Source organism: Streptomyces sp. NPDC051677 (assembly GCF_044453465.1).
Classification (GTDB): Bacteria; Actinomycetota; Actinomycetes; order Streptomycetales; family Streptomycetaceae; genus Streptomyces.
The window spans coordinates 18,801-69,657 of record NZ_JBITCT010000052.1; the positions used below are offsets into that span (position 1 = coordinate 18,801).

A 50,857-nucleotide genomic window follows, 5' to 3' on the forward strand; every position below is an offset into this window, starting at 1 on the left:
TCGCGGTTGAAGCCGCCACCCCGGTTGTCACGGTCACGGTCGCGGTTGAAGCCGCCCCGGTCGTCACGACGCTCGAACGAACGGCCACCGCGGTCGTCACGACGGTCGCGGCGCTCGTACGACGACGTCGACGCCGGACGCTCCTCACGCACCGGCCGGTCGAAGTCGCGCGCGACCGGCTGCTCCGGCACGGAGGCCTCGACGACGGCCTCGGCCGCCTCGACCGCCTCCGTCACCACCGCCGCCTGCGCCTCGGCCACCGCGGCCTGCGGGTCCTCGCCGCGCTCACGCGCCACGCGGGCCACCAGACGGTCGGCCTCGTCGCGCAGCTCGGTCGCCCGGCGCTGCGCGCGCTCCAGTTCCTTGGTGAGCTCGGAGACCTCACGCTCGGCCTGCTGCGCCGCGTTGCCCGCGGACTCGGCCTGGACCTCCGTCATCGACCGGGCGCCGGTGATCTCGGCGACCTCCGGGTCGAAGGCGGCGCCGCCCTGGATGATGTGACGCCCGGCGTCGACGCCCGCGTCCTCCATCAGACGGAAGATCTGACGGCGCTGGTGCGGCAGCGAGAGCGACACGACCGTGCCGGTGCGGCCGGCGCGCGCCGTACGGCCCGCGCGGTGCAGGTAGTCCTTGTGGTCGCCGGCCGGGTCCACGTTCAGGACCAGGTCGATGCCGTCGACGTGGATGCCGCGGGCGGCGACGTCGGTCGCGACGAGCGCGTTGACGTAACCGTCCTTGAAGTCGGCCAGGGTGCGGGTGCGCGCGCCCTGGGTCATGCCGCCGTGCAGCGCGTCCGCCTTCACACCGGAGTCGCGCAGCTGCTCGGCGATACGGTCGGCGCCGAGCTGGGTGCGGACGAAGATGATGGTGCGGCCCTTGCGGGAGGCGATCGCGGCGGTGACCGGCGCCTTGTCCTTGGGCTTCACGATCAGGATGTGGTGCGACATGGTCGTGACGTTGCCCTGGGCGCTGTCGACCTCGTGCGTGACCGGGTTGCTCAGGTAGCGCTTGACCAGCGTGGAGATCTCGTTCTCCATCGTGGCCGAGAACAGCATGCGCTGGCCGCCGGCCGGGACCTGGTCGAGCAGCTCGGTGACCTCGGGCAGGAAGCCCAGGTCGGACATCTGGTCGGCCTCGTCGAGGACGGCGATCTGCACGTTCTCGAGGGAGCAGGCGCCGCGGTTGATGATGTCGCGCAGCCGGCCCGGGGTGGCGACGAGGATGTCGACGCCTCGCTCCAGGGCGTAGATCTGGTTGCTCATCGACGTACCGCCGCAGACGACCTTCATCTTCAGGCCGAGGACGTCGCCGTAGGGCTGGAGCGCGTCCGCGACCTGCATCGCCAGCTCACGCGTCGGCGTGAGGATGACGGCGCGCGGCTTGCGCTTCTCGGTGTGCCCGCCGGCCAGCGTGGCCAGGGTCGGCAGACCGAAGGAGAGGGTCTTGCCGGAGCCGGTGCGGCCACGGCCGAGGATGTCCTTGCCGGCCAGGGCGTCCGGGATGGTCGCGGCCTGGATCGGGAAGGGGGTGGTCACGCCGTTCTGCGCGAGCTTGCGCACGACGCCCTCGGGGAGCCCGAGGTCGGCGAAGGTCGGCTCGGGGGACTCGGCGGAGACGTCGACGGAAGCCTCTGCGGCTTCGGTCACGACGACCGCGGTCTCGGTGAGCTCGATCGCCTCGTCGTTGCTCTCGGGCACGACGGCGTGATCAGTACTGGAAATGGACATGCGAATGCGAAACCTTCCGGAGTCTCGTCGGCACGCGCCCGTCAACTCCGTGTTCGCATTGCATTACGACCGCCTCTATGCGGTCCGCCACGGCTGGGGAGAGTACGCGCCACACGGCGCGCTCTGCGGTGGCGCCGGGCAAATGGGATCAAACGATCTACTACCATACGCACCCTTGCCTCCGAAGGCAAACTGAGCTCCATCACCGCAGCTCAGCAGCCATCCGGGTCCTGCACCCTGCCGTTCCGAGGCCCTGCCCCGAGTCGGCCTAAGGTCCTGTCCTGGATCGGCCAAGGGTCCTGTCCTAGGCCGGCGAACCCGCCTCGGGAGCCGCTTCCGGCGCCGCCTCCGGCGCGGGCTCCCGCTCCGCCAGCTGCGGCGCCGGCCCCCCGCCCTCCTCGTGCGCCGAGGCCGACGGCTCGGCCACCGTCGGCTCGGGCGACGGCGGCGGAGGCTCCGGCGACGGCACGGGCGGCTCCGGGTCCGGCGAACGCGTGGGCGCCGTCGGCTGCGCCTTGGTCGGCGTCGGCGCCCCCGGCTTCTCACTCGGCCCAGGCCGCACCGCCCCCGCCGAGGCCGGCGCGCTCACACCCGCCGACGGCGCGGCCGAGGCGGACGCCGACGCGCTCGCCCTGCCCTTGTCGCCCTTCCCGTGCCCATGCCTGCCGCCACCGCCCGCAGCACCCAGCCCGGACCCGCCGCCCGCCCCCGCCGAACCCCCGTCCGGCGCCTCACCGCCGTGCTGCCCCGCCGAATGCGAGGGTTTGGCCCGGCCGCCCTCCTCGTCCCCCACGCTCATACAGCCGGCGGCCGCGGCGACGACCAGCGCCGTCACGGCCAGACGAACGGGTACGTACAAGGGGCGCACGGGGCCACCTCCGCGGCAGGCGTAAGAGTCGACGTGCCCAACTCCCGCCGCCCACAAGAAGACACGCGCGGGACCCGCACCCCCTGCCGGACGGCTCAGCCGTAGCCGAGAGCGTGCAGCCGCGCGTCGTCGATGCCGAAGTGGTGGGCGATCTCGTGCACCACCGTGACCTCGGTCTCCGCGACGACCTCCTCCCGCGACGCGCACATCCGCAGGGTCGGCCCCCGGTAGATCGTGATCCGGTCGGGCAGCACCCCGGCGTACCACTCCCCGCGATCCGTCAGCGGAGTCCCCTCGTACAGCCCGAGCAGCTCCGGGTCCTCCGCCGGCGGCTCGTCCTCGACGAACACCGCGACGTTGTCCATCAGCCGCGTCAACTCCGGCGGAATCCGGTCCAGCGCCTCGGCGACCAGTTCCTCGAACTCCTCGCGCGTCATCTCCAGCACAGGCCCCATTGTCCGGTACTACCCCGCCGTACGGAGGGCGCGAACCGTCCGCATACCAGCGCCCGGACCGGGGCATACGGCACCAATGGCCCGCGTCCGCGTCCCCGCCGCAGCCCTGAACCGCCTCAAGCCCGCCCAGCGCAGGAACCGCAAGAACCGCAGGAACCCCACTCTGGAACTCGCCGCCCGCCCCAACCCCTGGTCCCGCGCCCTCGGCCTGACCGGCGTCGTCCTCGTCGGGGCCTGGCTCGGCCTGCTGATCGTCGGCAACGTCCGCGTCCCCGTCGGCCCCATGAACACGACCATGACCCTGCGCCCGTCCGTCTCCGGCGGCACGAAGATCAATGTCTCCCCGCTCGGCGCGCTCTCCCTGGACAGCCACCACGCCCCCCTCCGCCTCGACGTGAACGTCGACCAGCTCGACCCCGTCCGCTCCCAGGCCCTCGTCGACCATCCCGAGCGCCTTTCCGGCCTCCAGGACGAGGTCGCCCACGACGTCGAACACGGCACCCTCGACCTCGCCGTCCGGTCCTGCGTCGCCGTCGTGTCCGGCGCCACCGCGCTCGGCCTCGCCGTCTACCGCCGCCCCCGCCGCGCCCTCGCCGCCGGAGGCCTCGCCTTCACCCTTCTGGCCGCCTCGGGCGCGACCGCGTACGCCACCTGGAACCCCAACTCGGTGCTGGAGCCGCGGTTCTCGGGCCTGCTGTCCTCCGCGCCCTCCCTCGTCGGCAACGCGCGCAGCATCGTCACCGAGTTCGACGTCTACCAGCAGGAACTCGCCCGCCTGGTCACCAACGTGACCAAGCTCTACGACGTCACCTCCACGCTCCCCGCCTACCAGCCGGACCCGACGACCGTCCGCGTCCTGCACGTCTCGGACATCCACCTCAACCCCGCGAGCTGGAAGATCATCGCCTCGCTCGTCGAGCAGTACAAGGTCAACGTGATCGTCGACTCCGGCGACACCATGGACCACGGCACGGCCGCCGAGAACGGCTTCCTGGACCCCATCGCCACCCTGGGCGCGCCGTACGTCTGGGTCAGGGGCAACCACGACTCCCTCCTCACCCAGCGCTACCTGCAGGGCATGAAGAACGTGCACGTCCTCGACGACGGCCGCGCGATCAACGTCGCCGGACTGCGCTTCGCCGGCATCGGCGACCCCCAGTTCACCCCCGACCGCTCCACCGTGCCGGGCGCCGAACAGACGCAGGAGGCGGCCGGCGCGCGGCTCGCCCAGGCCCTGCGCGCCCAGAAGGCCGTCGGCACCCCGGCCGACGTGGCCATCGCCCACGAGCCGTCCGCCGCCCGCGGCACGGACGGCGAGGTGCCCCTCGTCCTGGCCGGCCATCTCCACCACGAGCAGACGGAGGTCATGAAGAAGGGCACCCGGCTGCGCGTCGAAGGCTCGACCGGCGGCAGCGGCCTGCGGGCCGTCGAGGGCAAGTACCCCGACCCCATCGAGGCGTCGATCCTCTACTTCGACCGCGACACCCGCCGCCTCCAGGCGTGGGACGAGATCAAACTCGGCGGCCTGGGTCTGACGACGGCCGAGGTCAGCCGCCACCTCCCGAAGGAGAACCAGCCCGGTGCCGCCCCGTCCCCCAGCCCCTCCCCCACTCCCTCGCCCGCCCCACCCCTCACCCCGTCGGGAACCGCCCCCGAATCCGCCCCCACAACGCCCTCCCGGACCCCCTCCAGGACGGCCCCGTAAACCGTTTTGGCGATACCCGCCGCCATCCCATATGCTCATGACGTCCCCGACGCGCTGAGAAGCGCCCAGGCGGGCCGATAGCCCTCATCGTCTAGCGGCCTAGGACGCCGCCCTTTCAAGGCGGTAGCACGGGTTCGAATCCCGTTGGGGGCACGCAACACCGTGTGCGACACTGTCGTACGCAACAGCTTGGTCCTGTGGAGCAGTTTGGAGTGCTCGCCACCCTGTCAAGGTGGAGGCCGCGGGTTCAAATCCCGTCAGGACCGCTGAGGTTTCACGTGAAACCTCGTGGCTGGGTAGCTCAGTTGGTACGAGCGATCGCCTGAAAAGCGATAGGTCGCCGGTTCGACCCCGGCCCCAGCCACAAGGACGAGAACCCCCTCCGGGCAGCCGGAGGGGGTTTTCGGCGCTCCGCGTCAGGCGAGGCGACCCCAAAAGCGCTCGCCCAGTCTTTCGCCAAGATGAGATCCTGGATCGCGTATGTCTACGCACCCCGCCCCCGGCGCCTCCGCTCCGGGTACTCCCGCCCTCGGTACTCCCGCCCTCGGTACTCTCGCTCCCCGCCTGGCCGAGCTGTCCCTGCGCGACGCGCACCGGCTCGGGCGCAGGCTCGAAGGAGCGCGCCGGATCCGCAAGCCGGAGGCCCGTGCCGCCGTCCTCGCCGAGATCGAGGCGGAGGTCGCGCAGGTCGAGGAGCGGATGGCGCTGCGGCGCGGCCGTGTGCCGGCCGTGTCGTATCCCGAGCAGCTTCCGGTCAGCCAGAAGAAGGACGACATCGCGGCCGCCATCCGTGATCACCAGGTCGTGATCGTCGCCGGTGAGACCGGGTCCGGCAAGACGACCCAGATCCCCAAGATCTGTCTTGAGCTGGGGCGCGGCGTCCGCGGCATGATCGGGCACACCCAGCCCCGTCGTATCGCCGCCCGTACGGTCGCCGAGCGCGTCGCGGAGGAGCTCAGGACGCCGCTGGGTGAGGCCGTCGGCTGGAAGGTGCGGTTCACCGACCAGGTGAACCCGGACGCCACCTTCGTGAAGCTGATGACGGACGGCATCCTCCTCGCGGAGATCCAGACCGACCGTGAGCTGCGCGCCTACGACACGATCATCATCGACGAGGCCCACGAGCGGTCCCTCAACATCGACTTCCTGCTGGGCTACCTCGCCCAGCTGCTGCCCCGCCGTCCGGATCTCAAGGTCGTCATCACGTCCGCGACCATCGACCCGGAGCGTTTCTCCCGGCACTTCGGCGACGCCCCGATCGTCGAGGTCAGCGGGCGCACCTACCCGGTGGAGGTGCGTTACCGGCCGCTCCTCGAAGAGGACTCCGAGGACGCCGACCGCGACCAGATCACCGCCATCTGCGACGCGGTCGAGGAGCTCCAGGCGGAGGGGAAGGGCGACATCCTCGTCTTCCTCTCCGGTGAGCGGGAGATCCGCGACACCGCCGACGCGCTGGAGAAGAAGAAATACCCCCGCGCCGGAGGCGCTAATTGGCAGGGCACCGAAGTCCTGCCGCTCTACGCCCGGCTCTCGCATGCCGAGCAGCATCGGGTATTCCAGCCGCACACGGGTCGCAGGATCGTTCTGGCGACGAACGTGGCCGAGACATCGCTGACCGTCCCGGGCATCAAGTACGTCATCGACCCCGGCTTCGCCCGCATCAGCCGCTACAGCCACCGCACCAAGGTCCAGCGGCTGCCGATCGAGCCGATCTCGCAGGCCAGCGCCAACCAGCGCAAGGGCCGCTGCGGCCGTACCAGCGACGGCGTCTGCATCCGGCTGTACGACGAGGACGACTTCCTGGCCCGTCCGGAGTTCACGGACGCGGAGATCCTCCGTACGAACCTGGCGAGCGTCATCCTGCAGATGACCGCGGCCGGCCTCGGCGAGATCGAGAAGTTCCCGTTCATCGACCCGCCGGACCACCGCAACATCCGTGACGGCGTTCAGCTGCTCCAGGAGCTGGGGGCGCTCGACCCGGCCCAGAAGGACCCGCGCAAGCGACTGACGCAGACCGGGCGCAAGCTGGCCCAGCTGCCCGTCGATCCGCGCCTGGCCCGGATGGTCCTGGAGGCCGACAAGAACGGCTGCGTGCGCGAGGTCATGGTCATAGCCGCCGCGCTGTCCATCCAGGATCCGCGCGAGCGCCCTGCCGACAAGCAGACCCAGGCCGACCAGCAGCACGCCCGCTTCAAGGACGAGACCAGCGACTTCCTCGCCTATCTCAACCTGTGGCGGTACGTCCGCGAGCAGCAGAAGGAGCGCGGCTCCTCCTCCTTCCGGCGGATGTGCAAGCAGGAGTACCTGAACTTCCTGCGCATCCGTGAGTGGCAGGACATCTACACGCAGCTGCGCACGGTCGCCAAGCAGATGGGGATCCATCTGAACGAGGAGGACGCGGCCGAGCAGAACGTGCACGTCTCCCTCCTCGCCGGTCTGCTCTCGCACATCGGCATGAAGGACGTGAAGGACGGCAACAAGAACGAGTACCTGGGCGCGCGGAACGCCAAGTTCGCGATCTTCCCGGGTTCGGCCCTGTTCAAGAAGCAGCCGCGCTTCGTGATGTCCGCCGAGCTGGTGGAGACGAGCCGGCTGTGGGCCCGCGTCAACGCGAAGATCGAGCCGGAGTGGGTCGAGCCGCTCGCCGGGCATCTCCTGAAGCGGACGTACAGCGAGCCGCGCTGGGAGAAGGACCAGGCGGCCGTGATGGCAGACGAGAAGGTCACGCTGTACGGCGTGCCGATCATCGCCCAGCGGAAGGTCAACTACGGTCGGATCGACCCGGAGACCTCCCGCGAGCTGTTCATCCGCAACGCGCTCGTCGAGGGCGACTGGCGCACGCACCACAAGTTCTTCGCCGACAACCGCCGGCTCCTCAGCGAGGTCGAGGAGCTGGAGCACCGGGCCCGGCGCCGGGACATCGTCGTCGACGACGACACGCTGTTCGACTTCTACGAGCAGCGGGTGCCCGAACACGTGGTGTCCGGCGCGCACTTCGACTCGTGGTGGAAGCACAAGCGGCACGAGCAGCCCGATTTCCTGGACTTCGAGCGGGAGATGCTCATCCGGGAGTCGGCGGAGGCGGTCACGAAGGCCGACTATCCGGACTCATGGCGGCAGGGTCCGCTGAAGTTCCGGGTGACGTACCAGTTCGAACCGGGTGCGGACGCCGACGGCGTGACGGTCCACATCCCGCTCCAAGTCCTCAACCAGGTGACGGACGACGGTTTCGACTGGCAGATCCCCGGCCTGCGCGAGGAGGTCGTCACGGAGCTGATCCGTTCCCTCCCGAAGCCGATCCGCCGCAACTACGTGCCGGCGCCGAACTTCGCGCAGCGTTTCCTGGACCAGGCAGTGCCTCTCCAGGAGCCGCTCACCACGGCGATGGCCCGCGACCTGAAGCGCATGGTCGGCGTTCCGTTCGAGGCGGAGGACTTCGACTGGTCGCGACTCCCCGACCATCTGAAGATCACCTTCCGGATCGTCGACGAGCGGCGGCGCAAGCTGGCCGAGGACAAGGACCTGGAGTCTCTGAAGCTCCGGCTGAAGCCGAAGGCGAGGCAGGCGATCTCGCAGGCGGCCGCGGCCACCGCCGAACGGCAGGGCGGCGAGTCCCTGGAGCGTTCGGGTCTGACGGACTGGACGATCGGCGCGCTCACCCGTGTCTTCGAAACCCGCCGCGCCGGTCAGCCGGTGAAGGCGTACCCGGCGCTGGTCGACGACGGCGACACGGTCTCCGTACGCCTCTTCGACACGGAGGCGGAGCAGACGGAGGCGATGTGGAAGGGCACGCGTCGGCTGATCCTGCGCAACATCCCAGTGAATCCAGCAAAGTTCGCATCCGAGAAGTTGACGAACGCCCAGAAGCTCGCGCTGTCCGCGAATCCGCACGGTTCCATCCAGGGGCTGTTCGACGACTGCGCGATGGCGGCCGCGGACCGGCTGATCGCCGACTTCGGCGGGCCCGCGTGGGACGAGGAGTCGTACCGGAAGCTGTACGACAAGGTGCGCGCGGAGATCGTCGACACGACGGTCCGTACGGTCGGACAGGTGCAGCAGGTCCTGGCCGCCTGGCAGGCCTGTGAGCGCCGTCTGAAGGGCGTGCGCAGCCCCGTGCTGCTGGCCAACCTGACGGACGTGCGGAGGCAGCTGGACGCCCTCGTGAAGCCCGGGTTCGTGACGTGGGCGGGCCTGCGCCGGCTCCCCGACCTGATGCGCTACCTGGTGGCCGTGGACCGGCGCCTGCAGCAGATGCCGACCGGCGTGCAGCGGGACACCAGCCGCATGGAGAAGGTCCACGAGATGCAGGACGAGTACGCCTGGCTGCTGGAACAGCTTCCGCAGGGCCGGCCGGTCCCCTCCTCGGTGCTGGACATCCGCTGGATGATCGAGGAGCTCCGGGTCAGCTACTTCGCCCACGCGCTGGGCACGGCGTACCCCGTCTCGGACAAGCGGATCGTGAAGGCGATCGACGCGGCCGCACCGTAACGGCTCCCGTACTCAGGGTGAGTTCGACCAGCGGGCTCACCCTCCTGTACAGTCCTTCTCGCAGCGCAACGCAACATCAAGTGCCGCAAAACCTGGTCCTGTGGAGCAGTTTGGAGTGCTCGCCACCCTGTCAAGGTGGAGGCCGCGGGTTCAAATCCCGTCAGGACCGCAGTGAACAACGAAGGCCCGCATCCCCCACCGGGAAGCGGGCCTTCTTCACGCCCACGACCCCATCAACCCGCCCGCCACCCCGCCAAGGCGGAGGCCGCGCCCGCGGCGCAGCCGCAATCGGGCACAGCAAATCCCGTCAGGACCGCAGTAAGAGAGAGCCCGGATCTTTGGATCCGGGCTCTCTCGCGTTCTCCGCCGCGCCCTTGACGGCGCCACGTGCGGCCGGTACCCAGATCTCAGGGCCCGTTCCCGCGTGGCCCCCATGGAGGTGGGGTATGGCGGCATCGGTCAGGCACGAGACGCGGGCGCTGCTCCGCGCGCATCTGTCGGCCGCGTCGTCCTACGGGCATCTGACCCGCCACTGCCCGATCTGCCACCGCTTACAGCGGCTGGCGATGGACGGCGCCCCACGGGGTGCACAGGCCCCCGAGGGGGCCGTCGAGGGCGACCGCCCCTCCACGGCGTGACCGCCCCTCCACGGCGTGACCGCCGCCCTGTGACCGACCGGCCGCCCCGCCCAACCCCCTTTAGCGCACATGAGTCAGAGGCAACAAGACCCCTGACGTGTGACGGGTGTCACCGCATGAGTTTTGAAAACGTGGGTTCTTACCCGTCTCCTACAACTGGTCAATTTTATATGTGCAATTGCACCACTCGGGAGGATGTCCGGAGGAAGTCCGAAGGATGCCCCCAGGAACCCTCCCAGAGCCTCCCCAGAGTCCGACAAGGTCGCTCACAGAGCCACCTGATTCGACCCGCCGAGCGGGCTTGAGCCGCCTCAAGCGCACAAAAAAGACCGCGCTGGACTCGGCGGAGTCCAGCGCGATCGACGACGTTCCCAGTGGGCGAGGGGCCTGTTGGGGCAGGACCCACGTCGCTTGGAGCTGCGTATCGGGCGTCCGACCAGGTTGGGGGACCTGACGTGTTGCCCGGTTATTCAGTTGTTCAGGCCTCGCTACGCTGCTGCGGGATGCCCGCAAGCAGTGCGCGGACCTCGGCCTCGCGATAACGGCGGTGTCCGCCGAGCGTACGAATCGATGTGAGCTTGCCGGCCTTCGCCCACCGCGTGACCGTCTTCGGGTCCACGCGGAACATGGTGGCGACCTCAGCCGGGGTCAGCAGCGGCTCAGCATCAGGGGTGCGAGCGGTCATGAGCGGCCTCCTCGGGAGAACCGAACCTTCTCGGTTCTTTCCTCTAAATTCTGCACCTTGACCCGCGTTGCCCGAAATGGCGGACGCGAGTCGAGTCGGTTATAGGACGAACGGCTTGTCCTCGGCACTACAACTACACCATCTGTCCAGCCGCGTCGGCCAAACCGATGGAATTGCCCCCCAGGTGTTCATCGGCGACGGAAGCCGATGGACCATGCCATAGCGGACAGTCACGCCACTGTGACGATCAGTCACAGGGGCGATCAGGAGTCACCAGACCCCCCAAAGAGCATGCAATGCTGAGATTTCCCCCCACAGTGGAGCATAAGTAGGCGGAGGAGCCCTCCCCGGACTCCTTGTCCTATTTTGGCACGAGGAGGGGCAAGCGGCGCAAGGGCCGTGTACGTGCGGTCCGTCACCCTTGCGACAAAAGCCCGGATCGGGACCTACGTCCCGTCAGTTCCGTGAAGTGCGGTTGACGGTACGCTGTCCGACCGCTTCACGGCCGTGACGTACGTCACTTATGAAAGCGCTGTCTCGCCTGTCACATCGTCAGTTCACAGCGGCCGCAGGTCAAAGCGGAGGCTCAGCTCGGTTCGCAGGGCTCAGTTCTCGGGGTACGGGACGTGGTGATCGACTCAGTTCGCGGAGCGCCGGTCCCGTACGGACCGCCACCGCTCCACGAGCCGCGCGTACGCCTCGCCGGCCGCCGCGCCGTCCCCGACCCGCAGCGCCTCGATGCCCTCGGCCACGTCCTTCGCCGAGTGGTCGTCCTCCAGCTCGCCGGCCGGCAGCACGTGCACCAGGCCGCCGTAGTCCAGTTCCACCAGCGAACGCGGGTGGAACTCCTCCAGCCAGCGCCCCACGTCCAGCAGGCCGTCGATCAGCGGCCCCTCGTCCATGGCGTCCTTCAGCGTGCGCAGCGACCGGGCCACCCGGCGGCGCGCCTGCACCATCGGCGTGCGGTAGCGCAGCACAGGGGCCACCTCCGCCGTCCCCTTGTCGTACTCCCGCTCCTCGTCGGAGACGAGGACGAACCAGTTGAGCGGCACCTGCCAGGCGGCCGTACGGATCCACGGGCGGGCGTCGGGGTTGCGTTCCAGCCACCGCTCGTGGTCCTTGGCCGCCTGCAGCCGGACGACCTCGGGGAGGGCCGCCTCCAGGACCGGCCTGGGCAGCTCCTCGTCCAGCTCGTCCAGGGCCAGCCAGCCGCGCAGCCGGGTGCGCCAGGGGCAGACGCAGAGCACGCCGTCCACCTCGGTCACGAACGCGTCGCCGCTCTCCTGCACCGGCACCGCGACCGGCGGGGTGGGCAGCAGGTCGGCCAGCGCGCGGCGCAGCTCGTCCTGGTAGGAGGGGAGCTCGGGGCGGCGGGCGTAGTTCGCCCAGTGGGTGCGCTCGGGCTCGGGGAAGGCGGCCAGCGGCTCGTACACGCGCAGATAGACCGCGTACGGAACGATCACCGAGGACACCTTGGGCACGCCTGCTCCCTCCCCCTTCGGCCGACAAGGAAACCCTGCAAATCGTCGCACGGCGGTACTCCGCGAGAAGGTGATCCCCGACACTGCGAGATCGGCAGGCCACCCAGGCTCTACGCTCGGACCACAGGCCCCGCCACCCTTACGGTGCCTTCGCCCCGACCGCCGCTAGTTACCCGGGAGTCACTACAGTGACCGACGTATCCGGCGCACCTGCTGACGTACTGCACACCCTGTTCCACTCGGATCAGGGGGGCCATGAGCAGGTCGTGCTCTGCCAGGACCGCGCCAGTGGCCTCAAGGCCGTCATCGCGCTCCACTCCACCGCTCTGGGCCCTGCCCTCGGCGGTACCCGCTTCTATCCGTACGCGACCGAGGCGGAGGCCGTCGCCGACGCGCTGAACCTCGCGCGCGGGATGTCGTACAAGAACGCCATGGCCGGTCTGGACCACGGCGGCGGCAAGGCCGTGATCATCGGCGATCCCGACACGATCAAGACCGAAGCGCTGCTGCTCGCGTACGGCCGTTTCGTGGCCTCGCTCGGCGGGCGGTACGTGACCGCCTGCGACGTCGGCACCTACGTGGCCGACATGGACGTCGTGGCGCGCGAGTGCCGCTGGACGACCGGCCGCTCGCCGGAGAACGGCGGCGCCGGAGACTCGTCCGTGCTGACGGCCTTCGGCGTCTACCAGGGCATGCGGGCCTCCGCCCAGCACCTGTGGGGCGACCCGTCGCTGCGGGGCCGCAAGGTCGGCATCGCGGGCGTCGGCAAGGTCGGCCACCACCTCGTGGAGCACCTGCGCAGCGAGGGCGCGGAGGTCGTGATCACGGACGTCCGCGAGGACGCCGTGCGCCGGATCCTCGACCGGCACCCGCAGGGGGTGACGGCGGTCGCCGACACCGCGGCGCTGATCCGCGTCGAGGGGCTCGACATCTACGCCCCCTGCGCGCTCGGCGGGGCGCTCGACGACGTCTCGGTGCCCGTGCTGACCGCCCGTATCGTCTGCGGTGCGGCCAACAACCAGCTCGCCCACCCGGGCGTGGAGAAGGACCTCGCCGACCGCGGGATCCTCTACGCGCCGGACTACGTGGTGAACGCCGGCGGGGTCATCCAGGTCGCCGACGAGCTGCACGGGTTCGACTTCGAGCGGTGCAGGGCGAAGGCGGCGAAGATCTTCGACACCACGCTGGGCATCTTCGCACGTGCGAAGGAGGACGGTATTCCGCCGGCCGCGGCGGCCGACCGGATCGCCGAGCAGCGGATGCACGAGGCGGCCCAGGCACGCGGCTGGTGACGTTCCGGTAGGGCTCCATGGGGACCCGTCCGAGGGTTTCGGCGGTACCGGCCGGTGGAAAGTTAGAGAGAACTCTCACTCTTCCCGGCGGGTCGGCCGCCGATAAGTGGTTAAAATCGCCACTGACCAGCGAGGACGGGTCGCCTGAAAGGTGCTGTGCAGACGCGCGTGCTACGGGCGACGTACCGTACGGGCGTGGGCTCAGGTACCGTGGGAGCCCTACGACGGGCTCTCTATGGAGAGACCGTCCTGGATCATGAACGCGTGTCAACCTGGGGCCGTCGAGCCCCGTCGTTGAGGGGGTCGAGCCATGGGGCGCGGCCGGGCCAAGGCCAAGCAAGCGAAGGTCGCCCGCCAGCTGAAGTACAACAGCGGCGGGACGGATCTCTCACGCCTGGCCGAAGAGCTGGGCGCATCGCCATCGAACATTCCGCCGAACGGTCAACCGTTCGAGGACGATGACGATGACGATGAGCAGGACGACGACCCGTACGCACGGTACGCCGAGCTGTACGGGGCGGACGACGACGAGGATGACGGCGAGGACTCCTCGCAACACCGTCGCGGCGCTTGACCTTGTACTGAGCACCCACCCGGTCGGTGACTTCGGTCATCGACCGGGTCTTGTGCTGCCTACTCGGTCCATCCGGCCCGGCCGGTCGGCTCAGCTCGCGTAGTCGCCGACCAGGTCGGCTCCTGTGGCGTGCTCGCCGCGCTCGGTGATCTCGCCGGCGATCCAGGCGTCGACCCCGCGGTCGGCCAGCGTCGCCAGGGCCACGTCCGCCGACTCCTCGTCCACGATCGCCATCATGCCGACGCCCATGTTCAGGGTCTTCTCCAGCTCCAGGCGCTCCACGGAGCCCGTCCTGCCGACGAGGTCGAAGATCGGGTCCGGGGTCCAGGTGGAGCGGTCCACGGTCGCGTGCAGCGCGTCCGGGATCACGCGGGCCAGGTTGGCCGCGAGGCCGCCGCCGGTGATGTGCGAGAAGGCGTGCACGTCCGTCGTGCGGGTGAGGGCCAGGCAGTCCAGGGAGTAGATCTTGGTGGGCTCCAGGAGCTCCTCGCCGAGGGTGCGGCCGAGGTCGTCGATCCGCGCGTCGAGGGAGAGGCCCGCCTGGTTCAGCAGGACGTGCCGGACCAGGGAGTACCCGTTCGAGTGGAGGCCGGAGGACGCCATGGCGATCACCGCGTCACCCGTGCGGATGCGATCCGGGCCGAGCAGCCGGTCGGCCTCCACGACGCCCGTACCGGCGCCGGCGACGTCGAAGTCGTCCTCGCCGAGGAGGCCCGGGTGCTCGGCCGTCTCGCCGCCGACCAGGGCGCAGCCGGCGAGCACACAGCCCTCGGCGATGCCCTTGACGATGGCGGCGACCCGCTCGGGGTGGACCTTGCCGACGCAGATGTAGTCGGTCATGAACAGCGGCTCGGCGCCGCACACCACGATGTCGTCCATGACCATGGCGACCAGGTCGTGGCCGATGGTGTCGTACACGCCCAGCTGCCGGGCGATGTCGACCTTGGTGCCGACGCCGTCGGTGGCGGAGGCGAGCAGCGGGCGCTCGAAACGCTTGAGGGCGGAGGCGTCGAAGAGGCCGGCGAAGCCGCCGAGGCCGCCGAGGACCTCGGGGCGCTGCGTCTTCTTCACCCACTCCTTCATCAGCTCTACGGCGCGGTCGCCCGCTTCGATGTCGACGCCCGCGGCTGCGTAGCTGGCACCAGTTGTCTCAGACATGACGGTGAGAACTTTCGTGTCGTATGCAGTCGTCCTGCAGGTGATACGGGCTGCCTACGGGCGACGGATCGCGTCGGCCGCGGCCGTGGCTGCCGGACCGGCCGCCAGCTCGGTCTCCAGCAGCTGCTTGCCGAGCAGCTCCGGGTCCGGGAGCTCCATCGGGTACTCGCCGTCGAAGCAGGCGCGGCACAGGTTCGGCTTGGCGATGGTGGTCGCCTCGATCATGCCGTCGATGGAGATGTAGGCGAGGGAGTCGGCGCCGAGCGAGGTGCCGATCTCGTCGATCGTCATGCCGTTGGCGATGAGCTCCGCGCGCGTGGCGAAGTCGATGCCGAAGAAGCAGGGCCACTTCACGGGCGGCGAGGAGATCCGGATGTGGACCTCGGCCGCGCCCGCCTCGCGGAGCATGCGCACCAGGGCACGCTGGGTGTTGCCGCGGACGATCGAGTCGTCCACGACCACCAGGCGCTTGCCCTTGATGACTTCCTTCAGCGGGTTCAGCTTGAGGCGGATGCCGAGCTGGCGGATGGTCTGCGAGGGCTGGATGAAGGTCCGGCCGACGTAGGCGTTCTTCACCAGGCCCGCGCCGAAGGGGATGCCGGAGGCCTCCGCGTAGCCGATGGCGGCCGGGGTCCCGGACTCCGGGGTCGCTATGACCAGGTCGGCCTCGACGGGCGCTTCCTTGGCGAGCTTGCGGCCCATCTCCACGCGGGAGAGGTACACGTTGCGGCCGGCGATGTCGGTGTCCGGGCGGGCCAGGTACACGTACTCGAAGACACAGCCCTTGGGCTTCGCGTCCGCGAAGCGGGAGGTGCGCAGGCCGTTCTCGTCGATGGCGATGAACTCGCCGGGCTCGATCTCGCGGACGTAGGCGGCGCCGCAGATGTCCAGGGCCGCGGACTCGGAGGCGACGACCCAGCCGCGCTCCAGGCGGCCGAGGACCAGCGGGCGGATGCCCTGCGGGTCACGGGCGGCGTAGAGGGTGTGCTCGTCCATGAAGACGAGGGAGAAGGCGCCCTTGACCTGCGGGAGGATCTGGTGGGCGGCCTCCTCGATGGTCAGCGGCTTGCCGTCCTCGTCGACCTGGGCCGCGAGGAGGGCGGTCAGCAGGTCGGTGTCGTTGGTCGCCGCGACGCGCGGGGTGCGGCCTTCCTGCTTGGGCAGGTCGGCGACCATCTCGGCGAGCTGGGCGGTGTTGACGAGGTTGCCGTTGTGGCCGAGCGCGATCGAGCCGTGCGCGGTGGCGCGGAACGTCGGCTGGGCGTTCTCCCACACGGAGGCGCCGGTGGTCGAGTAGCGGGCGTGACCGACCGCGATATGACCCTGGAGCGAACCGAGCGAGGTCTCGTCGAAGACCTGGGAAACCAGCCCCATGTCCTTGAAGACGAGGATCTGGGAGCCGTTGCTGACCGCGATACCCGCGGATTCCTGGCCCCGATGCTGGAGGGCGTAGAGCCCGAAGTAAGTGAGCTTGGCGACCTCTTCACCGGGAGCCCAGACTCCGAAGACGCCGCAAGCGTCCTGGGGGCCTTTCTCGCCGGGGAGCAGATCATGACTGAGTCGACCGTCACCACGTGGCACGCCACCGAGTGTAGGCGAGGTCGTCCACTGGTCCGAATTGGGGATACTCGCCGGTAACTGGATCACTCCGGGGTGAACGCGCCCATGATCGACTTGTTCTCGCAGGTCAGACGGCAGATCTGATGATCCACTGGACGGTTGGGCGCCCCGCGCGGGCGATCCGGCGAAGTCCCGTTCCGGGTCCGTGAGTGAGGTGTCGCACATCGATGGGGCCGACGGGCACGAGCCGGTCTCATTTCCTGGTCAGCCGGACCTGGTCGCCGTCGGCCGTGGCGAGCGTCAGCGTGGCGCCCTTGACCTCGGTGGTGAGCGTGCCCTGGGCGAGGGTGCCGGCCAGCGTGCGCTCGAAGGCCATGGGCTGGTCCGTGCAGGCCATCCTGGTCGACCGGGAGTCCGTGAACCGGATGGTGTCGTTTTCGACGACGACCTTGGCGGTGAAGTTGTTGCAGCCGTAGTTGCCCGCCGCCTTGCCGTCCTCGATCTCGACGTGCGCACCGGTGGGGGCACGGTGGGTGGCGCCGTCCACGGTGACGCTGTCCACGTTCCACCGGACCCCGGTGACGGGCTGTTCGGCGCTCACCGACCCGCTGCCGGGCTGCTCGCCGCCCGCTTTCTCGCTTCCGCAGGCCGCGGCGAGCGGGACGAGGACGGCCACGGCCGTCACCATCATGCGCTGCTTGTGCCTATACGTGTACATGCAGATGTGACGGTCACCGGAGACGACCGGTTCCCCTCACGACCCCGGTGACGCCCTTCTACGACCCCAGTGACGCCCCTTCAACGAGCCCAGGGGCGTCCTTCTACGACATCAGCGGCAGCAGCTGATCGAGGTTCGCCCGCTCGCCGCTCGCGGCGACCTTCGCCTCCTCGACGGCGTCCTGCCAGGTCACCCGGCCGGTCGCCAGCCGGATCCAGGTCAGCGGATCGGTCTCGACCACGTTGGGCGGGGTGCCCCGGGTGTGCCGGGGGCCCTCGACGCACTGCACGACGGCGTACGGCGGGATCCGCACCTCCGTCGCGCCGCCGGGGGCCTTGACCGCGAGGGCGTCGGCGAGGAGCCGGGCGGCGGCCGCGAGCGCCTGCCGGTCGTAGGGGATGTCCAGACCGGGGACGGCGGCGTTGAGGTCGTCGGTGTGGACGACGAGTTCGACGGTGCGGGTGACGAGGTAGTCGGCGAGGGCGATGGCGCCGGTGCGGGCGGCGAGAAGGCGGTCGCCGGGGGCGGTGGCGAGGGCCTCGGCGAGCCGTTCCCCGGTGCGGGCATAGAGGGCGTTCAGGTCGGGGTGGGCGGCCGCGAGGTCCAGGGTGTCGTCGGAGATTCCGGCGGCTCGGACAGCGGTGGCGAAGGGCCAGTCCAGCAGGGCGAGCTCGGCCTTCGGGGGTTCGGGCCGGTCGAGATTACGGCTGACGGTCTCCACCGCCATGGTGATGTGCGCGGCCAGGTCCCGGACGCTCCAGCCCGCCAGCCGCGTGGGCAGAGCGAGCTGCTCGGGGGTGAGCGTGCTCACGGCTTCCCGTACGTTCCCGAACTGGGTGCGGACCGCGGCGCGGATCTTGGCGGGGTCGTACGTGCGGGCACGCTTCTTGGCCGGAGGCATGGCGGGGAGCCTAGTGGGCGCAGCCGTCGGCCTGCACCGGACTGTCACGCCCTGCGGGCGTAGTCCCCCAGCCCCCGCTCCACCAGCGCGAAGGCGCGGGCTGTCCGTTCGGGGGCGTCGGCGGCGATCGTCTCCAGGCTCTCGCCGGCGTCGTGGCGGGCGTGATGCTCCTCGATCAGGGCGTTGCGGGCGGCGCTCAGCATGGCCGCGGCGACCGTGGCGAGCATCGGATCACCGGTCTCCTCGGCGAGCAGGGCGGCCAGCGCACGGGTGCCCTTCTGGGCGGCGAGGAAGGCGCGCTCCATCAACACCGGGGTGTCCATGACGAGTTGGCGCACCTGGCGGGCGAAGGGCTCGCTGTGCAGACCGACGGCCGGATCGCGGGCCTCGACCATCTCGAGGAACTGCCGGCGCACGGCTTCCACCGCCGACTCCCCGGGACCCCGCTCGCGCACGGCCCGCTCCGCGTCCCAGAAGTGGTCCTCGACGGGCCGGAAGACCAGGTCGTCCTTGGTCCCGAAGTAGTTGAAGACGGTCATCTTGGAGACCTCGGCCGCGTCGGCGATCTCCTGCACCGAGACGTTGTCGAAGCCCTTCTCGGCGAACAGGGCGACCGCGGTGCGGTAGATCCGTTTCCCCGTCTCGATCTTCTTCCGCTCGCGCAGCCCCATCGTCTCACCAGCCATGGAAGCACTGTACCAAGCCTATATTTTGGCTCGGATGAAACTTGATCCAGGACGAAATATTGACTCGGTACATGAACGCGGGGCATGGTGGTCCCCATGACCGAGACCCAGCGCAAAATCGGCTTCCTCGTCTGCCTCGTCACGATCGTCCTGGCCGTCCTGGACCTGCAGATCGTGTCCGCGGCCACCGTCCCGATCGTCCGGGACCTCGATCCCGCCCACGGCATCGACAAGATCCCCTGGCTGGTCAGCGCCTACGCGCTGGCCTCGGCCGCCCTGCTGCCGCTGTACGGCAAGCTGTGCGACGTCCTCGGCCCGAAGCGTGTCTTCACGGGCGCGATCGCCACCTTCCTGCTCGGCTCCGCGCTGTGCGGCGCCGCCCGGTCGATGGACCAGCTCATCGCGGCCCGCGGACTGCAGGGCCTGGGCGGCGGCGGGCTGATGAGCGTGACGATGGTGGTGATCGCCCACCTCAAGGGCCCGCAGGAGAAGAGCGCCGGAAGGGGCGCCACCGTGGGCGGGCTGGTCGCGGGCGGCGCGATGGCGGTCGGCCCATGGATCGGCGGTCTGCTGGCGGATCACGCGAGCTGGCGCTGGATCTTCTACGTCAACCTGCCCGTCGGCCTCGCGGTCCTCACCGCCTCCGCCTTCGCCCTGAAGCTCCCCGAACACCATGAGCGCCGCCCGCTCGACTACGGCGGCGCCGCGCTCGCCGCCGCGTTCTCCAGCGCGCTGCTCCTGGTCACCGACTGGGGCGGCAAGAAATACGCCTGGTCGTCACCGGCCGTCCTCTGCCTGGTCGCAGCGGCCGTCGCCGCGCTCGCCCTGTTCCTGTGGCGGCAGCTGAGGGCGGCCGACCCCGTCCTCCCCCTCGCCCTGTTCCGCATCCGCGAACTGCGCCTCGGCTTCGCCATCCAGGCGATCACGGGCGCCGCGATGATGGGCGTCATCTTCTACGTGCTCATCTACCTGCAGGTCGTCCGCGGCGTCACCAGCTCCTCCGCGGGCCTCTACCTGCTCCCGATGGCCGTGGGCCTGTCGGCGACCGGACTGCTGTCCGGCCCGCTCACCACGCGCGGCTGGACAGCACGGACCTTCACGATCAGCGGCACGGCCACCACCGCCCTGGCCTTCGTGCTGCTCGCCACGACCATCGGCCCCGACACCTCCCTCTGGCTGATCCGCGCCGAACTCCTGCTGGCCGGCGCCGGGTTCGGGCAGCTGCTCGGCCAGCTGATCCTGCTGGTCCAGGACGCGGCCCCGCCCCGCCGGCTCGGCGTCGCGACCACGTCCATCCGCTACTTCCAGACCCTCGGCAGCGCCCTGGGCACCGCCCTCTTCGGCACGGTCCTGACCCGGATGTACGCCTCCCACGGCCCCGGCGGCGACGTCAGCGCGCTGGCCCGGCTGACAGGGACGGCCCACACGGAGGGCGTGCACGCCTTCATCGACGCGACGAGCATGGTGTTCTGGAGCGGCGCCGGGCTGATGACACTGGCCGCGCTCATGGCGCTGCGGCTGCCCAGGTCGGCGCCCCCGCCGGCCACGTGGGAGCCGACGAAGGAACCGGTCGCCGTATGAGGACGTGCCGAAGGCCCCGCCGGTCGTGAACCGGCGAGGCCTTCGGCGTCGTACGAGTGGTTACCTGAGCAGCGCCGGGATGGTCTCCTCGTGGGCCGTGCGCAGCTCCTCCAGCGACAGCTCGAACTCGCCCTGGAGCTCGACCGTGTCTCCGTCCACGACGCCGATGCGGGTGACGGGCAGGCCGCGCGCCCCGCACATGTCGTTGAAGCGGAGCTCCTCGGAGCGCGGCACGGCGACGACGGCGCGGCCGGCCGACTCGGAGAACAGGAGGGTGAAGGCGTCGAGCCCGTCCGGCACGACCAGACGGGCGCCCTTGCCGCCGAGCAGCGCCGACTCCACGACCGCCTGGATCAGACCGCCGTCGGACAGGTCGTGCGCGGAGTCGATCATGCCGTCGCGGGAGGCCGAGATCAGGATCTCGCCGAGCAGCCGCTCCCGCTCCAGGTCGACCTTGGGCGGCAGACCGCCGAGGTGGTCGTGGACGACCTGCGACCAGGCCGAGCCGCCGAACTCCTCACGGGTGTCGCCGAGGAGGTAGAGCAGCTGGCCCTCCTCCTGGAAGGCGACGGGCGTGCGGCGCGCGACGTCGTCGATGACTCCCAGGACCGCGACGACCGGGGTGGGGTGGATGGCCACCTCGCCCGTCTGGTTGTAGAGGGAGACGTTGCCGCCGGTCACCGGGGTGCCGAGCTGCTGGCAGGCGTCGGCCAGGCCGCGGATGGCCTCCGCGAACTGCCACATCACCGCCGGGTCCTCGGGCGAGCCGAAGTTCAGGCAGTCGGAGACGGCGAGGGGCTTGGCGCCGGTCGTCGCCACGTTCCGGTACGCCTCGGAGAGGGCCAGCTGCGCGCCCGCGTACGGGTCGAGCTTGGCGTACCGGCCGTTGCCGTCGGTCGCGATGGCGACGCCGAGGCCGGTCTCCTCGTCGATCCGGATCATGCCCGAGTCCTCGGGCTGGGCGAGGACGGTGTTGCCCTGCACGAAGTGGTCGTACTGGGACGTGATCCACTTCTTGGACGCCTGGTTGGGCGAGCTCACGAGCTTGAGGACCTGGTCCTTCAGCTCCTGGCCCGTCTGCGGCCGGGGCAGCTTGTTCGCGTCGTCGGCCTGGAGGGCGTCCTGCCAGTCCGGGCGTGCGTACGGACGCTCGTAGACCGGGCCGTCGTGGGCGACGGTGCGCGGGTCGACGTCGACGATCTTGCCGCCGTGCCAGTAGATCTCCAGGCGGTCGCCGTCGGTCACCTCACCGATGACGGTGGCGATGACGTCCCACTTGTCGCAGATCTCGAGGAACCGGTCGACCTTCTCCGGCTCGACGACCGCACACATGCGTTCCTGCGACTCGCTCATGAGGATTTCCTCGGGCGAGAGCGTCGAGTCGCGCAGGGGGACGTCGTCCAGCGTCACGCGCATGCCGCCGGAGCCGTTCGACGCGAGCTCGGACGTGGCGCAGGACAGGCCGGCCGCGCCGAGGTCCTGAATGCCGACGACCAGCTTCTCCTGGAAGGCCTCCAGGGTGCACTCGATGAGGAGCTTCTCCTGGAAGGGGTCGCCGACCTGCACGGCCGGACGCTTCGAGGGCTTGGCGTCGTCGAAGGTCTCACTCGCCAGGATCGACGCGCCGCCGATGCCGTCGCCGCCCGTGCGGGCCCCGTACAGGATGACCTTGTTGCCCGCGCCGGACGCCTTCGCCAGGTGGATGTCCTCGTGCCGCATCACACCGATGGCACCGGCGTTGACCAGCGGGTTGCCCTGGTAGCAGGCGTCGAAGACGACCTCGCCGCCGATGTTCGGCAGCCCCAGGCAGTTGCCGTAGCCGCCGATGCCGGCGACGACGCCCGGCAGGACGCGCTTGGTGTCGGGATGGTCGGCCGCGCCGAACCGCAGCGGGTCGACGACGGCGACCGGCCGCGCGCCCATCGCGATGATGTCGCGGACGATGCCGCCCACACCCGTGGCCGCGCCCTGATAGGGCTCCACGTACGACGGGTGGTTGTGCGACTCGACCTTGAAGGTGACCGCGTAGCCCTGGCCGACGTCGACGACGCCCGCGTTCTCGCCGATGCCCACGAGCAGCGCGTCGGACTGGGGGGCCTTCTCGCCGAACTGGCGGAGGTGGACCTTGGACGACTTGTAGCTGCAGTGCTCGGACCACATGACGGAGTACATGGCGAGCTCGGCGCCGGTGGGCCGGCGGCCGAGGATGTCCACGACCCGCTCGTACTCGTCCTTCTTCAGGCCGAGTTCGGCCCAGGGCAGCTCGACGTCGGGGGTCTCGGCCGCGTGCTCGACCGTGTCCAGAGGCGTCCTGCTCATGCGTTGACCAGCTTCTTGAGGATCGAGGTGAAGAAGGGGAGACCGTCGGTGCGGCCGGACCCGACGAGGGGCTCGACGGCGTGCTCCGGGTGCGGCATGAGGCCTACGACGTTGCCGGCCTCGTTGGTGATGCCGGCGATGTCACGGAGGCTGCCGTTGGGGTTGACGTCCAGGTAGCGGAAGGCGACCCGGCCCTCGGCCTCGAGCTTGTCGAGGGTGTACTCGTCGGCGACGTACCGGCCGTCCATGTTCTTCAGCGGGATGTGGATCTCCTGGCCCGCCTCGTAGTCCACGGTCCAGGCGGTCTCCGCGCTCTCCACCCGCAGCTTCTGGTCGCGGCAGATGAAGTGGAGGTGGTCGTTGCCGAGCATCCCGCCCGGGAGGAGGTGGGCCTCGGTGAGGATCTGGAAGCCGTTGCAGATGCCCAGGACCGGGAGGCCGGCCTTCGCCTGCTCGATGACCGTCTCCATCACCGGCGAGAAGCGGGAGATGGCTCCGGCGCGCAGATAGTCTCCGTAGGAGAAACCGCCGGGCAGCACCACGGCGTCGACCTGGTGGAGGTTCTTGTCCTTGTGCCAGAGCGCGACGGGTTCGGCGCCCGCGAGGCGGATCGCCCGCTGGGTGTCCCGGTCGTCGAGACTTCCCGGGAAAGTGACGACGCCAATACGAGCGGTCACTTCGCGGCTCCCGCGACTGCTTCTTCCGACTCGACCTTGACGGTGAAGTCCTCGATCACGGTGTTCGCGAGGAAGGATTCCGCAAGATCGTGGATGCGGGCGAGGGCGGCCTCGTCGACGGGTCCGTCAACTTCCAGTTCGAATCGCTTTCCCTGACGTACGTCGGAGATGCCTTCGAAACCCAGCCGCGGCAGTGCGCGCTGCACCGCCTGGCCCTGGGGGTCGAGGATCTCCGGCTTGAGCATGACGTCGACTACGACGCGTGCCACTGGCACTCCCGGTGGTGTGGTGCTGAGCAGGTTCCTGCAGGTGTCTCCAACAGGTGTCTTCAGACTACCCGTACAAAATTTCTACGCGAGTAGAGTTGTAGGAAGCTACGTGACGGCCATCACGATCCCGCATCGGAGGGGGACGTTCACGAAAAGTTACTGGAAAGATCCCCGAACAGTCCCGGATACCTATTGCGCTCGGACACGCGGACAGATTTAGTCGGGCTTCACAATGCATTCCGCGCACTGTACAAATGAATTGGAAATAGCCGAGACTCGGCACGTCGCCGCAGCTGAGCTGTATGCGGTGCCGGACGAAGGGACCGATATTCGTGGCGCAGAAGGTCGTGGTCACTCTCTTTGACGACATCGACGGCTCGGAAGCGGCGGAAACGATCGCCTTCGGACTCGACGGCAAGTCGTACGAGATCGACCTGAATGAAGCCAATGCCAAGAAACTGCGTAGAGCGCTCGAGCCCTACGTGGAGGCCGGCCGCAAGCGGTCGAGGTCGGGCCGGGCGTACAAGCAGACGGAGGTCGCCCCCGACCCCGCGGCGGTGCGCGCCTGGGCCCAGGCCAACAAGATGGAGGTGCCGGCCCGCGGCCGTATCCCCAAGAAGGTCTACGAGGCGTTCGCCGACGCGCAGTGACGCCCGGCGAGTCGCACCGCTGAACCGCACCCGCAGAGCCGGGGGCCGACGGCCGGTCATCCGCCCCTCGAACGCACCGACTTGCGCTGCACCCCTCCCGGTCGGCTAGAGTCTGGAGCACGCCGAGGGGCGAGGCCGAGAAAGCCCAGCTCACGGAGTACATGCGGGTGTAGTTCAGTAGCAGAACATCCCCCTTCCAGGGGGAAGGCGCAGTGTGCAATTCCTGTCACCCGCTCTGCATCGCCGTCCGACCACTGTCGTGGATCGGGTAGGCTGGTGCTCGCGCCGATCAGTGAAAGCTGGTCGGATGCAATGCGGACGTAGCTCAGTTGGTAGAGCGCAACCTTGCCAAGGTTGAGGTCGCGAGTTCGAGCCTCGTCGTCCGCTCTGAATCAAGCCCCCCGGCTTCAACCGGGGGGCTTTTTCGTGCATGCGGCGCGAGCGATCGGCGGCGCAAGGGATCGGCGGTGCAAGCGATCGACTGACATTTGTCATACGGAGTGGTGACACCTCTCACTGCTGCCGGCCTCCGACCGCGGAGACGCTGGAGGCATGAACACGAATGAACACGTGATTGAGGTCACCGACCTCCGGCGTGTGTACGGGGGCGGGTTCGAAGCGGTCCGTGGGATCTCCTTCCACGTCGACCGCGGTGAGATCTTCGCGCTGCTGGGCACCAACGGCGCCGGAAAGACATCGACCGTCGAGTTGTTGGAGGGCCTCGCGCGGCCCGACGGCGGGCGGATCGCCGTACTCGGCCACGACCCGTACACCGGGCGGGCCGCCGTACGGCCGCACATCGGCGTGATGCTCCAGGAGGGCGGTTTCCCCTCCGAGCTGACCGTCGCCGAGACCGCGCGGATGTGGGCCGGCTGCGTGAGCGGCACCCGCCCGGCCGCAGAGGCGCTGGCGCTGGTCGGGCTCGCCGGACGGGCCGGCGTCCGGGTCAAGCAGCTGTCCGGGGGCGAGCGCCGACGCCTCGACCTGGCGCTCGCGGTCCTCGGCGACCCCGAGGTGCTGTTCCTGGACGAGCCGACGACCGGCCTGGACGCCGAGGGCCGCCGCGACACCTGGGACCTGGTGCGCGCCCTGCGCGACGCCGGTACGACGGTGCTGCTGACCACCCACTACCTGGAGGAGGCCGAGAACCTCGCCGACCGGCTGGCCATCCTGCACCAGGGCCGCATCGCCGCCGCGGGAACACCCGCCGAGGTGACCGGCGCCCAGCCGTCCCGGATCGCCTTCGAACTGCCCGAGGGGTACTTCGTGGGCGACCTGCCGCCCCTGGGCGAGCTGGGCGTGTGCGGTCACGAGGTCGAGGGCCGTGTCGTACGGCTGCGCACGCGGGAGCTACAGCGGGCGGCGACCGGCCTGCTGGTGTGGGCCGAGCGGGCCGGCGTCGAACTGCGGCGGCTGGACGTGCGGTCGGCCTCGCTGGAGGAGGCGTTCCTGGGGATCGCCCGCGAGGCGTCGCACCACGACGAGGCCGAGGAGGTCGCGGCATGAGCGGGACGACGGTGAAGGACTCCGGGGACACGGGCGCGGCCGCTGCCTGCGCCGGTGCGGTCAGGCGGGCGGTCACGACTCCCGCGAGCCGGATGGCTGCCCTCGCGCGGGCCGAGCTGACGCTGCTCGGACGCAGCAGGAGCACGGTCATCGCGGCCGTGTTCATGCCGCTGGTGCTGCCGGTCGGCCTGGCGTCAGTCGTCGAGGACATGGATGTGGAGGATGTCGGGCTCAGCGTCGGGCTGGTGCTGCTGCCCACCGCGATCGGGTTCTCGCTGCTGTTCGGGGTGTACTCGGCGCTGGCCGCCATCTACACCGCCCGGCGCGAGGAGTTGGTGCTGAAGCGGCTGCGCACCGGCGAACTGCGGGACGCCGAGATCCTCGGCGGGACGGCGCTGCCGGTCCTCGCCACCGGGTTGGTGCAGTTCCTGGTGCTGGTGGCCGGCGCCACGGTCCTGCTCGACGTACCGGCCCCGAAAGCGCCCCATCTCGCCGTCCTGGGGCTGCTGTTGGGCCTGGCGATGTGCGCGGCGCTCGCGGCTGCCACGGCGGCGGTGACCCGGACCGTGGAGAGCGCGCAGGTCACCACGATGCCGATGGTGCTCGTGTCGATGACCGGCTCCGGAGTGACCGTCCCCCTGGAACTGCTGCCCGACCGGCTCGCCTCCGTCTGCGAACTGCTGCCGCTGTCCCCGGTGATCACCCTGATCCGCGGCGGCTGGACCGGAAGCCTGTCGGCATACGAGGCCCTGGGCGCCCTGGCGACCGCGCTGGCCTGGACGGTGCTGGCGGTGTTTGCTGTACAGCGGCGGTTCCGCTGGGAGCCGAGGCGCTAGACCGACAGGCCCGAGGGCAGACAGGCCCGAGGGCAGACAGGCCCGAGGGCAGACAGGCCTGAAGGCAGACAGGGTCTGAGAGACAGACAGGCCCGAAGGCAGACAGGCCCGAAGGCAGACAGGCCCGAAGGCAGACAGGCCCGAAGGCAGACAGGCCCGAAGGCAGACAGGCCTGAAGGCAGACAGGGTCTGAGAGACAGACAGGCCCGAAGGCAGACAGGGTCTGAGAGACAGACAGGGTCTGAGGGGCGACCAAGCCTCAGGGGCAGACAAGGCCTGAGAGGCAGACAAGGCCTGAGGGGGCGGGGGAACGGTGTTCGGCTGGATGCGGGGGTGGCAGCGGCGCCACTGGCGGGAGCGCAGCAAGGCGGAGCGGGTCGAGCTGCAGACCGTGATCACTTGGTATGCCACGACCTGGTTCTTCTCCGCGTCCTGGCTGGCGCTGCCGCTGGTGGGCGGGCTCGACCGCCGGCCCGTGCCGCTGGTCGTCGGCGGGTTGCTGCTGCTCGTGGGCGCCCTGCAGTGCGCGGAGGCGAACCGGCTCACCCGGTCGGTGCTCGACCACTACCTGGGCCGCACCGAACTCCCGGCCCGCGCGCTGCGGCCCGCCGCCGCCCTGCTCGCCCTGGAGCTGGCGCTGATCCTGGCGCTCGCCGGACACGGCGGCGCCGATCCGGTGGCGATCAGACTGTTCATCGGCGCGGCGCTGCTGCCCTTCGGGCTGCTGTACGGGCTCGTCACCCCCGTGCGGGTGTTCCTGCGCGGGTCCGCCGTCCTCGCCGTGGTGCTCATGGCCGCGTTCGCCTGGACCGACCCCGACCCCGCCGGGATCGTGATGGTCGGGGCGCTGACCGGGTTCGGAACGCTCTTCTCCCTGCTCGCCTGCCGCTGCGGCGCCTGGACCCTGTCCGTGCTCTGGGAGGCGGAGCGGGCCCGCGAGACCGAGGCCCGGCTCGCCGTCGCCGAGGAACGGCTGCGGTTCGGGCGGGACCTGCACGACGTGATGGGCCGGAACCTGGCCGTGATCGCCCTGAAGAGCGAGCTGGCCGTGCAGTTGGCCCGGCGCGGACGGCCGGACGCCGTGGAGCAGATGATCGAGGTGCAGCGCATCGCGCAGGAGTCGCAGCGGGAGGTACGCGCCGTCGTACGGGGCTACCGGGAGGCCGACCTCGGGGTCGAACTCGCGGGAGCGCAGGGCGTGTTGAAGGCGGCCGGGATCAGCTGTGAGGTGAGCGGCGAGGCCGACGGGCTGCCCGCGGAGGTGCAGTCCGCGCTCGGCTGGGTGGTGCGGGAGACCACCACCAACGTGCTGCGGCACGGAGACGCCGGGCGCTGCTCGGTGGCGTTGCGCAAGGCGGAGGGACGCGTGCTGCTGACGGTGGAGAACGACGGCGCCGGCTCCACCGACGAAGCCGGCGGCGGGTCGGGGCTCGCCGGACTGCGGGAACGGTTGCGGGGCGTCGACGGGACGCTGGAAGCCGGACTCGCCGAGGCAGGCGTGTTCCGGGTGGTCGCCGAGGTACCGCTGAACGGAAAGGCTGCTGTGAGAGAGGTCACTTCATGACGGTGGTGCGGGTCCTGCTCGCCGACGACGAGCACCTCATCCGGGGCGCCCTGGCCGCGCTGCTCTCCCTGGAGGACGACCTGGTGATCGTCGCCGAGGCGGCCACCGGACCGGAGGCGCTGGCGATGGCGCGGGCGCACCGGCCCGACGTGGCCGTCCTGGATCTTCAGATGCCGGGCGCGGACGGTGTGAAGGTCGCCACATCCCTGCGCACCGAACTGCCCGGCTGCCAGGCACTGATCGTCACCAGCCACGGCCGGCCGGGACACCTCAAGCGGGCGCTTGCGGCGGGTGTGCGCGGGTTCGTCCCGAAGACGGTGAGCGCACAGCGGCTCGCGGAGATCATCCGTACCGTGCACGCCGGGAACCGTTACGTCGACCCGGAGTTGGCGGCCGACGCGATCGCCGCCGGGGACTCTCCGCTGACCTCGCGCGAGGCGGAGGTGCTCGAACTCGCCGCCGACGGGGCGCCCGTCGCGGAGATCGCCGAGCGGGCCGCGCTGTCGCAGGGGACGGTCCGGAACTATCTGTCGTCGGCCGCGTCCAAGCTCGGGGCGGAGAACCGGCACGCCGCCGTGCGGGTCGCACGGGAGCGGGGTTGGGTATAGTTGGCCTCGCGCCACGGAACATGCACCGCGTTCACGGTGGCGCAGTGCGGACGTAGCTCAGTTGGTAGAGCGCAACCTTGCCAAGGTTGAGGTCGCCAGTTCGAACCTGGTCGTCCGCTCCAGCACAAAGGCCCCGGTCATCGACCGGGGCCTTTGTCGTGGGCCTTTCGTGGGGCCTTTGCCGTGAGGTCAGCTCCAGCGGGTGCCCGTCAGGCGCTCGTAGGCCTCGACGTACTTCGCGCGGGTCGCGTCCACGATCTGCTGGGGAAGCGGCGGCGGGGGCTGCTCGCCGGCGCGGTCCCAGCCGGACTCGGCCGAGGTCAGCCAGTCGCGCACGAACTGCTTGTCGTACGAGGGCTGGGCGCGGCCGGGCTGCCACCGGTCGGCGGGCCAGAAGCGGGAGGAGTCCGGGGTGAGGACCTCGTCGGCGATGACCAGGGTCTCGCCCTCGTAGCCGAACTCGAACTTGGTGTCGGCGAGGATGATGCCCCGCTCGCGGGCGATGTCGCGGGCGCGGCCGTAGACGGCGAGGGTCGCCTGGCGGAGCTCGGCGGCGGTGTCGGCGCCGACCTGGCGGGCGACCTCCTCGTAGGACACGTTCTCGTCGTGCTCGCCGACGGCGGCCTTGGTGGCGGGGGTGAAGATCGGCGCGGGCAGTTCGCTGCCGTCGACCAGGCCCTCGGGCAGGGCGAGGCCGCAGACCGTGCGGGACTCCTTGTACTCGACGAGACCCGAGCCGGTGAGGTAGCCGCGAGCCACGCACTCGACGGGCACCATCCGCAGCGACTTGCAGATCAGGGTGCGACCCGCCCAGTCGGCGGGCGCGCCGGCCGGCAGCTCCGCGCTCAGGACGTGGTTCGGGACCAGGTCGGCGAACTGGTCGAACCACCACAGGGAGAGCTGCGTGAGGACGCGGCCTTTGTCGGGGATCTCCGTCGGCAGCACCCAGTCGAAGGCGGACGTGCGGTCGCTGGCCACCATCACGAGGTCGCCCGCCTCGTTCTGGTACAGCTCGCGCACCTTGCCGGTGTGCAGATGCACCAGGCCCGGCACCTGCAGGGGCTCGGGCTTTTCTACGAATCCGGACACGGTTCCTCCCCGTGGTTGAAACAAAGGGGTGCCCGCAGGGCTCGAGCAGGGTGGTGGTGGGAGACGGGCGGGCCTTGTGGGTTGATTGTCCCGTACATCGGGATCGATCAAGGACAGCGGGTGGGGCGAGTGTGCGAACAGGTGTCAGTCGCGTTTGCAGATGCGGTCCAGGAGGTTGGCGGTGGCGCGCTGGACACGAGGGTCCACATGGCCGGGACGGTCCAGGGCCGGGGACCAGGCGAAGGTTCCGGAGGCGAAGACCAGGGCGCCGGAGGGGGCGCGGTAGAGGGAGGTCTCCTGGTGGCGCTGGACGCCGTCGGCGTCGGTGTACGGGGAGTGGGCGAGGAGGATGCGTTCCTCGTGGGGCGGGAGGGGCGTGCGCGGGAAGTAGCGGTCGGCCTCGCCCGCGACCAGGTCCTCGATGCCGTCGCCCTCGCCTGCGCCGGTCGCCTCCCACAGCCAATGGCTGGCGTTGCGCACGATCAGCGGGTGCGGATCGGGCACCCGGCCCGCGTACTGGATGCCGGCCAGCTGCTGCTCGGCGCGGTCGATCTCACGCCAGAGGACGGGCCTGCCGGGCCCCTTGCGTTTGCGGCAGGTGAGCAGACGGCCGGGCACGCCGGACGGCGACGCCCCCAACTCCACCTGCCAGTAAACGGAGTTCGCGGACAGGAACACCAGTGAGGTGCCGCTGTCACGGGCCAGTTCCACCGTGCGACGCATGGGCGTCGACCAGTACTCGTCGTGGCCGGGGAAGACGAGGCCCCGGTAACGGGTGGGGTCGATGTGACCGGCGTGCAGGTCGCGGGCGTCGGCGTAGGCGAGGTCGTAGCCGTAGCGTTCGGCCCAGCGGATGAAGTCGTAGGAGTGGCCGACGTGGAGGGGGAGGCCGGCGCCCGCGTAGGGCCGGTCGAAGGAGACCGTGGTCGCGGCGTCGGCCTCGCCGAGGAGACGGCCCTTCTCGTCCCAGGCGTGGTAGAGGCTTGCGCCGGTGCGACCGTCCTCGGGGTAGAGGTTGTAGGCCTGCCAGGTGACGTCGGGGAGGACCAGGAGCAGGTCGGCGGGGCGGTTGTCACGGACCGTGAAGGGGACGTGGGAACGGTAGCCGTCGACGGTGGTGAGGACGGCGACGTACGCCCCGACGTTCCAGTACGACGGCACCTGCAGGCGCCAGGAGAGCCACCAGTGGTGACAGGAGACCGTGCGGTCGGCGGTCAGGGGCGGGGGCTGGACGATGCCGGAGAGGCGCGGGCTGGTGGTGATCTTGGCTGCGCCGTCGCCGTCGTAGTGGCCTATGCGGTAGATGTCGACGCTGAATTCCTGCGGCGGGTCGACCGTGATGTGGAAGTCGGCGGCGTCGCCGGGGGCGACCGCGCCGGTGGAGATGAAACCCTTGATCTGCCGTCGGACGTCGTCGGCGGATCGGGGGCCGCCGACGGCGTCCGCGCTGCGAGGGGCGGGGATACGGGGCGCCCCCCGGCGGGTGGGGGCGGCGGGGGCGGGGGCCTGGTCCACGTACCAGGGGACGACGTGTCCGGTGTCGTCGAAGTACGTCTCGCTGCCGCGCAGCCACGGGACGGGGCCCTGCCCGAAGGGGTCCGTCACGGCGTGGGCCAGCGCTCCGGACTCCCATCGGCGGATGCGCTCCGGTCCTGGTCCGGGTCCCATGGTGCTCCCCTCCCTTTGTGCCCCCGTGATGGTTCGTGCGTACGTGGCGGCCGTGCGCGTTCGTCGGATGACGCGTGTCCTATGTCGCAAGCCCTTGCCATGGGCGCTATCGGTCCCAGCACATCACATAACGCGCGCAGACAGTCACTATTCGTTGCGAATTGGCCGAAAGTGGAATCCGGTGCTCCGATAGGTATTCGGTGGGGGAGCGCGAGGGGTGGGGGTGGGGGTGGCGGGGGGAGGGAGTTCGGGGCCCGCCCCGCGCCCGCACCGCTGCGCGCCCCGGCCCCGGGTGGGCGCTCAGCCGAGTCGTACCGGCTTCTCCGGTCGTATGCCGAGCTCCACGAGCCAGGTGCGCAGAGGGGCCGCGTCGCCGTCCTCGACGAGGCTGAGGACGCGGGGAGTCAGGTCGGCCACGCGCTCGCCGTCGACCAGGAGGGTCGGGCCGTCGAGCCAGTCGAGGCCCGGGGTCGCGCCGACGGTGTCCATCGCGGCACAGCAGACCATCGCCGTGACGTGGTCGGCGAGCAGCTCGCGGTCGGTGCGCGGGGGCTGGAGCGGGAACAGGGGGAGCGCGTCGCCGTCCCAGAGGGCCATGTCGGGGCCCTGCCCGGGCAGCGGGGGGCCGGCCGGAGCGGCCGCAGCAGCCACCGCCTCCTCCCGCCCGACCTCGACCCCCAGCCGAGCCGCCAGAGCAGCGCTGCGGGGGTTGGGGGGCGGCGGATCCTCACTTTCGGGGGCGAGGGCGGAGGGGGGCTGAGGAGCGGGGGTTGAGATGGGGTGAGAAGCGGGGTCGGAGGTAGCGAGAGGGTTTGGGTCCGGGGTGCGGACGGCCTTTGCGGCCGGGGCCGGTGCGTCGTCTGGGGTGCGGACGGCCTTTGCAGCCGGGGCCGGTGCGAGGTCTGGGCCCGGGTCGGGAGCGGCGGGGGTGGAGGTGGCTGGGCGGGCAGCCGAAGCGGGGGAGACGGATGGTCCGGCGGAGGCAGAGGTGGCGGGAGGCTCGGCGGCGGAGGCGGATCCGGAGGGTGTCGGTCCGGGTTCGGGAGCCGAGGGCCTGCCCGGCACCTCTGGCAGCGGGGCCGAACCCGCTGAACGGGAGCCACCCGCCGAGCCGAAGTGGTCAGCCGACGCGGGGCCACCCGCCGGATGGGCCAGAGCCGCCGGATGAGACGCGTCTGCCGTATTGACCGGGCCCGCCGTATGAGGCGCGTCCGAGGTGGCGGGAGGCTCGGAGGCGGAGGCGGATCTGGAGGATGTCGGTCCGGAATCGGGGGCCGAAGGCCTGCCCGGCACCTCTGGCAGCGGGGCCGAACCCGCTGAACGGGAGCCACCCGCCGAGCCGAAGTGGTCAGCCGACGCGGGGCCACCCGCCACATGGGGGTTGTCCGCCACATGGGGCCCGTCCGGCACATGCGGGCCGTGCGGCATGTGGGGGCCGTCGGACATGTGAGGCCCGGCTGTCGTGGGGGGATCGTTCTCGGGGTGGGGGTCCGCCGGTGTCTGGGCGGGGGTGGTCAGGTGGTCCAGGATGCGGGACAGGGTGGGGCCGTGGGGGTGGGTGGTGGGATCGGGGGTGCGGCGGACGCCGAGGGCGTCCAGGACGCGGTGGAGGCGGGCCGCGTCGGTGCGCCACTTGCGGTCGACGACCTCGTCCGGGTAGTCGTCCCAGGCCACCGGCGACCAGTCCGGGCCCGGGTCCGCGGGCCCGCCGTGGAAGAGACGGGCGGCGAGCAGCGAGGCGGCCTCGTCGATGGAGCCGGGCTCTTCGAGCAGGTCGCAGGCGGGGCGCTCGCCGAGGCGGGAGGCGAAGCCCTCGGCCAGGCGGTCGCGCCGGGACAGCTCGGTGAGGGCGGCGACGACCCCCGCGTCCAGCCGGGAGGGCCAGCGGCCCATCCGCCAGGCGGGCAGCGCCACACGCGTCAGGAGCCGGTCCCAGCCCGCGTACGCCAGACCCACCTGCTCCTGGGCGACGATCCGCAGCCCGTAGTCCACAGCCTGTGCACGCTCGGCCGCCGCGGCGGCCACGCCCCGCTCCATCTCGCCCGCGTGGACCTGGCAGCCGCGCAGCATCAGGCGCGCGACCCAGCCGATGCCCGAGCAGGCCGGCCGCAGGACGGGATACCGGTTGCCGCGGGAGGCGCAGCCGGCCACCGCGGCGTCCAGCCCGCGCACGAAGCGCCGGGCCGCGGCTATGTCGGGGTGCGCGGAAGGTCCCGTACCGGCGACGACGGGGGCGAGGACGGCGCGCAGCTCGCCGACGCGCATCCACCACAGGAACGGCGAGCCGATGACGAGGACGGGCGCCGCCGTCGCACGACGGTGGAGGGGGCTGTGGGGGCCGCCCGCGCCGGCTATCTCGTCGCCGTCGCGAGGCGGGGGCGGGCCGTGGGCCGGGTGGGTGCGGTCCTCCAGCCAGCTGTCGCAGTCCGGCGTGAGCGCTATCGCGGAAGGCGCCGGGACGTCGAGGCGGTCGGCGAGGTCACGCACCAGCCGGTACAGGTCGGGGGCCGACTCCTCGGCGACCGCGACCGTGGGACTGACGGCGGGCCGGGCCCGCGCCACGACCAGGGCGATGACCCCGGCGGCCAGCAGCACGACGACCGCGACGACGGACACGGCCCAGCGTGCGGCGTCCCAGCCCTGGCCCACGAAGTGCCCGGTGGAACCGCCCGCGAGCAGGATCACGGCGGCTGCCGCGGGCAACAGCGCGACGGCGAGTGCCCGACTGCGGATACGCAGCACGGCGAGCGCCCGGGCACGCGCGGCCTGCGCGCCCACCTCCACACCCATACCGGTCACGACCGGACCTCACCCCCTCCCTGCAGTCCTGTATCCCCCGGCTGTCTTCGCAGTGCTCACTCCCCCACTGTGGCACCGCCCACTGACATCGCAATGCCGGTGGGCCAAGTGCCGGAACCTGCGCCGGGACGCTTGCGCCGCACCCTAGTTGGCACTCCGGCCCACGTCAGCCGGATAGCTCAGCGCTCACTCGATGGAATTGCTTTGGGGAAAGGTGAATGACGTTGGGCAATGATCAGGCCCCGGGTTCCAGGGGTCCTCCGTGCGGAGTTCCCTGAGGCCCGGGGCCTGGGACTACCTGCTGAGACGCGTGTCACGCGCCCGCCGGTCCGTGTACTCGGAACGCGTGTTACGCGTCCGCCGCCGCCTTCGCGGCGATGTCCGTACGGTGCTGGGAACCGTCGAGACCGATGCGCGCGACCGCCTTGTACGCGCGCTCGCGGGCCTCGGTGAGATCGGCGCCTGTCGCGGTGACCGACAGCACACGGCCACCGGCGCTGACGACCGCCCCGTCGTCGTCCTTCGTCCCGGCGTGCAGGACGTACGCGTGCGGGGCGTCCTCGGCGGCCACCTCGGCGAGGCCGGTGATCGGGTCGCCGGTGCGCGGGGCGCCAGGGTAGTTGTGCGACGCGATGACGACGGTGACGGCCGCGTCGTCCCTCCAGCGCAGAGGCGGCAGATCGGCGAGGTCGCCGGTGGCGGCGGCCTTCAGGACTCCGGCCAGCGGGGTCTTCAGGCGGGCCAGGACGACCTGCGTCTCGGGGTCGCCGAAGCGGGCGTTGAACTCGATGACCCGCACACCGCGGCCGGTGATCGCGAGGCCGGCGTAGAGCAGGCCGGAGAACGGGGTGCCGCGGCGGCGCATCTCGTCGACGGTCGGCTGGAGAACGGTCTGCAGGACCTCCTCCACCAGCTTCGGGTCGGCCCAGGGCAGCGGCGAGTAGGCGCCCATGCCGCCCGTGTTCGGGCCCTCGTCGCCGTCGAGCGCGCGCTTGAAGTCCTGGGCGGGCTGGAGCGGAACGACGCTCTCGCCGTCGGTGATCGCGAAGAGGGAGACCTCCGGGCCGTCGAGGAACTCCTCGATGACGACGTGTTCGCAGGCGGCGGCGTGCGCCGCCGCGGCCTCCAGGTCGTCGGTGACGACGACGCCCTTGCCGGCGGCCAGACCGTCGTCCTTGACGACGTACGGCGCGCCGAAGGCGTCGAGGGCCTCGGCGACCTCCTCGGGGGTCGTGCAGACGTAGGAGCGGGCGGTCGGCACACCGGCGGCGGCCATCACGTCCTTGGCGAACGCCTTGGAGCCCTCCAGCTGAGCGGCCTCCTTCGAGGGGCCGAACACCGGGATACCCGCCTCGCGCACGGCGTCGGCGACCCCGGCGACCAGGGGCGCCTCCGGGCCTACGACGACCAGCTCGGCGCCGAGCTCGACGGCCAGCGCGGACACGGCCTCGCCGTCCAGGGCGTCGACCTGGTGCAGCTCGGCGACCTCGGCGATGCCGGCGTTGCCGGGGGCGCAGTACAGCGCGGTGACGGCGGGGTCGAGGGACAGTGAGCGGCACAGGGCGTGTTCGCGGGCGCCGCTGCCGATGACGAGGACGTTCACGGGGTCAGCCTAACCGGCCGGGGCCGGGGCGTTTGTGCGGGCTTCCGAAGGCCGGGGCGCGACGGCACTGTGCGTTCCTCCAAACGACGACCCGCCGCGCTCTTCGCGCTCTCCTCGCTCTTCGCGCTCTCCTCGCTCTTCGCGCTCTCCTCGCTCTCGCGCTCTCCTCGCTCTCGCACTCTCCGCGCTCTCGCACTCTCCGCGCGCTATTCGTTGGTGAACTCCTCCACCACGGTCGCTCCCAGCTCCCGGACGATCAGCTCGTAGCCGGAGAGGGCCGACTCGTTGAGGTCCGGGTCGTCGTCCTCAGGGATGTCGTCCTCGGGGGCCACCGGCTCGGGGGCGGGGGCCGTGTGGGCGGGCGCCGACGCGGGTGCGTGCTGGGCGGGGGCGGCGGAAGCGGTCGGGGCCTGTGTCTGCGCCTGTGCCTGAGCCTGAGCCTGAGCCTGAGCCGAGGGTGCTGCCGTGTTCATGGCCGACGGGGCCGAGGAGGCAGACGTCACACCGCCGCTGCCGCCGTAGCCCCCCGGGCCGCTGCCGGGACTGCCGTAGCCGCCGGCGTTGCCGTAGCCGCTCGGAGCGCCGCCGACACCGCCTCCGGCGCCACCGCCGCCGCCGCCGAAACCGCCGGTCGGGGGTGCCGAGCCGCCGGACGGGTCGACGATCGCGTCGATCTTCCACTGGACGCTGAACTGCTCGGTCAGCGCCTGTCGCAGCACGTCCTCACTGCCGCTGCTCGCGAAGTTGTCGCGGGCGCCGGCGCTGGCGAAGCCGAGCTGAAGGGTCGTGCCGTCGAAACCGGCGACGTGGGCGTTCTGGCTGAGCAGGATCCAGGTGAAGCGTCGACGGTTCTTGACCGCCTCCAGGATGTTCGGCCAGAGCATGCGGGGGTCGAGGCCGCCGGACGGAGGCGCGTACGCGGCAGCGGGGGCGGGGGCGGCAGCCGGCGTCGGGGGTACCGCCGGGGCCGAGGCCGGGGGCCCGGCGGGGGCGGGTGCCGGCGGACGTCCGCCACCGCCCGCGGGCGTGGCCGTAGGCCAGCCGCCGGGCCGACGGCCACTGCCCGCCGCGGTGGGAGTGGGCCAGGCGCCGGGGGCGGACCGGGCGGGAGGCCCGTCAACGGGAGGGGCGGCGGGAGCGGGAGCAGGAGCGGGAGCAGGAGCGGGAGCAGGAGCGGGAGCGGGAGCAGGAGCGGGAGGGGGAGTGGGCGTCGGGGGGGCCGCAGGCGGGGCGGCTGGGGGCTGGACCGGCGCGGGTCCGGCGGCAGCAGGCGCAGCCGCCTGCCCCGGAGCCTGCCCCTGTCCTTGCCCTGGCCCTTGTCCTTGCCCGGGGCCCTGCCCGCGTACCGCCGCTCGGGCCGCCGCAGCCCCGCCGCCGGGCGGGATGGGCGCACCCTCGCCCATGGCGGAGCCGCCGTGCGCCTCGGGCCCGGGCACGTACCCCATGGCAGGCATGGCGGGGGACATCGCGGGGGCGCCCTGGACACCGATACCGCCGCCCGGCGAGAAGTTCACGCCGCGCTCGATGCGGTCGAGGCGGGCCATGACGGACCGCTCGTCCCCATAGGCGGCGGGCAGCATCACGCGCGCGCAGATCAGTTCGAGCTGGAGGCGGGGCGACGTGGCGCCGCGCATCTCGGTGAGGCCCTCGTTGACGAGGTCGGCGGCACGGCTGAGCTCGGCGGCGCCGAAGACGCCGGCCTGGGCCTGCATGCGCTCGATGACGTCCGCCGGGGCGTCGATGAGCCCCTTCTCCGCCGCATCCGGAACGGCGGCGAGGATGACAAGATCCCGAAGCCGCTCCAGCAGGTCGGCGACGAAGCGGCGCGGGTCGTTGCCCCCCTCGATGATCCGGTCGACGACCTCGAAGGCGGCGGCGCCGTCACCGGTGGCGAAGGCCTCGACGACGGAGTCGAGCAGCGAGCTCTCCGTGTAGCCGAGCAGGGAGGTGGCCATGGCGTACGTCACACCCGCGTCGCCCGCACCGGCGAGGAGCTGGTCCATGACGGACATGGAGTCACGCACGGACCCCGCGCCGGCCCGCACGACGAGCGGCAGCACGCCGTCCTCGATGGGAATGCCTTCCTTCTGGCACACCTCGCCGAGATAGTCCCGCAGCGTCCCCGGCGGCACCAGGCGGAACGGGTAGTGGTGGGTCCGCGACCGGATGGTGCCGATGACCTTCTCGGGCTCGGTGGTCGCGAAGATGAACTTCAGATGCTCCGGCGGCTCCTCGACGACCTTGAGGAGCGCGTTGAAACCGGCCGACGTGACCATGTGGGCCTCGTCGATGATGTAGATCTTGTAGCGGCTTCCGGCGGGCCCGAAGAAGGCCTTCTCCCGCAGGTCACGGGCGTCGTCCACACCACCGTGGGAGGCGGCGTCGATCTCGATGACGTCGATGGAGCCGGGCCCGTTGCGCGCGAGGTCACGGCAGGACTGGCACTCCCCGCACGGGGTCGGCGTAGGCCCCTGCTCGCAGTTGAGACACCTGGCCAGGATCCGTGCGCTGGTGGTCTTCCCGCACCCACGCGGCCCGCTGAACAGGTACGCGTGATTGACCCGGTTGTTCCGCAGCGCCTGCTGCAGCGGGTCGGTGACATGCTCCTGCCCGATGACCTCGGCGAACGACTCCGGGCGATAGCGGCGGTACAGCGCGAGAGACGACACGCATACGAGGTTATAGGCGACCACTGACATCGGGCCCCACGCACGATCCCGGGCATCGGCCACCGGTGAAACGCAAGCGCCCCCCACGCACCCGCCAGAGCCAACCTACCCTTGCTGCCTTCCGGCCCTGGGGGAGTTCAGTCAGATAGCGCCGCGTGAGGGGCTTCGCACAGGCTACAGGATCTGAGCGGGGGGAACGAGTTCGCGAGCACTCCTCAACGTCTTGTATTGTTTGCGGCGGAGGATTCGCCTAGAGGCCTAGGGCGCACGCTTGGAAAGCGTGTTGGGGGCAACCCCTCACGAGTTCGAATCTCGTATCCTCCGCCAGTGCCTCACCGGGCACGATGTCGAAGGGCCCCACCGTTCGCGGTGGGGCCCTTCGTCGTGCGTGGTCTCAGTTTTGGTCTCAGTTGGCGCGACCGGACGGTCACGATCCTTCACGAGCGAGCCTCTGGTGCGGGTGAGTCCGAGGTTGATCAGCTGACGGCTGCCCCGCTGCGTCACGTGCCTGTTGCCGGAGGCACAAGGGGAGGCTGGACTCCGTTGATCATGGAGGAGAGCTTCGACGAGTCACCATGGAGCCACGAATCCGAGTAGTAGCGAGAAGTCCTCTGGTGGTCGTGCCCACCGATAGCCTTGAGACGAGGGCTCGTGCAGTGAGCCGTGACGAGAGGAACCCATGGCTGCAGCTGCCCCCGACGAGGTCGAGTATGGCGAGGTCTTCACCCGTCGATGGGTCGTCGAGACGATTCTTGATTTGGTCGGCTACACGGCAAACAAGGACCTCACGCAGATGAAGCTCGTTGAGCCGTCGATCGGGTCCGGAGCCTTTTTCGTTCCTGTGCTGGAGCGACTGCTCGAGTCGGCAAAGGTCCACGGCACGGAGCTGTCAGCGCTGGCTGACTGTCTATACGGTCTCGACCTCCAGCACGAGCATGTCGCGACCTGCCGGAAGAAGTCGGCGGACATGCTCCAAGCCGCTGGGGCAAGTCCCGCAGAGGCCCGAACCCTGTCTGCAGGCTGGCTGCGTCATGGCGACTTCCTTCTCGACAAGGTACCGACGGATGTCGATTTCGTGATCGGCAACCCGCCGTACATCCGTACCGAGGATCTCGATGATGAGACCGAGGCTGCCTACCGCAAGACGTGGCGGACGATGCGTGGACGGGCGGACATCTATGTCGGCTTCTACGAGCGTTCACTGTCCATGCTCGCAAGCGGCGGGAGGGTTGGGTTCATCTGCGCGGACCGTTGGATGCGGAACGCGTACGGGAAACACCTGCGGGGCCTCGTGACCTCTCGCTATGCGGTCGAGTCGGTGTGGCAGATGCACGACGTGGATGCCTTTGAAGCAGAGGTCTCGGCCTACCCGGCGATCACGGTACTGGCCAACTCCGAGCAGGGCAGCGCCACGTTCATCGACACCACTGCCGCGTTCGGGGCGGCCTCCGCGAGCGAAGCCCTGGCGTTCGTACGGGGCACAGCAGAGGAGGCTTCGGGCCAGGGATGGCAGGGCGCGCGCCTGCCCAGCTGGTTCGAGACCGACGACTTCTGGCCCGCAGGATCCCCGCACACCATCAAGCTGCTGGAGCTCCTTCAGGAGACGTTCCCGACGCTCGAAGCCGACGGCACAACGAAGATCAGCATCGGGGTCGCGACCGGGGCCGACAAGGCTTACATCATCAGCACAGAAGCCGGCATCGACGTCGAGCAAGATCGGCTGACGCCCATCGTCATGGCCGACGACATCCGCGCAGGTCGCCTCACAACGCCTTCGAAGATGTTGCTCAACCCATGGGACGACGAAGGCACGCTCGTGGATCTCGCGGACTACCCGAAGTTCGAGGCCGCACTCGCCTCGCACCCGAACGTCAAGAAGCGGTTCGTCGCGAGGAAGAGCCCGAGCACGTGGCACCGCACCATCGACAAGGTCTACCCGGGTCTCGCCGAACGACCGAAGTTGCTGCTTCAGGACATGAAAGCCCAGATCACGCCGGTACTGGAGCCTGGCGGCTACTACCCGCACCACAACCTGTACTACATCGTCTCGTCGACGTGGGACATGGAGGTGCTTGGCGGGCTGCTGCTCTCTCGGATCGCAGAGGCATTCGTGAGCGCCTACGGCGTGAAGATGCGTGGCGGCACGCTGCGATTCCAGGCGCAGTACCTGCGGAAGATCACCGTCCCGCGCCCCGAAACGATCCCCGACGACATCGCCTCCAAGCTCCGTGAGGCGTTCCGCGCCGGCGACAGGGCGGCCGCGACGCGTGCGGCCGAAGAAGCGTACGGGCTTCCTGTCGGCAGCATCTGAGCATCCAATTAGAAGAAGAGGGCCATGAGCGACCTGACACCTGTCGAGACCTGGCGCGCCGCTGTTCTCGGCTACTGGACCGGCCTGGACTTGCAAGCCGCGAAGCAGGGGCAGGCGACCGGAGTCAAGGACACCGGCAACCGTGCAGCCGTCACGGGTGGCAAGCAGATGGACGCGATGCAGGAAGCCGTGGCGAAACTATGGCGGGATGATCCGGACATCACCCTTGAGGTACGCACGACCGGTAAGAACAATCTGCCGGCGTACTTCCGCCCGGCGAAGAACTGGGATCTCTTGGTGCTCTACCGCGGCTCCCTGATCGCGGCGATGGAGTTCAAGTCCCAGCGAGGCCCCTCGTTCGGCAACAACTACAACAACCGGACCGAGGAAGCCCTCGGGCTCGCGGCCGACTCCCAGATGGCCGTGGAACGCGGCCTGTTCGGCAAATTGAAGCCCTGGTTCGGTTTCATCATGCTCGTGGAACGCGCGCCGGATTCGTTGCGCGAGGTCAAGGTGCCTAAGAACATGCCGTTCAAGGCTGACCCTATTTTCGAGGGGGCCTCGTACATAGGACGGTACAAGATCTTCTTCGAACGCATGGTCAAGGAAGGCAACTACGACGCTGTTGCTCTGCTCACCGCCGAGGCGGGCAACGAAGACTTCGTCGAGCCGTCGGTGAGCTTGTCGTTGGCCAATCTCGAGGCAGCCATCCGTGCACGCATCGCGTACATCAAGACGCTGCCGGACGATGTGTTCGACCAACTGACGCACTGAGGCGCGGCTACCTCGGCGACAGCAACTCGTGCCAGGAACGTTCGCAGTGCGGGGTAACCATGCCGCAGCTCAGGTAGATGCCGTTGGCCAGGACGGGCCGACTTAACGCGAGGCCGTCGAGCGGCGGCGGAGCCACGCTGGCCAGCCCGCTCGGCGGCTACCCGGGCCTGTTCACCGGGCTCGCGCTCGCCTCCGCCGCGGCAGCCCTCCTTACGCTGGGAGGTGCACCCAGCCGCCCCAGCCAGCGCGCGATCACACCCATACGGCTTCGAAACGGCCGATGGGCTGCACCAGCGCTGGTGCAGCCCATCCCGTCGACATCGACTACCACTCGTCGCTGTCGCCGTACTTGCCCGGATCCCTCGCACGATCCACAGCCTGCGCACACGCCTCGACGAAGGCGGCGGCCACGGCTTCCTTGTCCGTACCGCGGACCTGGGCCTCGACCTCCTGACCAGGACGCCGAGTGGTGTGCCAGCGCAATGACAAGTCCGTGTAGAGGTCAGCCTCGAACTCCCAGGCAGCCACCGACCATTGCTCGGAGCCGCCGACGTTCAATCGCTCTCCGCCAGGGGCGAAGAGGGCATGAGCGTGGAAGACGAGCTTGCGGTCGGGCATCCGGTCACGGATGGCCCGCATGCCGCCCGGCCCCTCGTCCTCCCACTTACCGCGATCCCACTCCTCGACCTCCGCAGGGCGGTCAGGCCGGCCGGAACCCCACTGCTCGACGAGCGCCTCGGCGTGCTCGCGGCGCAGGAACGGAACGCGCCGCTCACCGAGGCGAGTCACGTAGACCACCTGGTCGACCGGAGCGGGAAGACTCTGGTTCAGGCCGGCCGAGGAACCTCCGATGGACGGCTGAGACCGGGCCGGCGTGCCCCAAAGCAGGCCACCGATCTTCGCGGCGGTCTGCTGGAGCACAGGGGCGGTGAGATGCTGATACCTGTGACGCATCCGGGCGGACTTGCCGGGCTCCCAGCCCATGAGGGTGTCGACGACCGTGTCGGTGACCCCGAGGATCAGCAGCACGGTCGCGGCAGTGTGGCGGGCATCGTGGAGGCGGCCGTCGCGGACGTCGGCAGCCTTCAGCAGCGCCTTCCACTTGTGGAAGTCGGTGTTGGGATTGAGCGGCTCGCCGATCGGCGAGGTGAACACGAACCCCTTCTCCACCCACAGGTCGCGGGCGAGCGTGCGTTCGCGGTCCTGCTCCTGCTTGTGCAGCCGCAGCAGCTTCATCAGCTCCTCAGGCACACCGATAGGGCGTTTGCCCGCGCGGGACTTGGTGTCCTTGGTCTCGCGCCGGACGCTGATCTTCTGCGGACAGTAGCCAGGCTTGCGACCGCACTTGTCACCGCAACCGTGCTTGTAGCGGGGCCGCAGCCGTCCACGTCGTACGCGAATCACACCCCCTTCGCCGTTGTCGACAACGACGTCCTCCCACTTGAGGCCAAGGACCTCGCCTTGGCGCAGGCCCAGCGCCAAGGCGATGACCCAGCGTGCGGTGTTGCGGTGCTTCCCCGCTTCGAGGAGAAGTCGCTGCACCTCCTCGACCGAATACGGCTCGACCTCCTCCTCTTCCAACTTGGGAGCCTTGGCTACGGAGGCCGGATTGGTGGTGAGATGGCGACGGCGAACGGCCTCATTCAGGGCCGTACGGATGGTGCGGTGCGCCTGGTGGGCGGTTCCGGCGGCGCTGCCGCCGGCCTGCATCTTCTGGTAGAAGCGCTCCAGATGTTCGGGCTCCAGCTTCTCCAGGCGGTGGGCGCCCAGACCGGGAACGAGGTGGTGGTAGACCGCCACGCGATAGCCATCGATGGTGTTCTCGCCGACGCTCGGCGCGGCGATGTTCTCGACCCAGTGGGTCAGCCACGTCTGGACCGTCCAGATCTGGCCGACCTTGCGGACACCGGTGGAGTCACGCTGCTTCTCCAGCTCGCGCACGACCTTGGTGACGTCGGCGCGGGTCTTGCGGCTGACGTGGCGGCGGTCAGGGGTGCCGTCGTCCTTGACACCGACGGTGACCCGGCCGTGCCAACGGCCGTCCTTGCCGAGGTAGATGGTGGAAGCGCCGTTGGGTTGGCGGAGCTTCTGGGACTTTCGGGGCTGTGCCATGCGCGCCCCGCTCAGGCTGCGGCGCCGAAGTCCGTGGCCCGGTAGCGGCGAGCCAGGAACTCTCCGACCGCCTCGGCAGGTATGCGGCGCAGGCTGCCGATCTTGACGGAGGGGATCTCCCCGGAGGAGACGTACTCGTACATCTTCGTCCGGCCGATGCCGAGGCGGCGGGCGGCCTCCTCGACGGTGAGCCCGACGAGGGTGGGGTCGCCGGGTTCGTCGTCCCGGTCGGCCATCAGGGTGCGTAGGGCTCCCTCGGGAACGCCGAGCAGCAGGGCGAGCTGGGTGATGGGCAGGGGGAACTCGGGCAAGAGGGCTCCTCACCCGGTCACGTACGGAGCGCCAACTCCGGTCGGACCGGTCGTGGTGGTGGTTGGTTGGGCGGTTGCGCAGACGCGCGAAGGCGCCGCAGTGGAGGGCCCTGGGTGTTCGCAGCACCGAGGGCCTCGCGCCGGGGTCGACTACTCGTCGACGTCAGCGTCGGCGGCGGCCGACGGGTTGAAGGCGTCGCCAAGCCAGCGGATCAGCCGGGAGCGGACGCCCTTGTGACGATGGAAGTCGCCGTTGGAGGCCACGTCCAGTTCGTGGGCGAGCATGTTGCGGACCATGGTGTCCTGGTCCGGGTTGGCCTTGGTGTAGTCCCGGAGCTGGTCCTGGATGGCGTCCAGGGACTTGCCCAGGGAACGCCATTCCTTCCATAGCTCGACATACTCGCCGACCAGCCGCCGGATGATCGGGTTGGCTATCTGCCCTGGCGGGCTGGCGAGTTCATCGAGGGTCATGTCGAAGACCTTGCAGAAACCGAGCGCCTCGTCGGTGTTGACCCGGCGGCGCGGCTTGCCGCTCTCGATGCGCCAGATCGCGGACTGACCCACGGGGTGGCCGGCCTCGGCCATCTTCTCGGCCAGGGTCACCACGCTCCAGCCGCGGGCCTCGCGCTCCAGCTTCACTCGCTCGGCGATGTTGTTCTCAACAGGGGGCCGCCCCTGTACCGCGCGCGGGTCGTCGTCGCCCTTGCCGCTGGCCATGTTCACCTCCTCGTCGTGCGGGGCTGGCCGTACGGATGCGGCCTAGGGTGAACTAGCTAACACCATTCCGGAGCCAAATGCAACTAGATGTTTCCCGAATGCCTGGGGTAGGCTTAGGGCGTCCGGCGGTGAACGCGGCCGGACAAGCAGAAACCCCCGGTGCTGGAACACCGGGGGCGAAGCGGAAACCCTCACAACCGCCCAACCATGACGATCTGTGCCGGTGGCCGGAGTTGGCGCTCCGTATGGCCTGCCGGGAGAGGAGTCCTATGGCCCACAGTACGGGCCTGCCACACCATTTTCCATCCCACCAGCCATCGGACGGAGACCCCGAAGCGGGCCTCCGCGGCCCGGGCGAGCCCCTGTATGCCCTGGCTGCCGAGCAGGCCGTGCTCGGCGCGTGCATGCACCTGAGCGAGGCCGTGGATGTGGTCCGGGGCATCCTGGATGCCACCGACTTCTACCGGCCCGCGCACGAGACGGTCTGGCGCATGCTCCTCGCCCTGCGGGGCGACGACCTGCCCACCGACCCCATCGTGCTGAGCGAGCGCCTCGACGCGGCCGGGGATCTGAACCGAGTCGGCGGTGCGGTCTACCTGCACCAACTCGCCAGCGCCTCGCCCTCGGTCGGTGACGCCGAGCACCACGCGCACATCGTGCGCCGCCAGGCCGACCGGCGCCGCCTGCACGCCCTCAGCGTGCGCCTGCGGCAGCAGACCGAGGAGCCGGGTGCCGATCCGGACGTGATCCGCAGCGCCTTCGAGGCGGACCTGCGCGCGGAGCGCGAGCGGGCCCTGGCCTCCGGCAGCGGACGGCTGTCCCGCTACATTTCCGACGGCTGGGACTTCGTCACGAAGACCGGCGCGGACGCCGAGCCCCTGTGGGGTACACGCGACCAGACCGCGTGGGCCTCCGGCGAGTGCCTGATGATTGTCGGCGCACCGGGCGTAGGAAAGACGACCCTGGCCCACCAGGTCGTCTTCGCCCGTCTCGGCCTGCAGGGCAAGGTCCTCGACTTGCCTGTCGCCGAGAGCAAGCGCGTGCTCTACCTGGCGATGGACCGGCCGAAGCAGATCGCCCGCGCCATGGCCCGCCGTGTCGACCCCCACGACGAGCAGCGGCTACGCGAACGGCTCGTCGTCTGGGAGGGCCCGCTGCCCGCCACGGTCGACAAGGAGCCCGACCTGCTGGCCGACCTGGCGGCGGCACACGGCGCCGACACGATCGTGATCGACAGCCTCAAGGATGCCGTCAGCACGATGGTCGACGACGGTCTGGCAGTCGCCTACCACAACGCTCGTATGCGCGCCCTGCGCAATGGCGTCGAGGTCATGGAGCTGCACCACCAGCGCAAGGCCGCAGCCGACGCGCCGCGCGGCCAGCGCCCCGCCCTCGACCGGGTCTACGGCTCCACCTGGCTCACCTCCGGTGCAGGCAGCGTCCTGTTCATCGAGGGGAAGGCAGCGGACCCCGCCGTCACGATCCACCACCTCAAGACCGTGACGGGCGAGATCGGCCCGCTCAACGTCGTCCACGACCACCAGCGCGGAACCACCATGGTCGAACCGACGCTGGATCCCGTGGTCCTCCTCCGCGACGCCCCGAACGGGCTGACGACCCGCGACCTGGCGATGCGTCTGTCCGGCGACACTAACCCCGAGCGCGCCGACGTGGAGAAGGCCCGCCGCCATCTGGAGCGCCTCGTCGGCACCGGCCTTGCCATGAAGGCCGACGGAGCGGCCGGCGGAGCCGGAGGCGGGCAGCAGGCCCGCTACTACGCTTCCGCTCGCCACATCGGCGTCGTCGGCTGAGGCCCCGCCGACAACGCTCGGAAGCGATCACGCGACCGTACACGCGCCCATGGCGCGCACACGCCCCGGAAAACCGCCCACGGCGTCCACGCTCATCGCAAAACCGCAGGTAGAACGATCACGCGAGCGTCCACGTCGTACACGTGCCCGAGCGATCACGCGCGTGGCCCCCTTTAGAAGGGGGCCCGCGTGTACGCCCCCTCCGTGAACGCCCCTCGACCCCTCGCCTTCCTCCCCTTGGAGATCGTCTGCATGACCCTCGGCAACACCGCACACATAAGCGCCGGCACCGGCGCCTTGTCGCCCCTGCCCCACTGGAGCACCGCAACTGCGGCTACCGCAGTCCTGCTGCTCGTCATCGCTCTGCTCGCTGGATGGCGGCGGCGGCGGCGAGTCGGGAAGTCCGGCGTCGGGCAGCGACGTGGCACCGCCGCCGTCCGGGTTGCCGCTGTCGCCGCGATCGGCTGCACCGCGTACAGCGCGGACACCAGCTGGCGGTTCGCCGCCGACTACCTGGACATGGGCAGCACCATCGAGCGTGCCGCGATGTTCGCCGCCGCCGAGCTCGCCCTGTTCGCCACCGCCCTGCTCGCCCGGCAGAACCTCAATGGCCCGAAGCAGGCACCCGGCCTGCCCGGAACCCTGACCTGGGTCATCACGGCCGTCCAGATCCTGCCCGCCTACGCGGAGTCCGGGCTGCTGGGCGGCACGGTGCGGGCCGTCGTCGGCCCGGTCATGGCGGCGATGCTCTGGCACCTGGCCATGGGCATCGAGCTCCGCCACCGCAGCCCGCACGCCGACTCACACAGCCTGGCCGCCGTCCTCGCCCGACAGGGACGTGAGCGGCTGCTGGCCCGCCTTGGGATCGCCGACCGGGACGCGGACGCCGCCCGGATCATCCGCGAGCGAGCCCTCGACCGGGCCGTCGCTCTGATCCTCCGGGCGAAGGCCATGCCACCCGAGCAACGCGCCAACCGGCGGGGCCGGCGCCTCACCCGCCGCCTGCACCAGGCCCTGGAACAGGCCGACGTCGACCGCGACGCGCGCCAGGACGAGCTACTGCTGCGCAAGCTCGGCACCCGGCAACAGGCCGTCGCGCTGGCCTCCATCCTCCTGCCCCCGCGCTGGCCCGCCCCCGCCTCGGGCACGACGGGCGGCTCCACGCCCACCCGCCCGCGCGCCACGGCAACGAAGCGGGCAGAGGATCCGGCCCGTCCGCCCGAGAACGATGCGGGCGATGACACCGCCCACCGGGCAGCCCGCACGGAGCCCGAAAACCGCCCGCAACGGCCCGCCCACACCGCCAGCAGCCCGGAGCCGAAACCGGGCAAGGTGCCGCCGGATACCGATCCGGGCAGGACTAGGCGGGCGCAGCCGAAGTGCCCGGGCCACAAGCCGCGCGCGACTCGGGAGGTCCTCACCGACTACGCGCACCGCATCCACCACAAGGCCGGACGCCTCTCCCGCGACCTGCTGGAAGACGCCGTGCGCGAAGACGGCTACAGCGTCGCCAGCGACACCGCCGGAGAGGTCGTCCGCACCGTCAAGGCCGAGCTGAAGGCCGCTCGCGCCAGCCACCCCCACTGAGCCGGATCCACCCACAACGCCCAAGGAAGACCGCGCAATGCACGACTCGAACGACGAACTCCTCACCCCCCAGCAGGAGATGACCATCGGCCTGAACAGCGCAGCAAGTTGTCCCGGGAGCAATGCTCCCGGAGTTCCCGCCCCGGGGGTGGCGGGAACAGGCCAGCGCCAGGGGGCGCCGGACCGTCAGGCAGCGGCCGAGGACGGCCCGCAGCCAGGAGGGAATCGGCACGCCGAGTCCCTGTCGCGCAAGCGTCAGCGTCCGCGTAAGGAGAAGCTGCGTCCGCACCAGCCCAGCTGCCGTATGAACGACGCCGAGCTCAAGCGTCTCACCGACGCAGCCACCCACTGCGAGATGTCCAACGCCGCCTTCCTCGCCTACGCCGTCGACAAGGCCGCCCGCGACCTGACCCGTACCGCCGCGGAGATCGCCACCGAACGCGAGGTCATCAACGAACTGTTCGCCGCCCGCCGGCACCTTGGCCGCATCCACGGCCTGTTCAACCAGGTCGCCAAGGCCCTCAACTCCGGCGCCGACGCACCCCGCCTCGACGCCACGGCCGAGGCGGTGCGGATCGCGGCCCTGCGCATGGACGATGCCGCCGATGCGCTGCTGGCCCACCGTGACGGCGGTGCCGCTGAGTGATCCCCAGCATCCACAAACGCGGCAGCGAGACGATCGGGCTGATCCGCTACCTGTACGGCCCCGGCACCGACGAGGAGCACATCGACCCGCACCTGGTCGCCGCCTTCGACCCACTCACCCCCGACCCCGGCCGCGACCCCAAGGCCACCTACGAGCAGCTGCAGCGGCTGCTCGACCAGCCCGTCAACGCCCTGCCAGCCCACCGGCGTCCGAAGAAGCACGTGTGGCACCTGTCCGTGCGGGCTGCCCCCGATGACCCGATCCTCAGCGACGAGCAGTGGGGCGACATCGCCCGCCGCACGGTCGCCGCGACCGGCATCGCTCCCGACGGCGACGACAGCGCGTGCCGGTGGGCCGCAGTCCGGCACGCCGACGACCACATCCACATCATCGCCACCCTGGTCCGCGACGACGGCCGCCGGCCCCGCCTGCACAACGAGGCCCGTCGCGCCCAGACCGAATGCCGCCGCATTGAAGCCGACTACAACCTGCGCCGCGTCGCATCCGGCGACGGCACCGCCGCCAGGCGCACCACCAGCGCCGAACGGCACAAGGCCGAACGCCTGGGCCGCGACCGCGCCGCGCGCGAGGAACTGCGCGAAACCGTACGCCGGGCGGTCGCCGGCTCCGCCTCCACCGACGAGTTCCTCGACCGCCTCAAGGACGCCGGGCTTCTCGTGCGCACCAAGGTGCTGCCCTCCGGCGACCTGAAGGGCTACACGGTCGCTCTGCCCGGCGACCGCAACAAGGACGGCGAGCCCATCTTCTTCTCCGGGTCCAAGCTCGCACCCGACCTGTCCCTGCCCCGCATCCAGGAACGCTTCACCACCAACTCCGCCTCACCGGAGACCACCGACAACGAGCAGTCACAACGCCCTGCCGCGCCCTCGGCACCCGCCACGGCCCGGCGCACCACCACTCACGCGGCCTGGGCGGCACTGCTCGTCCTCGACCACAGCGGCGACGAAGGCACGGCTGCAGCTCAGATCGCCGCCACCGGCGAGGTCCTCGATGCCCTCGCCAAGACCTCCGCCCTCCACACCCGCAACGAACTGCGTCAGGCAGCCTGGGAGTTCGAGCGAGCCTCCCGCTCTCATACCCGAGCCGAGTTCCGCCACGCGCATGGCCTGCGCCGGGCAGCCCGCGACCTGGTGCACAGCGGGCCCGCGTTCGGCCGGGGCGAGGACGGGGCCGGCACCGCGATGGTCCTGGACACGCTGATCTTCCTCGCCATCGCCGCCGCCCACTGGCACGCCAAGCGGCAGCACGCCCAGCAGGCCGAGGCCGCCCGCCGGGCCGCCGCACACCTGCGGTCCGCCTACCAGCAGGCAGCCGCCGAACCGCTCGCCGTGCTACGCGAACGGGGCCGCCGTATCGCCCCGCCCCTGCGCCGCCACCACGCCACCACCGTGCGCGCCGCCCTGCCCGACCTCGCCGAAACCCTCCTTGCCGAGCCCGGCTGGGACGCCCTGGCCGCCACCCTCTCCGACGCCACACAGGCGGGCCACAACCCGCAGGCTCTCCTCACCGAGGCCGCCGCCCGCAGGGAACTGGACACCGCCGACTCCATCAGCGAAGTCCTCGTCTGGCGCCTGCGCCGCATGACTGACCTACCCGCCTACGACCCAGCCACCACCCAGGCCGGCCGCCTCACGGACCGCCAGGCCATGACACCACCCCTCACAGCGCCTTCAACATCACGCACACCGCGTCGCTGATCGGGGGGTGCCTCTATGTCTTCCGTCAAGGCGCCCCTGACGGGTTTGGTGTGGTTCGGGGTTGCTGGGGTTATGCGGCGAGCTCGACGTCCGTCG

The 50,857-nt window shown here is 70.4% G+C and carries 38 protein-coding genes, 8 tRNA genes and 1 other RNA gene; 25 read left to right on the plus strand and 22 right to left on the minus strand.

The genetic code is table 11. The annotated features are described in order from the left end of the window. From ACIBAF_RS40375 to ACIBAF_RS40385, 3 genes are all read right to left on the minus strand, one after another. The coding region (locus ACIBAF_RS40375) for a DEAD/DEAH box helicase (protein ID WP_399470229.1) at positions 1–1,727 on the minus strand (1,727 nt) is incomplete at its 3' end. A 304-nt stretch (positions 1,728–2,031) separates the two neighbouring features. Next, positions 2,032–2,595, minus strand: a complete 564-nt coding sequence (locus ACIBAF_RS40380; RefSeq protein WP_399470231.1) for a hypothetical protein — start codon at positions 2,593–2,595, stop codon at positions 2,032–2,034. Positions 2,596–2,690: 95 nt separating this feature from the next. Next, entirely contained in the window at positions 2,691–3,041 is a 351-nt protein-coding gene (locus ACIBAF_RS40385) for a metallopeptidase family protein (protein ID WP_319344080.1), read from the minus strand. Positions 3,042–3,126: 85 nt separating this feature from the next. Here ACIBAF_RS40385 and ACIBAF_RS40390 point away from each other — a divergent pair, with 85 nt between their 5' ends. From ACIBAF_RS40390 to ACIBAF_RS40420, 7 genes are all read left to right on the plus strand, one after another. Continuing rightward, positions 3,127–4,755: a metallophosphoesterase gene (locus tag ACIBAF_RS40390; RefSeq protein ID WP_399470233.1), complete on the plus strand. Its 1,629-nt coding sequence runs from the start codon at positions 3,127–3,129 to the stop codon at positions 4,753–4,755. Between the two features lie 80 nt (positions 4,756–4,835). Then, positions 4,836–4,908, plus strand: a tRNA-Glu gene (locus tag ACIBAF_RS40395). 38 nt (positions 4,909–4,946) lie between these two features. Further along, positions 4,947–5,021 (plus strand) — tRNA-Asp (locus tag ACIBAF_RS40400). 24 nt (positions 5,022–5,045) lie between these two features. Next, positions 5,046–5,119 (plus strand) — tRNA-Phe (locus tag ACIBAF_RS40405). Between the two features lie 116 nt (positions 5,120–5,235). Beyond that, the gene (gene hrpA / locus ACIBAF_RS40410) at positions 5,236–9,243 is read left to right on the plus strand and encodes an ATP-dependent RNA helicase HrpA (protein ID WP_399470235.1); all 4,008 of its coding nucleotides are present in this window, start codon (positions 5,236–5,238) and stop codon (positions 9,241–9,243) included. Between the two features lie 94 nt (positions 9,244–9,337). Then, positions 9,338–9,412 (plus strand) — tRNA-Asp (locus tag ACIBAF_RS40415). Positions 9,413–9,689: 277 nt separating this feature from the next. Continuing rightward, on the plus strand, positions 9,690–9,881 hold the full coding sequence (locus ACIBAF_RS40420; protein ID WP_399470237.1) for a DUF6274 family protein: 192 nt from the start codon (positions 9,690–9,692) through the stop codon (positions 9,879–9,881). A gap of 478 nt (positions 9,882–10,359) precedes the next feature. Here the strand turns inward: ACIBAF_RS40420 and bldC are convergent, their stop codons facing one another. Beyond that, positions 10,360–10,566, minus strand: coding sequence for a developmental transcriptional regulator BldC (gene bldC, locus ACIBAF_RS40425; protein ID WP_003949541.1), 207 nt, complete (start codon positions 10,564–10,566; stop codon positions 10,360–10,362). 638 nt (positions 10,567–11,204) lie between these two features. Then, complete coding sequence (locus tag ACIBAF_RS40430) at positions 11,205–12,047, minus strand: hypothetical protein (RefSeq protein WP_399470239.1); 843 nt, start codon at positions 12,045–12,047, stop codon at positions 11,205–11,207. A gap of 188 nt (positions 12,048–12,235) precedes the next feature. Here ACIBAF_RS40430 and ACIBAF_RS40435 point away from each other — a divergent pair, with 188 nt between their 5' ends. Continuing rightward, positions 12,236–13,339, plus strand: a complete 1,104-nt coding sequence (locus ACIBAF_RS40435) for a Leu/Phe/Val dehydrogenase (protein ID WP_399470241.1) — start codon at positions 12,236–12,238, stop codon at positions 13,337–13,339. 310 nt (positions 13,340–13,649) lie between these two features. Next, positions 13,650–13,913 carry a DUF3073 domain-containing protein gene (locus ACIBAF_RS40440; protein WP_319344069.1) on the plus strand — a complete coding sequence of 88 codons (264 nt, stop codon included), beginning with the start codon at positions 13,650–13,652 and terminating at the stop codon, positions 13,911–13,913. A gap of 90 nt (positions 13,914–14,003) precedes the next feature. On the opposite strand, the gene purM is transcribed toward ACIBAF_RS40440, so the two are convergent. From purM to ACIBAF_RS40465, 5 genes are all read right to left on the minus strand, one after another. Next, the gene (purM, locus tag ACIBAF_RS40445; RefSeq protein ID WP_399470245.1) at positions 14,004–15,071 is read right to left on the minus strand and encodes a phosphoribosylformylglycinamidine cyclo-ligase; all 1,068 of its coding nucleotides are present in this window, start codon (positions 15,069–15,071) and stop codon (positions 14,004–14,006) included. 54 nt (positions 15,072–15,125) lie between these two features. Continuing rightward, positions 15,126–16,652 (minus strand): amidophosphoribosyltransferase, encoded by a 1,527-nt coding sequence (purF, locus tag ACIBAF_RS40450; RefSeq protein WP_399470248.1) that lies wholly within the window; start codon positions 16,650–16,652, stop codon positions 15,126–15,128. Positions 16,653–16,884: 232 nt separating this feature from the next. Continuing rightward, positions 16,885–17,349 carry an META domain-containing protein gene (locus ACIBAF_RS40455; RefSeq protein ID WP_399470250.1) on the minus strand — a complete coding sequence of 155 codons (465 nt, stop codon included), beginning with the start codon at positions 17,347–17,349 and terminating at the stop codon, positions 16,885–16,887. Between the two features lie 103 nt (positions 17,350–17,452). Further along, entirely contained in the window at positions 17,453–18,250 is a 798-nt protein-coding gene (locus ACIBAF_RS40460; protein WP_399470252.1) for a sterol carrier family protein, read from the minus strand. A 44-nt stretch (positions 18,251–18,294) separates the two neighbouring features. Beyond that, positions 18,295–18,936: a TetR/AcrR family transcriptional regulator gene (locus ACIBAF_RS40465; protein WP_399470254.1), complete on the minus strand. Its 642-nt coding sequence runs from the start codon at positions 18,934–18,936 to the stop codon at positions 18,295–18,297. Between the two features lie 96 nt (positions 18,937–19,032). On the opposite strand from ACIBAF_RS40465, the gene ACIBAF_RS40470 reads away from it, so the two are divergent. Next, entirely contained in the window at positions 19,033–20,517 is a 1,485-nt protein-coding gene (locus ACIBAF_RS40470; protein WP_399470256.1) for an MFS transporter, read from the plus strand. Between the two features lie 60 nt (positions 20,518–20,577). On the opposite strand, the gene purL is transcribed toward ACIBAF_RS40470, so the two are convergent. From purL to purS, 3 genes are read right to left on the minus strand one after another with little or no spacing between them, the layout of a single operon-like run. Then, entirely contained in the window at positions 20,578–22,836 is a 2,259-nt protein-coding gene (gene purL / locus ACIBAF_RS40475; RefSeq protein ID WP_399470258.1) for a phosphoribosylformylglycinamidine synthase subunit PurL, read from the minus strand. Beyond that, positions 22,833–23,513 (minus strand): phosphoribosylformylglycinamidine synthase subunit PurQ, encoded by a 681-nt coding sequence (gene purQ / locus ACIBAF_RS40480; protein WP_399470261.1) that lies wholly within the window; start codon positions 23,511–23,513, stop codon positions 22,833–22,835. Before purQ ends, purL begins: the two co-directional genes overlap by 4 nt. Then, the gene (gene purS, locus ACIBAF_RS40485) at positions 23,510–23,782 is read right to left on the minus strand and encodes a phosphoribosylformylglycinamidine synthase subunit PurS (protein ID WP_020131278.1); all 273 of its coding nucleotides are present in this window, start codon (positions 23,780–23,782) and stop codon (positions 23,510–23,512) included. The genes purQ and purS overlap by 4 nt, the downstream gene beginning before the upstream one ends. Positions 23,783–24,114: 332 nt before the next feature. Here purS and ACIBAF_RS40490 point away from each other — a divergent pair, with 332 nt between their 5' ends. From ACIBAF_RS40490 to ACIBAF_RS40525, 8 genes are all read left to right on the plus strand, one after another. Then, entirely contained in the window at positions 24,115–24,432 is a 318-nt protein-coding gene (locus tag ACIBAF_RS40490) for an Lsr2 family protein (RefSeq protein ID WP_399470263.1), read from the plus strand. Between the two features lie 163 nt (positions 24,433–24,595). Next, positions 24,596–24,667, plus strand: a tRNA-Gly gene (locus ACIBAF_RS40495). Positions 24,668–24,746: 79 nt separating this feature from the next. Then, positions 24,747–24,819 (plus strand) — tRNA-Gly (locus ACIBAF_RS40500). Positions 24,820–24,984: 165 nt separating this feature from the next. Next, positions 24,985–25,938: an ABC transporter ATP-binding protein gene (locus ACIBAF_RS40505; protein ID WP_399470265.1), complete on the plus strand. Its 954-nt coding sequence runs from the start codon at positions 24,985–24,987 to the stop codon at positions 25,936–25,938. Beyond that, entirely contained in the window at positions 25,935–26,774 is an 840-nt protein-coding gene (locus ACIBAF_RS40510) for an ABC transporter permease (RefSeq protein ID WP_399470267.1), read from the plus strand. The genes ACIBAF_RS40505 and ACIBAF_RS40510 overlap by 4 nt, the downstream gene beginning before the upstream one ends. Positions 26,775–27,099: 325 nt before the next feature. Then, positions 27,100–28,338: a sensor histidine kinase gene (locus tag ACIBAF_RS40515; protein ID WP_399470269.1), complete on the plus strand. Its 1,239-nt coding sequence runs from the start codon at positions 27,100–27,102 to the stop codon at positions 28,336–28,338. Next, a complete protein-coding gene (locus tag ACIBAF_RS40520) occupies positions 28,335–28,946 on the plus strand; it encodes a response regulator (RefSeq protein ID WP_399470271.1) in 612 nt (203 codons plus the stop codon). The genes ACIBAF_RS40515 and ACIBAF_RS40520 overlap by 4 nt, the downstream gene beginning before the upstream one ends. Positions 28,947–28,992: 46 nt before the next feature. After that, positions 28,993–29,068 (plus strand) — tRNA-Gly (locus ACIBAF_RS40525). A 67-nt stretch (positions 29,069–29,135) separates the two neighbouring features. On the opposite strand, the gene ACIBAF_RS40530 is transcribed toward ACIBAF_RS40525, so the two are convergent. The 6 genes from ACIBAF_RS40530 to ffs all read right to left on the minus strand — a co-directional run bounded on the left by ACIBAF_RS40530 (position 29,136) and on the right by ffs (position 38,942). Beyond that, positions 29,136–30,035, minus strand: a complete 900-nt coding sequence (locus ACIBAF_RS40530; protein WP_399470273.1) for a phosphoribosylaminoimidazolesuccinocarboxamide synthase — start codon at positions 30,033–30,035, stop codon at positions 29,136–29,138. Positions 30,036–30,179: 144 nt separating this feature from the next. After that, positions 30,180–31,703 (minus strand): N,N-dimethylformamidase beta subunit family domain-containing protein, encoded by a 1,524-nt coding sequence (locus tag ACIBAF_RS40535; protein WP_399470275.1) that lies wholly within the window; start codon positions 31,701–31,703, stop codon positions 30,180–30,182. Between the two features lie 300 nt (positions 31,704–32,003). Further along, positions 32,004–34,493 carry a hypothetical protein gene (locus ACIBAF_RS40540; RefSeq protein ID WP_399470295.1) on the minus strand — a complete coding sequence of 830 codons (2,490 nt, stop codon included), beginning with the start codon at positions 34,491–34,493 and terminating at the stop codon, positions 32,004–32,006. A 358-nt stretch (positions 34,494–34,851) separates the two neighbouring features. Beyond that, positions 34,852–36,105, minus strand: a complete 1,254-nt coding sequence (gene purD, locus ACIBAF_RS40545; protein ID WP_399470277.1) for a phosphoribosylamine--glycine ligase — start codon at positions 36,103–36,105, stop codon at positions 34,852–34,854. Between the two features lie 206 nt (positions 36,106–36,311). Further along, entirely contained in the window at positions 36,312–38,774 is a 2,463-nt protein-coding gene (locus tag ACIBAF_RS40550; RefSeq protein ID WP_399470279.1) for a DNA polymerase III subunit gamma and tau, read from the minus strand. Between the two features lie 69 nt (positions 38,775–38,843). Continuing rightward, an RNA gene (gene ffs, locus ACIBAF_RS40555) (signal recognition particle sRNA small type) lies at positions 38,844–38,942 on the minus strand. A 71-nt stretch (positions 38,943–39,013) separates the two neighbouring features. On the opposite strand from ffs, the gene ACIBAF_RS40560 reads away from it, so the two are divergent. From ACIBAF_RS40560 to ACIBAF_RS40570, 3 genes are all read left to right on the plus strand, one after another. Further along, positions 39,014–39,101: transfer RNA gene (locus tag ACIBAF_RS40560), tRNA-Ser, on the plus strand. Between the two features lie 352 nt (positions 39,102–39,453). After that, positions 39,454–41,085, plus strand: coding sequence for an Eco57I restriction-modification methylase domain-containing protein (locus ACIBAF_RS40565; protein ID WP_399470281.1), 1,632 nt, complete (start codon positions 39,454–39,456; stop codon positions 41,083–41,085). Between the two features lie 24 nt (positions 41,086–41,109). Then, positions 41,110–41,859 carry a PaeR7I family type II restriction endonuclease gene (locus ACIBAF_RS40570; RefSeq protein ID WP_399470283.1) on the plus strand — a complete coding sequence of 250 codons (750 nt, stop codon included), beginning with the start codon at positions 41,110–41,112 and terminating at the stop codon, positions 41,857–41,859. Between the two features lie 324 nt (positions 41,860–42,183). Here the strand turns inward: ACIBAF_RS40570 and ACIBAF_RS40575 are convergent, their stop codons facing one another. The 3 genes from ACIBAF_RS40575 to ACIBAF_RS40585 all read right to left on the minus strand — a co-directional run bounded on the left by ACIBAF_RS40575 (position 42,184) and on the right by ACIBAF_RS40585 (position 44,999). Continuing rightward, positions 42,184–43,971 (minus strand): tyrosine-type recombinase/integrase, encoded by a 1,788-nt coding sequence (locus ACIBAF_RS40575; protein ID WP_399470285.1) that lies wholly within the window; start codon positions 43,969–43,971, stop codon positions 42,184–42,186. Between the two features lie 11 nt (positions 43,972–43,982). Continuing rightward, positions 43,983–44,282 (minus strand): helix-turn-helix domain-containing protein, encoded by a 300-nt coding sequence (locus ACIBAF_RS40580; RefSeq protein ID WP_399470287.1) that lies wholly within the window; start codon positions 44,280–44,282, stop codon positions 43,983–43,985. Between the two features lie 150 nt (positions 44,283–44,432). Continuing rightward, positions 44,433–44,999 carry a helix-turn-helix domain-containing protein gene (locus ACIBAF_RS40585; RefSeq protein ID WP_399470289.1) on the minus strand — a complete coding sequence of 189 codons (567 nt, stop codon included), beginning with the start codon at positions 44,997–44,999 and terminating at the stop codon, positions 44,433–44,435. A 269-nt stretch (positions 45,000–45,268) separates the two neighbouring features. Between ACIBAF_RS40585 and ACIBAF_RS40590 the strand changes: the two genes are divergently transcribed. From ACIBAF_RS40590 to ACIBAF_RS40605, 4 genes are all read left to right on the plus strand, one after another. Next, the gene (locus tag ACIBAF_RS40590) at positions 45,269–46,810 is read left to right on the plus strand and encodes a DnaB-like helicase N-terminal domain-containing protein (protein ID WP_399470291.1); all 1,542 of its coding nucleotides are present in this window, start codon (positions 45,269–45,271) and stop codon (positions 46,808–46,810) included. A gap of 252 nt (positions 46,811–47,062) precedes the next feature. Next, entirely contained in the window at positions 47,063–48,397 is a 1,335-nt protein-coding gene (locus tag ACIBAF_RS40595) for a hypothetical protein (RefSeq protein ID WP_399470297.1), read from the plus strand. A gap of 304 nt (positions 48,398–48,701) precedes the next feature. After that, positions 48,702–49,043, plus strand: coding sequence for a plasmid mobilization relaxosome protein MobC (locus tag ACIBAF_RS40600; protein WP_399470299.1), 342 nt, complete (start codon positions 48,702–48,704; stop codon positions 49,041–49,043). Next, positions 49,040–50,761, plus strand: a complete 1,722-nt coding sequence (locus ACIBAF_RS40605) for a relaxase/mobilization nuclease domain-containing protein (protein WP_399470293.1) — start codon at positions 49,040–49,042, stop codon at positions 50,759–50,761. The genes ACIBAF_RS40600 and ACIBAF_RS40605 overlap by 4 nt, the downstream gene beginning before the upstream one ends. Positions 50,762–50,857 lie beyond the last annotated feature (96 nt).

Coding starts and splice junctions, on each gene's coding strand:
- ACIBAF_RS40440 (WP_319344069.1), top strand. CDS start 13,650: ATGGGGCGCGGCCGGGCCAAGGCCAAGCAAGCGAAGGTCGCCCGCCAG.
- ACIBAF_RS40540 (WP_399470295.1), bottom strand. CDS start 34,493: ATGGGTGTGGAGGTGGGCGCGCAGGCCGCGCGTGCCCGGGCGCTCGCC.
- ACIBAF_RS40585 (WP_399470289.1), bottom strand. CDS start 44,999: ATGGCCAGCGGCAAGGGCGACGACGACCCGCGCGCGGTACAGGGGCGG.
- ACIBAF_RS40515 (WP_399470269.1), top strand. CDS start 27,100: ATGCGGGGGTGGCAGCGGCGCCACTGGCGGGAGCGCAGCAAGGCGGAG.
- ACIBAF_RS40590 (WP_399470291.1), top strand. CDS start 45,269: ATGGCCCACAGTACGGGCCTGCCACACCATTTTCCATCCCACCAGCCA.
- ACIBAF_RS40575 (WP_399470285.1), bottom strand. CDS start 43,971: ATGGCACAGCCCCGAAAGTCCCAGAAGCTCCGCCAACCCAACGGCGCT.
- purM (WP_399470245.1), bottom strand. CDS start 15,071: ATGTCTGAGACAACTGGTGCCAGCTACGCAGCCGCGGGCGTCGACATC.
- ACIBAF_RS40505 (WP_399470265.1), top strand. CDS start 24,985: ATGAACACGAATGAACACGTGATTGAGGTCACCGACCTCCGGCGTGTG.
- ACIBAF_RS40465 (WP_399470254.1), bottom strand. CDS start 18,936: ATGGCTGGTGAGACGATGGGGCTGCGCGAGCGGAAGAAGATCGAGACG.
- ACIBAF_RS40420 (WP_399470237.1), top strand. CDS start 9,690: ATGGCGGCATCGGTCAGGCACGAGACGCGGGCGCTGCTCCGCGCGCAT.
- ACIBAF_RS40570 (WP_399470283.1), top strand. CDS start 41,110: ATGAGCGACCTGACACCTGTCGAGACCTGGCGCGCCGCTGTTCTCGGC.
- ACIBAF_RS40600 (WP_399470299.1), top strand. CDS start 48,702: ATGAACGACGCCGAGCTCAAGCGTCTCACCGACGCAGCCACCCACTGC.
- ACIBAF_RS40595 (WP_399470297.1), top strand. CDS start 47,063: ATGACCCTCGGCAACACCGCACACATAAGCGCCGGCACCGGCGCCTTG.
- ACIBAF_RS40390 (WP_399470233.1), top strand. CDS start 3,127: ATGGCCCGCGTCCGCGTCCCCGCCGCAGCCCTGAACCGCCTCAAGCCC.
- ACIBAF_RS40470 (WP_399470256.1), top strand. CDS start 19,033: ATGACCGAGACCCAGCGCAAAATCGGCTTCCTCGTCTGCCTCGTCACG.
- purL (WP_399470258.1), bottom strand. CDS start 22,836: ATGAGCAGGACGCCTCTGGACACGGTCGAGCACGCGGCCGAGACCCCC.
- hrpA (WP_399470235.1), top strand. CDS start 5,236: ATGTCTACGCACCCCGCCCCCGGCGCCTCCGCTCCGGGTACTCCCGCC.
- ACIBAF_RS40460 (WP_399470252.1), bottom strand. CDS start 18,250: ATGCCTCCGGCCAAGAAGCGTGCCCGCACGTACGACCCCGCCAAGATC.
- bldC (WP_003949541.1), bottom strand. CDS start 10,566: ATGACCGCTCGCACCCCTGATGCTGAGCCGCTGCTGACCCCGGCTGAG.
- ACIBAF_RS40535 (WP_399470275.1), bottom strand. CDS start 31,703: ATGGGACCCGGACCAGGACCGGAGCGCATCCGCCGATGGGAGTCCGGA.
- ACIBAF_RS40510 (WP_399470267.1), top strand. CDS start 25,935: ATGAGCGGGACGACGGTGAAGGACTCCGGGGACACGGGCGCGGCCGCT.
- ACIBAF_RS40565 (WP_399470281.1), top strand. CDS start 39,454: ATGGCTGCAGCTGCCCCCGACGAGGTCGAGTATGGCGAGGTCTTCACC.
- ACIBAF_RS40455 (WP_399470250.1), bottom strand. CDS start 17,349: ATGTACACGTATAGGCACAAGCAGCGCATGATGGTGACGGCCGTGGCC.
- ACIBAF_RS40520 (WP_399470271.1), top strand. CDS start 28,335: ATGACGGTGGTGCGGGTCCTGCTCGCCGACGACGAGCACCTCATCCGG.